Raw genomic sequence first — 56,436 nt, 5'->3', positions numbered from 1 at the left:
ATAGGCTTGGCGATCAAGCCATCGAATAGAGCCGTGTCCAAGGGGCTGGTAACGTCGGCGGAGAAGGCCAGAATGGGAACTTCCGCATTGGCGCCGCCGCCATTTCGGATCTCGCTCGCCGTCGCAGGACCGTCTAGCCCGGGCATTCGCAGATCCAACAGGATCGCATCAAAGGGTGCGCCTGAGGCTATATCCAGGGCAGATTGTCCATCACATGCCGTCGTGACTTCGACGCCCAGCTCTCGGAGTACTGCCCCGACCAGATCAAGGTTGGCGGTGTTGTCGTCGGCGACCAGCACTCTGCAGCCGACCGGAAGCGCCCTAGCGGCTTCGGCATCTTCAGGCGGGACGATCATTGCGGCTCTTGGCGCCGGGATCGAGAAGTGAAAATGCGCGCCGTGGCCGACTTCGCTTGTCAGGCCGATCTCGCCGCCCATCGCCGCAACAAGACCCTTGCAGATCGCCAGGCCCAAACCCGTGCCGCCATGCGAACGTGTCGCCGACGCGTCGACCTGCGAAAAGCGCTGGAAAAGCTTGGCCTGCAACTCTGGCGCAATCCCCGCCCCCGTATCGATGACGGCGACGTAGAGGGCTTCGTCGTGATAGCTTGCCTCAATCCGCACTTCGCCGGCCTCAGTGAACTTCACGGCATTTCCGACCAGATTGAGCAGCACCTGGCGTAGGCGATCCGCATCCAGAATCACGGTGTCGGGGAAGCCCTCGGCAACGTCCAACCGCATAGCCAGGCCCTTCTCTTCAGCCTGAACGCCGAAGAGTTCTACGGTTTGGCTCAGGACCGCCAAAGGGCTAGCTGGCTGGCGCTTGACCTCGATTTGCCCGGCCTCGAGCTTTGAAAAATCGAGGATATCGTTGACTGTTGCGAGCAGCGCCGCGCCCGCATTCATCACGCGATCCACGAAGCGGCGCGTGTTGGTCGACAGTTCGGGCTGCTCCTTGATCAGGCGGCTAAAGCCCAGGACCGAGGTCAGGGGCGTTCGCAATTCATGGCTCATATTGGCAAGGAAGTCGGTCTTGGCGGCCGCCGACGCCTCAGCGGCCGCACGGGCCTCGATGATTTCAGTGATGTCGATAACGGTTCCCAAAACCGCCCTACGAGCCCCATCCGGGCCCCTTTCAATGATCGAGCTTCCGCGCAGGTGGCGCACAGCACCGTCCTTACGGATGATCCTGAAAACGGTGTCGAGTTCCGGCTCTCCAGTCTTAAGCCGGCGAGCGAGTCGCGCCAGTTCCCCGGCCTGTTCGTCTGGATGGAGTTGGGCGGTAAGATCATCTGCTACGGGCGCTTGATCATCCTCAATGCCGTAGATCTTGTACATCTTGGGCGACAGGAAGAGATGGTTTGTCGCCAGATCGACCCGCCAGTAGCCAACCCCGGCGATGTCCTCGGCCAGAAGCGCTCTTTGGGCCTGCTCGCGCGCCTGATCGCGGGCGACAAGGGTCTCGGCTTCGAGCGCCTTGCGCTCCGTGATGTCACGAGACACACCCAGAACTGACGCCTGCCCTTCAGACCCATTTTGAATGGAGCGCAGGTTTGTCTCGACCCAGACATAGTGACCCAGCTTGTGTCGAGAGCGGTGCTGGACCGTAGCCTCGGCCTGACCCTGAGCCAGGGCTGAAAAGGCCGCCCTGACGGTTTGCTGATCGTCGGGGTGAAGGAAGTCGGACGCGCTCATCCCCTTCACTTCGCCTGCGGCGTATCCAAGTAGCCTTTCGAGGGCCGGCGAGGAATACAGCCCCCCGCCTTGCCGGTCATAGAGGGCGATCACATCGCCGGCGTTGTCGGCGAGCAGGCGATAGCGGGCCTCGCTTATGCGCGCGCGATCGAGGCGAGTTTGATGCTCGCTGACGTCCTGAAAGAGCCCAAACAGGGCGAGAGGCTCGCCAAGCGCTCCAAGCTCGCAGACGGCTTTTGACATGACATGACGGATTTCACCGTCGGGACGCTGAAGGCGCAGTTGAAACCGAAAGCCGGTTCTACTCGCTATGGCCTCAGCGATGTGATTCTCGACGGTTTCGCGATCTTCGGGATGATAGAATTGCAGGGCGTCGCCCAGATTGGGATCAAACGCGTCACGGCTAACGCCATGGATAGCGTAAACTGCATCAGACCAGTCGACCTTGCCGCTGGTTATGTCGAGGTGCCAGTGACCCACCCCGGACATGGTTTCGGCCATGCGCAGAAGCGTTTGTTTTTCCTCCACTTGCCGCACCACTTGTCCCAACATGAGTTCGTCGACGACGACCTGTGCGAGTTGGCGCAGGCGTCGCTGATCGCGTTCAGAGGGCGTCGGACGGGGTTTGGTGTCGATAACGCAGAGCGTCCCGAGGTTGAAGTCGTCAGCGGTCGTGAGCGTGGCGCCCATATAGAACCGGATATCAGGCGCTTGGGTCACGAGTGCATTGGCCGCGAAACGCGGGTCCAAGGTGGCGTCCTCAACCACCATTACCGCACCAGGCCCCATCTCAATCGCATGGGCGCAGAAGGCCAACGAGCGGTCAGTTGAGCAGGCCTCAAGGCCGACGCGCGACTTGAACCATTGCCGGTGATCGTCGACGAGGGAAACCAGGGCGATCGGCGCATCGAATAGATCGCTCGCGAGCGCGGTGAGCCGGTCGAACCGCTCTTCTGGCGCCGTGTCCATCACGCCTAATGCCCGCAGGGCTTCCAAGCGCGCTATCTCGTCCAAAGCCACAACCTTCCCTTTTCGGCCCAACCCTCCGCACAAGGTCGCGCCTTAAGGTTAATACTGGCCTACGACAATTAGCCGCGATGAGGATGGGACAACCCGACGCGATCAGATACCCTCGCCCGCCTCAGTCGCGTGATGTCATCAAGCCAGACAACATCCGAGCTTGTCATCAAATCGGCGACAACGCCGGCAAATCCAACGGCTGAGATGGGCTTGCAGAGATAGCCACGGGCGCCCAGGTCGCGGGCCCTGACTATGGGTTCGATTGCATTGTCGGCTGTTAGCATCACGATCGGAACCCTTGACCAATCAGACCGGTGCTTGAGGGCCTCGAGCACCGTCATGCCGGGCAGGTCCGGAAGCCCCAGATCGAGCAGTACGAGATCTGGCGGTGTCCGAAAGACCTTGTCCAATCCGCCCTGGCCGCTCATGGCCCCAATCAGCTCATAGGCTGGGGGCGAAAGAACCTGCGTCAGGATCTCGAGCATCAGCGGATCATCGTCGATGGCGAAGATCGTCTTGGGCAACTTCAGCCTCGCGCTAGGCGTTTGAGCATTGGTAATGTTCTCCGTGTTTATGCTTAACGCCAAGGCCATCACCGGTCACTGCGTCATTGCGCCTATGGCGTCAGGATCGAACCAGGCGGCAGGCCGCCTGGGCCTGCGCGAGAAAGGCCCCGGCCTCCGAATGCGGCTAATCACAATGGCGGAGCGCCACCTGAAGAGGTGATCACTGCGGGCCGGCTTTGCGACAATTTGCCGCCCAATATGGCTAATGAATTAGGTTAAAGTACCTATAGCCGTGGAGTGAGATCGCTTGTTATGGGTTAATGTTATCTGAAGCCAAGGCCTTAGACCTATGCGAGCTTTATATATCGATGACGATAAAATACTGCTTGAGTTGGTTTCCATCAGTTTCGAGATAGATTTCGAATCTATTGTTCGAGTGACATCCGATACGAATGAAGCCATTCGCCTCATTCGCGACGAAAAATATGATGTCATTTTGCTCGACGCGGTAATGCCAGGCATCTGTGCGGCAGATCTCATTGCCCAGCTAAAGGCGACCAGCGATAATCCGCCGCCGATCATTTACATTACTGGCCTGGCGCTCGAGCGCCAACAGGCGAGCCTAATGGAAACCGGCGCCATCGGCGTCATTACCAAACCCTTCGATCCTTTCCGCCTTCCCCGACTTGTCCGCCAGTTGATCGATGCCACTGTGGCGAGCGATGACGCGCAAGATGCAGCGCAGGCGGCCTGAAGACCGCCTATCCTTCAAAGCATGCGGAATAGATGGTTCCATAACCCGAAATCTAACGAGATCAGCGTTTGGAAATTTTTCCATTGGGCTGGAGCGACTAAGACTACAAATACCCAGTCGCCGAAAAAGTAAACTTGTCTAAGAACCAGGTACTTCCGGCCAGGTATCAGGTTGACCGGCACCTTAGCCGCCGCCTGAAAGCGGCCGTTCCCAAGGTCGCCTAAGAGTGATGTCCGGTCGACGCGGTGGCCTTGCCTACCCCCCGGTGATCCTGTGCGCCAGATGCCGCTGCCTTCTGAACGGCACACCCAGCTGGGACCCACGCGGGCCCAAGCTTTCAGGCCTTTCAGCCCTGCGCACGACGATGTCCTAGGGAAAGTGGTGGTGCCGCTTAGGTGACTCGAACACCTGACCCCATCATTACGAATGATGTGCTCTACCAGCTGAGCTAAAGCGGCCCACAGCGCGTTCGAGGCAAGGCCCCGGCGCGAGGAGGCGCCTATTTAGCGGCGCGCGGGCCACTTGCCAAGCGTCTACGTGCACCCGTGCCACGGCGCGGCGCCGGGCCCTCTCCGGAGGGCTCCGGCAGGGCCGGCGCGTCATAGACGCCGGGGTCGTCAGGGATCGGCATCAGGGGACCGCCGACCTCGGCCGCGCGGACGAAGGGCGTCGATTCCACATAGGCCGACGGCAGCTCGGGCAGATCGTTCATGGTCCGCTCACGCCGCTCATGGCGAGGATGGATCAGCTCACCGGTCTCGGCGTAGCTGACGGCCAGGCGGGCCCAGTCCTCACGGCCATAGGCAAAGGCGCGACCTTCGGGATCAAGGTCGGTCCAGTCAGGCTCCTGCGGCGCGGCAGCGCCGCGGGCGATCCAGGCGCGCGCCTCGTCGGCCTCGCCATTGGCAAAGGCGACCCGGGCCATCAGGCCGGCAAAGCGGGCGGTAGGGGCCTCGTCATCGAGCAGGCGAGCCGCAGCGCGGGCTGCCACCGGATCGCCGCCGACCAGGCCGCTCTCGACCCGCAGGATGCGGCTTTCGCGGGCCTCGGGCTTCAGGGCCGCCAGGGCCGCCAGCCGGGCGGCGCGGGCCTTGGGCGTCTCATTGGTCTTCAGGTCGCGATAGGCCAGCCAGAGGGCCGGGTGCGGCGCGCTCTTCCAGGCGGCCTCGATCAGCTGCCCGGCCTTGGCGGTCTTGCCTTCGGCGGACAGCAGGCGGGAGGCCATGATCACGCCGGGGGCGAAGTCGGGCTTGAGCTTGACGGCCTGGGTGGCGAAATCGAGGGCCTGGCTGCGCTTGCGGGGCTCCTCGGACCCCTCGAGGCTGGCGGCCGAGGCGGCCAGCAGGGCCGCCCGGGCCCGCTCGGCCACGACCGGCGGCACGATCTTGCGGTCGAGGGCGCTCTGGGCGAGGTCGAGGGCCGCGACCCAGTCGCCGGCCTCGAGCCGGGATTCCAGCAGGGCCCGCCAGGCCCAGCGTGCCGTGCGCGCCAGGCCAAAGGCGGTCTCGGCATGGCGCACGGCGGCCAGGCGGTCACCCTCGGCCAAGGCCGTCTGCATAAGGCCGCGCAGGCCGGCCAGGCGCATTTCGGGAAAGCCGAGCATGGCTGAATAGGCGGACTTGGCGGCGACATGGTCGCCGGCCGTCTCGGCCGCCTGGGCCGCGAGGACCCGAACCAGGGCCGGGGTATCCTCGGCCAGGTCGGCGGCCTTCTGGGCCAGGCGACGGGCCTCGGAGCCGTCGCCGGCCGCCACGGCGAGAAAGCCGCGCGACAGAGCTTCAACGCCCTGCTTACGCTTGTTCTCAGCCCGGGCGAGGGCGGCGCGGCGCGGGGCCTCGATCACCCAGATCAGGCCCCGCCACAGGACCGTGGCCAGCAGGGCGGAGAACAGGGTGAGCAGGGCGGCGGCGGCGGCGGTCATCTCGACCCGCCAGCCCATCCAGTCGAGATGGGCCCGGCCCGGCTCGCCCATCAGGGCCACGGTAGCGACGGCGACGGCCGCGACGAGGAACAGGACAAAGGCGGCGCGGATCATGGGGCAGCCCGCGTCACCTGGGCCAGGCCCGCCAGGGCGTCGGCCCGGATCGCCGCCACATGACGGTCGACCTCGACCCGGCGCTCGGCCGAGGCCAGCCACGGCGACAGCACCACCCTGGCCGAATCAGGCAGGGGGTCGAGGGCCCGGATCGCGGCCTCGACCTCACCGGCATCGAGCAGACGCTGGGCCCGGGCCAGCATGGCGTCCGGCGTCGAGCCGCGCGTCGAGCTGACCTGGCGGATCGAGACGATGCCGGACAGGGCGTAGCGAATGCGGGCCAGCAGGTCGGCGTCCTCGCCGGGGTCGCGTGCGGCCGTGGCGGCGCGGCCGGCCAGGGTCTCGAACTCGGCCGCCAGACCGGCCCGGGTCGGGGCCCCGGTCTGGGCCAGGCGGGTCAGGGCGCGCAGGTCGGGTGACATCGGCAGGACCCGGCCCAGGCTGGCCAGGGTCTCGTCGAAGGGTCCCGTGGTCTGGGCGGCCTCGGCCAGGGAGGCGGCGGCCAAGGCTGCGGCGGCAGCGTCGAGCACGCCCTTCTGGCCGGATTCGAGGGCCGCGATTCGGGCCTCCAGACGTTCGACCTCGACGACCGGTGCTGCGGGCACCGGCGAGGCGGCCTCCACCGGCAGGGGCGAGCCGACCGGCAGGCGCGCGGACGGCGGCGTCTGACTGGGCGCGGCCTGGATCTGTCGGTCCACCTGGGTCGCGACCGGGAACCAGCTCGGCCCGAACCGGGTGACCAGGGCTCCGAGAAGGATGCAGGACAGGCAGAGCGCGATCATCGCCCAGAAGCCCGGTCCGAGCAGGGGACGGCGGCGGGCATACAGCGCGGGATCGCTGGGGGTGACGATTTCAGCGGGATCGTGTGCGGCGTTCATGTGCCATTCGTGCCCCACGCCGCATCGCTGCGCAATGTGCAGCTATCGCGCGAGGAGATCGAGCAGGGCGGATTCGCGCGGTCGCGGCGCCAGGGCCACAGAGCCGAGCTGGCCGGACCGGGTCGTCGCCGCCAGCGGCTCGGCCACCGCCGGCGACAGGCACAGGGCCCGCAGGGCCGGAGCCGGATGTTGCTCGAGGATCGCGGCCAGCCCCCTGGCGGCCCGGGGCGACTGCAGCAGAACGGCCTGCAGGTCAGGAAGTCTCGCCAGGGTGCGCGCAGCGGGCAGGCGGTCGATCGCGGCATAGACCGCCAGGGCCCGGGCCTCGCGTCCGGCCCTGGTCAGCAGGGCGGGCAGGTCGGCGGCGGGCTCAAGGGCCCCGACCGCGAGCACGGGCCCGGGTCGCACCTTTTCGATCAGAGCAGCCAGGGCCGCCACGTCGCCGTCGGCACTGGACACCGGGGCAAAGCCCGCAGCCCGGGCGGATGCGGCCGTGGCCTCGCCCACCGCAAAGACCGGCAGGGTCCGGGCGGGGCTCAGTCGGGCAAAGGCCTCGACCCCATTGACGCTGGTAAAGGCCAGGGCCGCGATGCCGTCGAGCGTGACCGCCGGTGCCAGGCTGCGGATCTCCAGCAGGGGGTCGACCAGGGGCGCATAGCCCAGGGCCTCGACCCGGCCGGCGGTGGCCTCGGCCCCGGGGCGGGCGCGGGTGATCCAGACCGTGCCGCCCGCTGTCATCGCCTAGTCCGGCAGGATCAGGGCGTCGCCGCCCTCGGCCCGTACCGCCGCGCCCAGCGACAGGCCCAGGGCGCGTGCGGCGGCGATGTCATCCGCGCCGTCGAGAGTCGTCTCGCCCTGGCGGCGGAAGCGCCGGGCCCCGTCGGGCGTCAGGGCCTCGACGATCATCGACAGCCTCGGGCCATCGAGCACCGCATGGGCCCCGACCGCCGTGCGGCAGGAGCCTTCGAGGGCGAACAGGGCACCGCGCTCGGCGGCGACACAGATCGTGGTGGGACGGCAGCGCACGGCCTCGAGCCAGTCGGCCCCAACGTCCTCAAGCCGGGTCTCGATGACCAGGGCCCCCTGGCCGGGGGCCGGCGGACAGGCGATGGGGTCGAGCCAGCTGTTGGGCAGATGGCCCAGGCCCAGACGGTTCAGGCCCGACTGGGCCAGCAGGATGGCGTCAGCCTCGCCCCGCTCCAGCTTGGCCAGGCGGGTATCGACATTGCCGCGCAGCATGATGATCTGCAGATCGGGGCGGACATGCAGGGCCTGGGCCTGGCGACGCAGCGAGGCCGTGCCGAGGCGCGCGCCGTGGGGCAGGTCTTCCAGCCGCGCGCAGTGCGGGCTGATGAAGGCATCGCGCGGATCTTCCCGTTCGGGGGTGGCGGCCAGGACCAGGCCGGGCGGCAGCTCCGCCGGCATGTCCTTCAGCGAATGGATGGCGCAGTCGATGCGGCCGTCGAGCAGGGCTTCCTCGATCTCCTTGGTGAACAGGCCCTTGCCGCCGATCTCCATCAGGCGACGGTCCTGGATGCGGTCGCCGGAGGTGACGATCGGAATCAGGGGCGCATAGGCCTCTTCCTCGCCCGGGGCAGCACCCAGGGCGGCGGCGATCCGCGCCTGCATGAGGCCGGACTGGGCCAGGGACAGCTTGGAGCCGCGGGCGCCAATTCGGATGGGAGGTTGCCGGGACACGGTCGGGACGTTACCTGCGGAGACGATTGAAGCCATCGCTGCTACAGGAGCGGCGGGAACCCCGCAACCGAATGCCGAACCCCAAGAGCCTGACCCTCCTTGGCCTCGAGACCAGCTGCGACGAGACGGCGGCGGCGGTCGTGCGCCGGACGGCCGACGGGCAGATCACGGTACTGTCCTCGATCATCGGCACTCAGTTCGAGCAGCACGCCCCGTTCGGCGGGGTGGTGCCGGAGATCGCCGCCCGCGCCCATGTCGAGGCCATAGACGCCATCGCCGCCGAGGCGATGCGGGCGGCCGGGATCGGCTTTGATGCCCTCGACGGCGTGGCCGCCACCGCCGGGCCGGGCCTGGTCGGCGGGGTGATGGTCGGCCTGGCCTTCGGCAAGGCCGTGGCCCTGGCCCGCAATGTGCCCCTGGTGGCGGTCAATCACCTGGAGGGCCATGCGGTCTCGGCCCGGCTGGGGGCGGACATTCCCTATCCCTTTCTGCTGCTGCTGGTCTCCGGCGGGCACTGCCAGCTGCTGGAGGTCGCCGGGGTCGGGGCCTGTACGCGCCTGGGCACGACGATCGACGACGCCGCTGGCGAGGCCTTCGACAAGATCGCCAAGTCCCTGGGCCTGCCCTATCCGGGCGGCCCGGCCCTGGAAACACTGGCGGCCACGGGCGATGCGTCGAAGTTCGAGCTGCCCCGCGCCCTGCTCGGCCGCAAGGATTGCGACTTCTCCTTCTCGGGCCTGAAGACCGCCGCCGCGCGCCAGGCCGAGAAGATCACCGACGAGACGTCTCGGGCCGATCTGGCCGCCGCCGTCCAGGCCGCCATCGCCCGCCAGCTGTCGGAACGCACCGACCGGGCGATGAAACTCTATCGCGACAGCCACCCCGGCCAGGCCCTGCGTTTCGTCGTCGCCGGCGGCGTGGCCGCCAATGGCGCGGTCAAGGCGGCCCTCAGGAAGAACTGCGACGATAACGGGTTTTCGTTCGACGCCCCGCCCCTGGCCTATTGCACCGACAATGCGGCGATGATCGCCCTGGCCGGTGCCGAGCGGCTGGCCCTGGGCCTCGTCGACGACCTGGACGCCGTCGCCCGTCCCCGCTGGCCCCTTGATGAGGCGTCGGCCCTGTCCCATCCGAGTAACAGTTTCGGCCGCAAGGGAGCCAAGGCATGAACCGCTTCAAGCATGCAGGCGTGATCGGCGCCGGCGCCTGGGGCACCGCCCTGGCCCAGGTCTGCGCCCGGGCCGGCCTCGCCGTCACCCTGCAGGCCCGCGAACCGGAGGTGGTCGAGAGCATCGCCGCCCGGCGCGAGAACACCCTGTTCCTGCCCGGCGTCGCCCTGGAGCCCGAGATTGCCGCCGTCGCCGACATGGCCGGCCTGGCCTCCTGCGACCTGATCCTGGCGGTGGCCCCGGCCCAGCATCTACGGTCAGCGCTCAAGGCCCTGGCCCCGCATCTGCGTGCCGGCACGCCCGTGGTGCTGTGCGCCAAGGGCGTCGAGCAGGGCACGCTGAAACTGATGACCGAGGTCGCCGCCGAGACCCTGCCGGACACACCCCTGGCCGTGCTGTCGGGTCCCAGCTTCGCCGGCGAGGTGGCGCGGAACCTGCCGACCGCCGTCACCCTGGCCTGCGAGGACGAGGCCCTGGGCCGGGCCATTGCCGAGGCCATCGCCACCCCGACCTTCCGCCCCTATCTCGCCGGCGACATGATCGGGGCCGAGGCTGGCGGGGCGGTCAAGAATGTCCTGGCCATCGCCTGCGGCATCGTCGAGGGCAAGGGCCTGGGTCGCAGCGCCCATGCCGCCCTGATCACCCGGGGCTTTGCCGAACTGACCCGCCTGGCCATGGCCCTGGGGGCCCGGCCCGAAACCGTCGCCGGCCTCTGCGGTCTGGGCGATCTCGTCCTGACCTGCTCCAGTCCGCAGTCCCGCAACATGAGTGTCGGCCTGGCCCTGGGCGGCGGCATGACCCTGACCGAAGCCCTGGCCGGCAAGCTGTCGGTGGCTGAGGGCGTCGCCTCGGCCCCGGCCGTGCGTGACCTGGCCGTGCGCCTGGGCGTCGAGATGCCGATCTGCCAGGCCGTCGCCGCCATCCTGGCCGGTGAGGCCCAGGTCGACGCCGCCATTGCCGGACTGCTGTCACGGCCCCTGAAATCCGAAGCCTGACTGGAGCGCCCGATGCCCCTCTTCGCCATCACCTGCAAGGACAAGCCCGGCGCTCTCGAAACGCGCCTCGCCACCCGTCCTGTCCATCTCGACTATCTGAAAGGCTGCCTGGGCCTCAAACTGGCCGGGGCCCTGCTCGGTGAGGACGGCAATCCGATCGGTTCGCTGCTGATCGTCGAGGCCGACGACCTGGCCGCCGCCCAGGCCCAGGCCGACAACGACCCCTTCACCCTGGCCGGGGTCTTTGCCAGCGTCGAGGTCCGCCCCTGGCGTCTGGCGATCGGCGAGCTCTAGCGACCCCATGCGCTCCGACCCCGACAACAGGGCGCGCCCGGCGGCCGGAACCCGGCTCTGCGCCCTGGACGAGATCCCCTCGCCCGGAGCCAAGGGCTTCCGGTTTCGCGACGGCGAGGCGATGTTCGCCGGCTTTGTCGTGCGCCAGGGCGAGGCGGTGTTCGGCTATGTCGACAGCTGTCCACATGCCGGCTGGCCGATGGCGGGCTTTGCCGGGCAGTACCTGACCCGCAACAGCGACCTGATCCTGTGCGGCGGCCACGCGGCCCTGTTCCGGATCGAGGACGGGGTCTGTGTGGCCGGTCCCTGTCCCGGCCAGACCCTGACGCCCTGGCCTGTGCGGGTTGAGGCGGGCGAGGTTCACACGACCTGAACGCGCGACGTTTTGTCGCTGCGCCGCCAAGGTAGAGTTAAGACCCGTTAGACATGTCGTCGCCATGATCTGGCCGTGCGGATCCGAGTCCTTGCGGGAGAGACGGGCTGATGGCGTCACTGGGCCAGAAGATTGTTGGAGCGTGTGGCGGTGCGGCCCTGCTTTGCGCGGCGACGGCAGGCACCGGACTTTGGGTGGCCTTCAGCCTCGACAAGGCCCTGGAGCGCGCCTCCACATCAGCCAGAATTCTGCGACTGCACATGCACGCCGACATGATGCACGACGCCCTGCGCGGCGACGTGGCCGGCGCGATCATGTCCAGCGACCCGGCCCTGGGCTTCGACATCAAGACGGTTCGGGCCGATTTGGCCGAGCACGTCGCGGCTTTCGAAGAGGATATCAAGACCGGCGAACAGCTCGCCCATGATCCGGCCATACGCTCCGCCCTGAAGGACGTCGAGGCTCCGCTCGGGGCCTATATTGCCGCCGCCTCCAGCGTGGTCGCTGTGGCTGACACCGATCCCGCTGCGGCCCGCGGCCTGCTGCCCGATTTCAACAGGCAGTTCACTACCCTTGAAGACAAGATGGAGCATGCCTCAGGGCGGATTGAGGCGGCCGCCACCAGCGACGCAGAAGACGCACGACGCCTTGGAGTCCTGGGCCAGATCCTGATGGGGGTCCTGCTGCTGTCGGCCGCCGCCCTGGCCGTCGGCCTGATCCTGGCCGCCCAGAGGGTCCTGATCGCGCCCCTGTCCGAGATCACCCGCTGCCTCCGGCGACTGGCGGCCGGAGACTTCTCGGTGGTTCTGCCGAAGATGGGGCGCAAGGACGAGATCGGCGAGATGGCCACCGCCGTCCATGCCTTCCGCGACGCTGTCGAGGCGCGACAGAAGGAGCTCGAAGCCACCGATGTCCGCGAGGCCCTCGAGGCCGAACGGCGTGCGGCAGAAACCCGCCGGGCCGCTGAAGATGCCGCTCAGAACGCCGTGGTCGGCAATCTCGGCGATGCCCTGCGACACCTGTCGAACGGCGACCTGTCGCACCGCATCGATCAGCATTTCCCCGAGGGCTATGAGCGCCTGCGCATCGACTACAACGCCGCTGTCGACAAGCTTTCAGGCGTGATCGCGGCCTCTCTGGAAGGGGTGTCGATGATCCATGGCGGTACGGCCGAGATCACCGAGGCCGCCGACGACCTGTCCCGCCGCACCGAGCACCAGGCCGCCAGCCTGGAAGAAGCCGCCGCGGCCCTCGACGAGATCACCAGCACGGTGCGTCAGACGGCCGAAGGGGCGACGCGGGTCCGCAAGGTGGTCGAGCAGGCCCGGGCCGCCGCCGGCAACAGCGGCGCCGTCGTGGGCCAGGCGGTCAGTGCGATGGGCGCGATCGAGAAATCCTCCAGCCAGATCGGCCAGATCATCGGCGTCATCGACGAGATCGCCTTCCAGACCAATCTTCTGGCCCTGAATGCCGGGGTCGAGGCCGCCCGGGCCGGCGAGGCCGGCCGTGGCTTCGCGGTCGTCGCTCAGGAAGTCCGGGCCCTGGCCCAGCGCTCGGCCGACGCGGCCAAGCAGATCAAGACCCTGATCGCCACCAGCGCGGCCGAGGTCGGTCAGGGTGTCGAATATGTCGGCAAGGCCGGCGAGGCCCTGCGCGCCATTGCCGACGAGGTCGACCAGATCGACGCCCTGGTCAGCGCCATGGCCGCATCCACCCAGGAACAGGCCCGTGGCTTGGCCGAGGTCAATACGACCATGAACCAGATGGACCAGGTCACCCAGCAGAACGCCGCCATGGTCGAGGAGACCACCGCCGCCAGCCACGCCCTGGCTCAGGAGGCCACGCGCCTGGCCGAGCGCATGGGCGAGCTGCGGATCGCCGGTGGCCACGTCGCTCACCGTCGGGCGGCTTAGGCCGCTTTCGAGGCCAGCAGACCTTGCGTTCCTAGGCTGGGGCCGTCTCCGCCGCAAAGGCCGCCAGGTCTTCAATGAGGGACTGGGCGGCCATGGCCACCAGCTCGCCTCCCTTTTCCGGCGTGGCCTGGGCCGGGTCGGACCCCATGCGACCGTCGGCATAGCGGGCCCGGAAATCCAGGGCTTCACGGATCGGACCGGTCGGGGCGATCTGCGGCTCATAGGCGGCGGTCTTGATCGACTGCGGATAGGCCCACTGGGTCACCGCGATCTCGGACGGGGTGGCATGGCTGCCATGGCCGACGGGAAACTGCCGGTTGGCCAGGGCATTGACGCCGGCCAGGTCCCACCAGTTCTTCAGCTTCAGGGCAAACGGGGCCCGCGTGCCGCGGAAGCTGTAATCGGCATAGATCTCTGAAAAGGCCGCCTCGATCGAGGCGACATTGCCGCCGTGGCCATTGAGGAAATAGATCCGCTCAAAGCCATGCGCGCCCAGCGACCGCACCCAGTCGCCGATCGCGGCGATGAAGGTCGAGGGGCGCAGGAAGATGGTGCCCGGAAAGGCCAGGTGGTGCTGGGCCATGCCGATATTGAAGGTCGGGGCCACCAGCACGGTGTCCGAAAGCTTCTGGGCCTCGTGCGAAATGATTTCCGGACACAGCCAGTCGGTGCCGAGCAGACCCGTGGGGCCGTGCTGCTCATTGGAGCCGATCGGCACCACCACGGTCTTGCTGGTTTTCAGAAAGGTCTCGATCTCGGACCAGGTGGAGAGGGCGAGTAGCATCGAAAACTCCTGAACAGGGCGCAAACCGGCATAGCGCGCGACGGCCACGCAAGAAACCTTAATGGTATCCTTGCGCGCCGACACACCCTTCGCATACTCCGGCCGCAACAAGACCAAGGGAGTGAATGGCGTGAGCGACGGACAGGTTTTCCCGGTTCCAGAGGCCCTGGCGCGCGAGGCGCATATCGACGCCCTTGCCTATGACGTCGCTCTCGCCCGCGTCGAGGCCGATCCGGAAGCCTATTGGCGCGAGATCGCCGCCAGGCTCGACTGGATCCAGGCTCCGACCGAGATCAAGGACGTCTCTTTCGACAAGGACGACTTCCGCATCCGCTGGTACGCCGACGGGGTGCTGAACGTCAGCGCCAACTGCATCGATCGCCACCTGCCCCACAAGAAGGATGATGTCGCCCTGGTGTTCGAGGGTGACGAACCAGGAACCTCCGAAAGCCTGACCTATGGCCAGCTGCATGAGGAGGTTTGCCGCATGGCCAATGTCCTCAAGGCACAGGGCGTCCAGAAGGGCGACCGGGTGACCATCTATCTGCCGATGATCCCGATCGCCGCCGTGGCCATGCTGGCCTGCGCCCGCATCGGGGCGGTGCATTCGGTGGTGTTCGGCGGCTTCTCGCCCGACAGCATTGCCGGCCGCATCCAGGACTGTGCCTCGCACTTCGTGATCACCGCCGACGAGGGCAAGCGCGGCGGCAAGCGCGTGCCGCTGAAGGCCAATATCGACGAGGCCCTGAAGCACTGCCCGTGGGTCGCCAAGGTGTTGATGGTCCGCTGGACCGGGGCGGACGTGCCGCTGGTCCATGGCCGCGACATCGTCTGGCAGGAGGTCCGCGAGACGGTTTCGGCCGATTGCGCGCCCGAACCGATGAACGCCGAGGATCCGCTGTTCATCCTCTACACCTCCGGCTCGACCGGAAAGCCCAAGGGCGTGCTGCATACCACCGGCGGCTACCTGGCCTGGGCCTCTTGGACCTTCTGGGCGGTGTTTGACTACAAGCCCGGTGAAGTCTTCTGGTGCACGGCCGATGTCGGCTGGGTCACCGGCCACTCCTATGTGGTCTATGGCCCGCTCTCGAATGGCGGGACCAGCCTGATCTTCGAAGGCGTGCCCAACTATCCCACCCCCAGCCGCTTCTGGGAGGTGATCGACAAGCACAGGGTCGAGATCTTCTATACCGCCCCCACGGCCCTGCGAGCCCTGATGCGCGAGGGCGACGACCACGTCACGAAGAACGATCTTTCGAGCCTGCGCCTGCTGGGCAGTGTCGGCGAGCCGATCAATCCCGAGGCCTGGCTCTGGTACCACCGCGTGGTCGGCAAGGGGAAACTGCCGATCGTCGACACCTGGTGGCAGACCGAGACCGGCGGCATGCTGATCACGCCCCTGCCCGGTGCCACCGACCTCAAGCCGGGGTCAGCCTCCAAGCCCCTGCCCGGCGTCAAGCCGCAGCTGGTCGACGCCGAGGGCCAGGTCCTGGACGGGGCCACCGAAGGCAATCTCGTGATCACCGACAGCTGGCCCGGCCAGATGCGCACGGTCTATGGCGACCATGGCCGGTTCTTCGACACCTATTTCTCGACCTATCCCGGCAAGTACTTCACCGGCGACGGCTGCCGCCGCGACGCCGACGGCTATTACTGGATCACCGGCCGGGTCGATGACGTGATCAATGTCTCGGGCCACCGCCTGGGCACGGCCGAGATCGAGAGCGCCCTCGTCGCCCACGAGACCGTCGCCGAGGCCGCCGTGGTCGGCTATCCGCACGATATCAAGGGCCAGGGCGTCTATGCCTATGTGACCCTGAATGCCGGCACCGAGGCGACCGACGACCTGCGCAAGGCGTTGATTCTCTGGGTTCGCCACGAGATTGGGCCGTTCGCAGCCCCCGACATCATCCAGTGGGCCCCGGGCCTGCCCAAGACCCGCTCGGGCAAGATCATGCGCCGCATCCTGCGCAAGATCGCCGAGAACGAACTCGGCAGTCTGGGCGACACCTCGACCCTGGCCGATCCGTCGGTCGTCGACGATCTGGTAAAAAACCGCGCCGGGGCCTAACCGAACGCCGTCTGGCGCGTTAGCCTCTGCGCGATGCGCCGTCGGATTTCCCTCATCCTGCTCCTCCTGGCCAGCCCGGCCCTGGCTGATGCCGGCTGGGCCGGGCGGCTGAGCCTGGGCGAGATCCCGATCGAGGCCCATGCCGACGCCCAGGGCCGGGGCGGCATGGTCAGGGCCGCCATCGATATTCCCGCCCCGGCCTCAGTGGTCTGGCGGACCATTCTCGACTGCGACCGGGCGGCGCGGATGACCCCGGGGGTCAAGCGCTGCCGGGTCCTGACCCGCGCGGCGAATGGCCGGTCGGAACTGCGCGAGCACCTCGTCAAATGGAGCTTCTTCCTGCCGGCCCTGAAGTCGACCTCGCGGATCGATCTGGAGCCGGACCGCAGCATCCGTTTCACCTGTGTCGGCGGCGACATCCGCGCCTGCGAAGGCTCCTGGAGCCTGGAGCCGATCCGCGGCGGGACCGCCACCCGCGTCACCTATGAAATGTGGGCCGCCGCGCCCTTCGCCCTGTCGGCACCCCTGCTCAGCAGCCTGATGCGCCGCGATGTGCCCGACGCCCTGAAGGCCCTGCGCCGCGAATGCCTGGAGGTCGAGTGATCCCGGGGCCGCAGGACCCGCCGGACGGTCTTTGGCTGTTCGACGGGGTCTGCAATCTCTGTTCGGGCTCGGTAGCCCTGGTCCTGCGGCTCGATCGCGAGGGGGGCATCCGGTTCACTCCGATCCAGTCCCCCTATGGCCGCCAGCTGGCCCTCGCCCACGGCATTGATCCCGACCATCCGGACAGCTTCCTCTTTCTGGATCGCGGCCAGGCCCTGGCCAAGACCGCCGCGATCGGGGCGCTGCTCCGCCGCATGCGAGCGCCCTGGCGCTGGCTGGCCTTCATCGACCGCCTGCCACGCCGCCCCATGGACTGGGCCTATGACTGGCTCGCGGCCAACCGCTACCGCCTGATGGGCAAGAAGGCAGTGTGCATGGTCCCCTCGCCCGCCGTACGTGCCCGGTTCATCCTGGAGCCGCCGCCCGGGTGATGCGGGCCCCCTTCATGACAAGACGGTAAGCTTTCGCCCGGCTGGCGCGGTGATAGGGTCGCCGCAACCGCGTTTGCTGGAGCCCATCCGAATGATCCGTCCCGTCGCCAAGGCCGCCCTCGTGGCGCTGGCCCTCTCGACCACCGCCCTGTCGCCCCTGGCCTTTGCCGCCCCCGCGACCGCCTCGATCAGCGTGCCGCCGATCGCCTACAAGGAGCGGGTGCTGGCCAATGGCCTGAAGGTGTTCACCGCCCGCGACACGACAACGCCCAATGTCACGGTCCAGGTCTGGTACGGCGTCGGCTCCAAGGACGACCCGGAGGGCCGTTCGGGCTTTGCGCACCTCTTCGAACACCTGATGTTCAAGGCCACGCGCAACATGCCCAACGAGTCGATCGACCGCCTCACTGAAGATGTCGGCGGCTTCAACAACGCCTCCACCTATGACGACTTCACCAACTATTACGAGGTGGTGCCGGCCAACCATCTGGAGCGCCTGCTCTGGGCCGAGGCCGATCGCCTGGGCTCTCTGGTCATCGACGAGGCGGTGTTCGCCTCGGAACGCGATGTCGTGAAGGAAGAGCTGCGCCAGCGGGTTCTGGCCGATCCCTATGGCCGACTGTTCGCCCTCTATGTGCCCCAGCAGTCCTTCACCACCCACCCCTACAAGCGTCCCGGCATCGGTTCGATCGAAGAACTGGACGCGGCCACGGTCGATGACGTCCGCGCCTTCCACGCCACCTATTATCGCCCGGACAATGCCACCCTGATCGTGGCCGGCAATTTCGACGAGGCCCAGCTGCAGGCCCTGGTCGACAAGTATTTTGCCCCGCTGAAGACGCCGGCCGCGCCCCTGCCCAAGGTCACCGTGGTCGAGCCGCCCCGCGCCGGACCGAAGACGGTCAATACCTATGGTCCGAACGTGCCGCTTCCGGCGGTGGCGATCACCTGGCTGGCCCCGGCCTCGGCCGACAAGGACGCCCCGGCCCTGGCCGTGCTGGACGCCATCCTCTCGGCCGGCAAGTCGTCGCGCCTCTATGACACCCTGGTCTATGACCAGAAGGTCGCCCAGTCGGTCTTCTCCTCGGGCCCGACCAATGCCCAGCCGGGCCTGTTCTATGTCGGGGCCGTGATGGCCGGCGGCAAGACGGCCGAGCAGGGTGAGGCCTCCCTTCTGGCCCAGGTGGCCCGCCTGCGCGACGCCCCGCCGTCCGAGGCCGAGCTGGCCGAGGCCAAGACCGGCCTGCTGGCCGACGCGGTACGCCGCCGCGAAGAGATCGATGGCCGCGCCTTCGCCATCGGCTATGCCCTGCTGACCGACGGTGATGCCGCCCGCGCTAATACCAACCTGGCCGACCTCCAGGCCGTGACCGCCGCCGACGTGCAGCGGGTTGCGAAAAAGTGGCTGGCCGATGATCGCCGCACCGCCATCCGCTATCTGCCGGAATCCGCCCGGCCGGCCGGCGAGAAGGACAATACCCCGGTTCCGCCGAAGGTCGCCTCGGTCAAGTTCAATGGCACCATCACCACCCTGGCTCCGGAGGCCGAGCGCCAGAAGGCTCCGGCCGTCGCGGCACCGATCGCCGCCGTCCTGCCGAGCCCGGTCGAAAAGACCCTGGCCAACGGCCTGCGGGTGATTGTCGCCAAGTCGAGCGACCTGCCCCTGATTACCGCCGACCTCACGGTTCGCGGCGGGGCCAGCGCCGACCCGGCCGGTCTGGCCGGGGCCTCCAGCCTGACCGCCGAGCTGCTGACCGAAGGCACCAAGACCCGCAGCGCAGGCGACATCGCCAGCCAGACCGAGGCCCTGGGGGCCAATCTGGCGGCCGGCTCGGGCTGGGAGGCTGCCTCCCTGACCCTCAGCGTGATCGCCGACAAGGCTACTCCGGCCATGGCGATCATGGCTGACGTCGCCCAGAACCCGGTCTTCAAGGCCGAGGAACTGGACCGCGTCCGTACCGAGACCCTGGACGGGCTTTCGGTGGCCTATCAGCGTCCCGGCTCGCTGGCGGCCTATGCCAGCGCGCCCCTGCTCTATGCCGGCTCGGCCTATGGCCATGTGGCCGGCGGCACGCCGGGCTCCCTGCCCAAGATCAAGCGGGACGATCTCGTCAAGATGCATGCCGCAGCCTGGCGACCGGACAATGCCGTTCTGGTGCTGACCGGCAATCTGACGCCCGAGGCCGGGTTCGCCCTGGCCGAAAAAGCGTTCGGCGGCTGGAAGAAGCCGGCGACCCCGGCACCGGCCCTGCCGGCCGCGCCGGCGGGCTACAAGCCGCGCAACCTGGTCATCGACCTGCCGGGCACCGGCCAGGCCGCCGTGACCCTGGCCAAGCCGGCCATCACCCGGGCCGATCCCAGCTATTATGCGGGCCTGGTGACCAATGCCGTTCTGGGAGTCGGCTTCTCCTCGCGTCTGAACCAGGAAATCCGCATCAAGCGCGGCCTATCCTACGGGGCCGGTTCCAGCCTGACCCCGCAGGGCCAGTTCGGCGGCTTCTCGGCCCGGGTCCAGACCAAGAACGAATCGGCCGGCCAGGTGGTCAGCCTGGTCCAGGCCGAACTGACCCGTCTGGCGGCCGAGCCGGCCTCGGCCGGCGAGCTGACGGCCCGCAAGTCGGTCCTGGTCGGGGGCTTCGGCCGCGAACTGGGTACGTCGGAGGGCCTGGCGGACATCCTGGGCAATCTGGCCGTCTATGGCGTGCCACTGAACGAGATCCAGAGCTATGCGGCCAAGGTTGAGGCGGTCAGCGCAGCTGACGTTCAGGCCTTTGCCAAGGCCTATATGGATCCGGCCCGGGCCAGCATCATCATCGCCGGCGACCGCACGAAGATGGGCGACACCCTGGCGAGCGCCGTGCCGAACGCCACGGTGATCCCGGCGGCCCAGCTGGACCTCGACAGCCCGACCCTGACCAAGGGCAAATAGGACAGACAGACTTCGTCATCCCGGTTCGCGCCGCCGGCGTGAGCCGGGATGACAGGGTTTCAGGCTTTCGGCCTGGGTTTCGCCGGCACCTTGGCCGGTGCCTTCGCAGCCGCCGCCTTGGGCGCGGCGGCCACAACCTGCGGTGCCGCCTCCCGGGCCAGCAGGTCCCGGATCTCCATCAGCAGGGCTTCCTGGGCCGTCGGAGCGGCGGGCGCTTCCGGGGCGGGCTCGGCTGCGTCAGCGCGGCGGATGCCATTGACGATCTTGACCAGCAGGAACACCACGGCGGCCACGATCAGGAACTGGATCAGGGTGTTGATGAAGGCGCCGTACTGAACGGCGACCTTCTCCACGGCCTCGGTGGCCTTGTCTTCGGGCTTGAGCACCCATTCCAGCTTGGAGAAGTCCAGGCCCCCGGTCAGCAGGCCGATCGGCGGCATGATCACCTGGTCGACCAGGCTCTTGACGATGCCGTTGAAGGCCGCGCCGATGATCACGCCGACGGCAAGATCAATGACGTTGCCGCGCGAGATGAACTCGCGAAATTCCTTGATGACACTCATGACCGGGCCTCGCCGACTGGGCTTGCAGAAGGCCGCAAGGCTGACGGCGTTCGGGCCCGGAGGTCAAGGCTGGGTCAGCTACTCGTCGGCGTTGAGCCGGGCCCGCAGTTCCTTGCCGCTCTTGAAGAACGGAACATGCTTGGCGCGGACGTCGACGGTTTCGCCAGTCCGCGGGTTGCGACCGGCACGGGCCGGGCGCGAGCGGACGGACAGGGCACCAAAGCCGCGCAGCTCGACGCGACCGCCGCCTTCCAGGGCACCGATCATGCGCTCCAGAATGACGCTGACAACGCGCTCGACGTCTTTCTGCGTCAGGTGCGGATTTTCATTCGCGAGCCTGGCGATGAGTTCAGACTTGATCATCGATATCCCCGGCGCCGGAGGAGGAGGCGGCGCGAGCGGACCTTTGCCCAAGGGTGGTTGAGTCTTCAAGAGGCAGGTTGAGATTCTGACCGGCGAGCTGCGCCGTTGGGCCGGGCCACTCAGACATGTTCGACTGCATCAATACCGCATTTGGGCATCAAAATGCCGCCGGAGCGGCCAAGACAACAGGGTTTTCGCTGAATGACCCGCCCAAAGGCGGAAAAGAAACCCTTCTGAAGGGCGGTGGAGAAATCTGACGGCCCCGGCTGAGAACGACCCCGCAGAGAACCCTCTGACCTCACCAAAGCTCACCCCATCCAAGGACTTAGCGACCAGGAGCGGTGGGTTTGGCGCAAAGAAAACGGCGGCCGGATCGCTCCGGCCGCCGCTGACTTCAGTCTTTGATGAGAGCGAAGACTATTCCTTCGGGGTAGCCCGCTCGCGCAGGGCGGCACCCAGGATGTCGCCCAGCGAAGCGCCGGAGTCCGACGAGCCGAACTGCTCGATGGCTTCCTTCTCTTCGGCCATTTCCAGCGACTTGATCGACATCGAAACGCGGCGGGCCGCCTTGTCGATGTTGGTGATCTGAGCGTCGACGCGGTCACCCACGGCGAAGCGCTCGGGGCGCTGTTCCTGACGGTCGCGCGACAGGTCCGACTTGCGGATGAACGCGGTCATCAGGGCGTCGTCTTCGCCGAAGCGAACTTCGATGCCGCCGGTGGTCACTTCGGTCACGGTGACGGTGACGGTCTGACCCTTGCGATAGGTGTCGCCCGACATCGGATCGCCGCCGAGCTGCTTGATGCCCAGCGAGATGCGTTCCTTCTCGACGTCAACGTCGAGAACCTTCGCCTTGACCATGTCGCCCTTCTTGTAGCGGGCCATGGCTTCTTCGCCCGACGCGCTCCAGTCGATGTCCGACAGGTGCACCATGCCGTCGATGTCGTTGTCGAGGCCGATGAACAGACCAAACTCGGTCGCGTTCTTGACTTCGCCTTCGACGGTCGAGCCGACCGGGTGGGTTTCGAGGAACGAATCCCACGGGTTGGCCAGGGCCTGCTTCAGGCCCAGCGACACGCGACGCTTGGACGGATCGACGTCAAGCACGACCACGTCGACTTCCTGCGAGGTCGAGACGATCTTGCCGGGGTGGACGTTCTTCTTGGTCCAGGACATTTCCGAGACGTGGACCAGGCCTTCAACGCCGGCTTCCAGCTCAACAAACGCGCCGTAGTCGGTGATGTTGGTGATGCGGCCGGTGAACTTGGCACCGACCGGGTACTTCGCTTCCACGCCGTCCCACGGATCCGACTGCAGCTGCTTCATGCCGAGGCTGATGCGCTGGGTGTCCGGGTTGATCTTGACGATCTGAACCTTGACGGTGTCGCCCACGGCCAGGACCTGGCTCGGGTGGTTGACGCGCTTCCAGCTCATGTCGGTGACGTGCAGCAGGCCGTCGATGCCGCCGAGGTCCACGAACGCACCGTAGTCGGTGATGTTCTTGACCACGCCTTCGCGGATTTCACCCTCTTGCAGCTGCGACACCAGTTCGGTGCGCTGCTCGGCGCGGGCTTCTTCCAGAATGGCGCGACGCGAGACGACGATGTTGCCGCGCGGACGGTCCATCTTGAGGATGGCGAAGGGCTGTTCCTTGCCCATGAGCGGGCCGACGTCGCGCACCGGGCGGATGTCGACTTGCGAACCGGGCAGGAACGCCGAGGCACCGCCCAAGTCGACGGTGAAGCCGCCCTTGACGCGACCGACGATGGCACCGAGCACCGGAACGTTCTGGGCGTAGACGCCTTCCAGACGGGTCCAGGCTTCTTCGCGCTTGGCCTTTTCGCGGCTGATGACCGCTTCGCCCAGGGCGTTTTCGAGGCGCTCCAAGAACACTTCGACGTGGTCGCCGACCTTGATGGTGGGCTTGCCGGCTTCGTCGACGCCGAATTCCTTCTGGGGAACGCGGCCTTCGGTCTTCAGACCGACGTCGATGATCGCGAAGTCCTTTTCAATACCGACAACGATACCCTTGACGACGGTGCCTTCCGCGAAGTCGCGGCCGCCCATGGAATCGTTCAGCAGCGCTTCGAAATCGTCGCGCGTCGGGTTGAAGCTCATATCGTCAGCCATGCTGATGTTTAGTCTCGTGTTGAGGGAGGCCCCATTGGTAAAGGCCGTCGGATGACGGTTCTGGGGATTCCGGGTTGGGTGATTTTTGATGCGGATCCGGCGCTTCCTAAGCGGCGGCGAGGCGGGCGTTAGATTAGCCCGGGAGGTCTCCCGACCGGGCGCGCGCCGTCTCGACAATGCGGCGGGCCGCATCGAAGGCCTGCTCTATAGTCATTTCCGACGTGTCGAGCAAGACGGCGTCTGGAGCCTGGGTCATGGGGGCGTTTTCCCGCCCACCGTCGCGGGCGTCGCGCTTGTGGATGTCGGCCAGAACATCGTCAAAGCTGACCATCTCGCCTTGACCCGACAGCTGTTTCCAGCGGCGTTCGGCCCGGATTTCCGGTGTCGCGGTGACATAAAGCTTGGCCGGGGCCTCGGGGGCGATGACCGTGCCAATGTCGCGGCCGTCAATCACCGAGCCCGGCTCGCGCTTGGTGAAGTCGCGTTGCAGGGCGAACAAGGCCGCGCGGACACCGGGGTGCACCGCCACGCGGCTGGCGGCCTCGCCGGCGGCGCGGGTGCGGACCTCGGCCTTTTCCAGCTCGGACAGGTCCAGGCCCCGGGCGGCGGCTTCCGCCGCGACGGCGTCGTCCAGGTCGCCGCTCGCGCCCAGCAACCGCACCCCGACCGCGCGGTAGAGCAGGCCGGTGTCCAGCATCGGATAGCCGTAGAGCGCCGCCAGCCGGCTGGCGACCGTGCCCTTGCCCGAGGCGGCCGGGCCGTCGACGGCGATGATGAAGGCCATGGTCTAGGCTTCCGACAGGTCCGCGCCCAGGCCGCGCATCAGGTCGGCAAAGCCCGGGAAGCTGGTGGCGATCATGCCCGGTTCGTCAACGGCCACGCCCTGCTGGGCGGCCATGCCGAGGATCAGGTGGCTCATGGCGATGCGGTGATCGCCGTGGGTGTGGACCAGACCACCTCCGCGTACGGGGTGATTGCCGCCGCAGGTTCCCATGACGATCATCCCTTCGGGCTCTTCCTCGACGCTGACGCCACAGGCCGTGAGGCCCGCCGCCGTCAGGGCGATGCGGTCGCTTTCCTTGACCCGCATCTCGCCGATGCCGCGCATCACGGTCGGGCCGTCGGCGAAGGCGGCAGCCACGGCCAGGATCGGATACTCGTCGATCATCGCCGGCGCGCGCTCGGGCGGCACGACCACACCCCTCAGCTGGGAATAGCGAGCGGTGATGTCGCCGACCTCCTCGCCGCTGGACATCCGGACGTTCGAGATCACCAGATCCGCGCCCATCTCCTGCAGGGTCGTGAACAGGCCGGTGCGCAGCTCATTGAGCATCACGCCCTCGACCGTGACCTCCGAGCCCGGCACGATCAGGCCGGCCACCAGCGGGAAGGCCGCCGACGACGGATCGCCGGGAACCGAGACATGGGTCCCGGTCAGTTTTTGGCCGGCCGGCAGGCGGATATGGCGGGCACCGTCCCTGTCCTCGACGATCACCTCGGCCCCGAACCCGCGCAGCATGCGCTCGGTGTGGTCGCGGGTCGCTTCCGGTTCGATCACCTCGACGCCGCCCTCGGCATGAAGGCCGGCGAGCAGCACAGCTGATTTCACCTGGGCCGAGGCCATGGGCAGGCGATAGGTCAGGCCGCGCAGATTGCCGCCCTTGAGGGTCAGGGGCAGGCGGCCCTTGTCGCGGCCCAGCCAGGTCGCGCCCATGCGGGCCAAGGGGTCAAGAACCCGGCCCATGGGCCGGCCGCGCAGCGACTGGTCGCCGGTGAAGGTGGAGCAGATGGCGAAACCGGCGGCGGCACCCATGATCAGGCGCACGCCCGTACCGGCATTGCCGCAGTCGATGACGTCGGTCGGTTCGGAAAAGCCGCCCTGGCCCTCGATGCGCCAGCGGCCGACACCCTCCTGCTCGACCCGTGCGCCGAAGGCCCCCATGGCCCTGGCCGTGGCCAGGACATCATCGCCCTCGAGCAGGCCCTCGACCGTCGTCGTGCCCGTCGCCAGGGCACCCAGGATCATGGATCGGTGCGAGATCGACTTGTCGCCGGGGGCGCGGACAGTGCCGCGAAGGGCTCCGCCGGGCCCGCTCTTCAGTCCAGCCGCCGTCATGCCGTAACCGGCTCCCTAGTCATGGTGGGGTTCGCGAGGGGTTTGCTTTTGACAGCGGGCCCTGGTCATGGCAAGTGACCGGCCGCTTTTCCCATCTGGATCAAAGGTTCGCCTCTTGGCCAATCCCGAATTGGGCGCAAAACAAATTTGCCCCAACTGCCAATCGAAATTCTATGACCTGGGCCGCCGTCCGGCCCTTTGCCCGAAGTGTGGCGAGTCGTTTGATCCGGAAGAGGCGCTGAAATCGCGCCGCGTCCGGGCGCGCGCCGTCACCCCGGACTATGACGCCGAGGACGAGAAGCCCGCTCCGGAGCCCAAGGACGAGGATGGCTTCGAGGACGAGGTCGATGAGACGCCGGAAATCGACAAGGTCGAGCCGGACGTCATCGAGACCGACGACGAAGACGCCGATCCGGGCGCGCCGACCCCGGCGGGCGGCGACGATCTGGGCGTCGACTTCGCCGAGGACGAAGATCTTGCCGAAGACGAGGCTGATGACGTCCCGTTCCTCGAAGACGAGGACGAAGATGTGCTCGACGACGAGATCGAAGGCCTTCCGGGTGCCGACGACGACGATCGCTAGGGCCTGAACCGGCCTTCGAAAAATTCTTCGAAAAAAGTTCGCCGGGAGGGTTGATCCAGAAATCCTCCCGGCATAGGTTCCGCGCCTCGCCGGGAGCGACCTGATCGGTCCAGGCGAGAAACACCAAGGTTCTCTTGGGAAACCAAGGACCTCGGGGCTTTAGCTCAGCTGGTAGAGCGCTTGCATGGCATGCAAGAGGTCAGCGGTTCGACCCCGCTAAGCTCCACCAAGACGGCCGCTTCCCTAAAGGGAGCGGCCGTTTCCATTTCCGGCCGCCCCTGACAAACTTCCGCCCTTGCTGTCCCCTCATCCTGGCGCGTCCAAGGATGGTGAACGCAGGACCGGTAGGAGCGATCTCATGCGACCATGGCTGCTGATTGGGCTGGCCGGCGGCCTGAACCTGCTGGTCCAGGCGACAGAGGGCGGATCGGGCACGACGCCCCGCCTGTCGATACCGCTGCAGTGCGAACTTGGCGTCAGTTGCGTCGTCCAGAACCTGGTTGACCGCGATCCGGGCCCAAGTGCCCGGGACTACCAGTGCGGCTCCCTGACCTATGAAGCGCATAACGGGGTCGATTTCCGCCTGAGGGACCTTAGGGCCCAACAGGCCGGCGTTGCGGTCCTGGCGGCCGCTGACGGGACGGTGGCGCGACTCCGTGACGACATGCCCGATGTCTCGGTGAAGACGACGGGCGTGGCCGCCGTAAAGGGCCAGGAATGCGGCAACGGTCTGGTCATCAACCATGGCGGCGGACTGGTCACCCAGTATTGCCACATGCGCCAGGGCTCACTGGTCGTGAAACCCGGCCAGACGGTCCGGCGCGGCCAGGCCCTGGGACAGGTTGGGCTTTCCGGCCTGACCGAGTATCCGCATCTGCACTTCACTGTCCGGCAGGGCAACGCGGTCATAGACCCGTTTGCGCCGGATCCCGGGACGGCAGGGGCCTGCGGGTCCGGACCCGGTCTGTGGACGACCGCCGCCGCCGCCCAGATGCGCTACAAGCCGCGTGCCGTGCTCAACTCTGGCTTTGCAGCCGGCCCGGCGACCATGGAGGCCATCGAGGCCGGAGATCTCGCCCGGCCGGGCTCAGCGACCTCTCTGGTGGCCTATGTGCGCGCGATCGGCCTTAAGGTCGGCGATGAGGCCCGCCTGACCGTCAGGGCCCCGGATGGTGCGGTTCTGGCGGAAACCAAGATGGCGGCCCTGACCAGCGCCAAGGCCCAGTTCATGCTGTTCACCGGCAAGAAGGCCCCGGCAGGAGGGTGGCCGCGGGGCCACTATGAAGCCCATTATGTGATCCTTCAGGCCGGGGGGGGCGTGACAGAGGCCCGCTGGTCGATCACAATTTAACGATCTTGTGTCGGCGATCCCGGATTGGCCCGCGTTTCCCCTTTCAGGTGAACCGGATCTGTGGCATATTCTGATCTCAGCCTTGTTCTCCAGCGCGGCTGTGTCACTCCGGCCGGGCGGCGAAACCTGATGGTTTTGCGGCCCGGCCGTTCGAGTTTTGGAGCTTGAGCTTAAGCCAGGTTGTCCCGGCTTGCGGCGCACCGTTTTCATTTCGCCATGATCTGTGCCTGCCTCCGCCGGCCCTTCTTGTTGGGCGAGTTTGGCTTGCGTGGGCTTGAGGCAAGGCCTGGCGTCTCCGTTCAGGGCCTTGTGGACCAGGCAAAAAAAGGGGGCCGCCCCGGAGGGCGGCCCCGCAATCTTCAGCCTGTGAGGCGAAGCTTAGTTGTCCGAAGCCACGAAGGACGCGGCCGACACGTCGTTCAGGGTCGAACCCTGCAGGACGACGACGTTGTCCGTGGTGGTACCAACGCTTTGCGAGTCGACGAACACGTAAACGTCCGAACCGACCTGGACGGCGACGAACCGAACCACCAAGTCCGCAGCGAACTTGGCATTGGCCAGGGCCAGAGCGGCCGTGTAGCTGGCGGCGCTGTCTTCGAAGTAGTTCGAGGTCGCACCGGCCAGGCCGAAGTCCATGGCGTCGTCCGCGGTGAAGCCGGTGATGATGTCCGACACCGAGTTGCCGGCATCAGCGATCGTGGCATCGGTCGACGGGCTGAAGATGAACAGGTCAGCGCCGGTACCACCGGTCAAGACGTCCCGACCCAGGCCACCGGTGATGGTGTCGTCGCCAGCGCCACCCAGGAGGGTGTCGTTGCCCGAACCACCCTGGATGCTGTCGTTGCCGTCACCGCCGTCGATGCTGTCGTTGTTGTTCCCGCCCGAGAGGCTGTCATTCCCCAGGTCGCCGAACAGCAGGTCATTGTCGTCGCCGCCCGAGATGACGTCATTACCCTGGCCACCGCGCATGGTGTCGTCGCCAAAGTCGCCGTTCAGGGTGTCATTGCCCAGGTTGCCCTGGATGAAGTCGTTGCCGCCGGAGCCGCTAAGCCCGTCATTGCCCTGGCCGCCATAGATGGTGTCGTCGCCACCGCCACCTTGGACGTTGTCATTGCCCTGGTTACCCTGAGCCCAGTTCCCCCTGTAGGACAGGGTTATGGTGTCATTGCCTTCACCGCCGAAGATGGTGGCGACGCCCTCGGTTGCGGTCAGGGTGTCGTTGCCGTTGTCGCCATTAATGACATCATTGCCGAGACCGCCGATGATGGTGTCGTTGCCGACGCCGCCGTTGAAGATGTCGGCCGAGCCGCTGCCCCCCTCGTTATCGACGAGAGTGTCATTGCCGGTGCCGCCGTTGATGGTGTCGGTGCCGTTGCCGCCAACAATGGTGTCATCGCCAGCGTCGCCGTTGATCAGGTCGCTGCCGTTGTCGCCGGTCAGGGTGTCAGCGTCAGCGCCGCCAGTGATCACGTCATTGCCGTTGCCGCCGAGGATGCTGTCAGCGCCGGTCGAGCCGCTGATACGGTCGTTGCCGTTGCCCGCGTCAACCGTGCCCGCGCCGGTCAGGTACAGGGCGTCGGCGAAGCCGGTGCCCGTGACGCTGGTGCCCGAACCGATGTCGAACTTCGAACCGTCCGAGAATGTGATCTCGCTCAGGGCCGTCGCTTCGAAGGTCACCGAACGGGTGCCATAGGTCACGATGATCTTGGCCGTCGTGGTCGGGGTGGCGTCGGTCAGGGTGTAGGTCACGCTGGCGGCCGTCGCGGCTTGAGTCGCGAAGGTCAGGATATCGGTGCCGCCAACGAAGCCAGCGGCTTGCGAGTCGGTGATCGTCTCAAAAACGTACGTAGTCGTCGGAAGCATTACTGGCATCAAAAACTCCAAAGTCGTGATCAAGAGCCGCAAGAGCCCACCCTCTCGCACCATAGGGTGGAGAGCCTGAGTTCTACGGCCGAAACTAAAACGCTCGCTGGAGGCGTTGCCCCCCCGGTCAAGCTTGCCCAGGACACCGATATCCGTTCGGCTTCGTGACTGCAACCGCGCGGCGATAAACGGTGCTCAATATCGTATTTCGACTTTCGAAGGACGGCAAAACATGGGAACAGGGGCCGTCAGCCTTGTTCTCCAGCGCGGCTGTGTCACTCCGGCCGGGCGGCGAAACCTGATGGTTTTGCGGCCCGGCCGTTCGAGTTTTGGAGCTTGAGCTTGAGCCTGGTTGTCCCGGCTTGCGTCGCTCCATTTTCATTCCGCTGTGATTTGTGTCTGTCCTCTGCACGCCCTTTGTGAGCGGGCTTTGCATGCGATGGCCTGACCCAAGGCTGGGCGCGCCCGATCAAGGCCTTGTGGACCAGGCAAAAAAAGGGGGCCACCCCGAAGGATGGCCCCACAATCTTCCGCCTGTGAGGCGTAGATTAGCCGACCGAGGTCACGAAGGAGTCGGCCGAGACGTCCGCCAGGGTCGAACCCTGCAGGACGACGACGTTGTCCGTGGTCGTGCCAGCGGTCTGCGAGTCGACGAAGACGTAGACGTCGGTACCGACTTGGACGGCCACGAACTGGACCACCAGGTCAGCAGCGAACTTGGCGTTCGCCAGGGCCAGAGCGGCGGTGTAGCTGGCGGCGGTGTCTTCGTAGTAGTTCGAAGTCGCACCAGCCAGACCGAAGTCCAGGTCGTCGTCCGCGGTGAAGCCGGTGATGATGTCCGACACCGAGTTACCGGCATCAGCGATCGTGGCATCGGTCGCCGCAGCGAAGATGAACACGTCAGTGCCAGCACCGCCGGTCATGTTGTCCTGGCCGAGGCCACCGGTGATGAAGTCGTCGCCAGCGCCACCCGCGAGGATGTCGTTGCCGTCGCCACCAACGATCGAGTCGTCGCCGTCGCCGCCGTCAACATTGTCAGCACCAGCGCCAGCGCTGATGGTGTCGTTGCCGAGGTCACCGAAGATCAGGTCGTTACCAGCCGAGTCGCTGATGTTGTCGTTGCCCTGACCGCCACGGATGGTGTCATTGCCAGCGTCGCCGTTCAGGACGTCATTACCCATGTTGCCCTGGATAAAGTCGTTGCCACCGGCACCAACGATGACGTCGTTGTCCTGGCCACCATAGATGGTGTCGAGGCCAGCGTCGCCGTTGATGATGTCGTTGCCCTGGTTGCCCTGGGCCCAGCTGCCGGCAGCGTTCAGGATGATGGTGTCGGTGCCGTAACCGCCGAACAGGGTGTCGGTGCCAGCGCCGGCCACGAGGGTGTCGTTGCCGTTGTCGCCGTTGATGGTGTCGTTGCCGAGACCGCCGGTGATCGAGTCAGCGTCGTTGCCGCCGTTGAACACGTCAGCAGCGCCGGTGCCGTCGCCGTCGGTGATGACGTCAGCGCCGGTGCCACCGTTGATGGTGTCGGTGCCGTTGCCGCCCGAGATGGTGTCAGCGCCAGAGTCGCCGTTGATCAGGTCGTTGCCGTTGTCGCCGACCAGGGTGTCAGCACCAGCGCCGGCGGTGACGACGTCATTGCCGTTGCCGCCAACGACGTTGTCGTCGCCGGTCGAACCGCTGATGCGGTCGTTGCCGTTGCCGCCGTCAACCGTGCCAGCGCCGGTCAGGTACAGGGCGTCAGCGAAGCCGGTGCCGGTGACGTTAGCACCCGAACCGATGTCGAACTTCGAGCCGTCCGAGAACGTGATTTCGCTCAGGGCGGTCGATTCGAAGGTCACCGTACGGGTGCCATAGGTCACGATGATCTTGGCGGTCGTGGTCGGGGTGGCGTCGGTCAGGGTGTAGGTGACGCCAGCAGCGGTAGCGGCCTGATCAGCGAAGGTCAGGGTGTCGGTGCCGTTCACGAAGCCAGCGGCTTGCGTATCGGTGATGGTTTCAAAAACGTAGGCAGTCATCAAAAGCTCCAAGGTTGTGATCGCTAGCCAGGAGAACTCTACCCTCCCCACCGGTTCGGTGGAGCGCTTTGTTCCCTGGCCGAAACTAGAACTTGCTCTTGGAGCGATGCCCCCGGTCAAGTTTGCCCCAGTATATCGATATCCGTTCGGTTTGGAGACTGCAACCAAGCCGCACTACAGGGATCCACTTTCTGTTTACTTTTGACTTTCGGCGGGCGGCGAAACATGGGAACAGAAAGCGTCGGCCTTGTTCTCCAGCGTGGCTGTGTCACTCCGGCCGGGCGGCGAGACCTGATGGTTTTGCGGTCCGGCCGTTCGAGTTTTGGGGCTTCAGCCACCGCCGGTTTGCCCCAGCTTGCTGCACGCTATTTCCGTCCGTTGTAATTTGGGCCAGTGTTCCCTTCGCCCTGTCAGGGCCGTCTGTTCTGGTCCAGGACAGGCGCAAGGCTGCACGCCCTCGCTCAGACCCTCGTCGGCCATGCATGAAAAGGGGGCCACCCCGAAGGGTGGCCCATTAGGCGCCCGCCCCCAGATCAGTCGCCCGAGACGAACGAGGCGGCCGAGACGTCCTCTAGGGTCGAGCCCTGCAAAATGACGACATTGTCCGTGGTGGTACCGACGGTTTGCGAGTCGACGAACACATAGACGTCCGAACCGACCTGAACGGCCACGAACCTTGCCACCAGGTCCGCAGCGAACTTGGCATTGGCCAAGGCCAGTGCAGCCGTATAGCTGACGGCGGTGTCTTCGAAGTAGTTCGAGGTCGCACCCGGCAGGCCGAAGTCCATGGCGTCGTCCGCCGTGAAGCCGGTGATGATATCCGACACCGAGTTGTCGGCATCAGCGATCGTGGCATCGGTCGACGGGCTGAAAATGAACACGTCCGCGCCGGCACCACCGGTCATGACGTCGCGACCCAGGCCGCCGGTAAGATAGTCGTCGCCGGCACCACCCGCGAGGGTGTCATTGCCTTCGCCACCCACGATCAGGTCATTGCCGTCGCCACCGTCGACAGTGTCGGCACCGATGCCAGCCGCGATGGTGTCGTTGCCAAGGTCGCCGAAGATCAGGTCGTTACCCGCCGAGTCGTTGATGGTGTCATTGCCCTGACCGCCACGGAGGGTGTCATTGCCCGCATCGCCGTTCAGGACGTCATTGCCCAGATTGCCCTGGATGAAGTCATTGCCGCCGGAACCGACGATGGTGTCATTGTCCTGGCCGCCATAGAGGGTGTCCTGGCCCTCCTCACCGGTAATGGTGTCATTGCCCTGGTTGCCCTGGGCCCAGCCGCCGTCAGAGCTCAGCTCGATGGTGTCGTTGCCATAGCCACCAAACATGGTGTGGATGCCGGCATAGGACGTCAGCGTATCATTGCCGTTTTCGCCATAGAGGGTGTCATTGCCTCCGCCTGAGGTGATGGTGTCGTTGCCGTCGCCGCCATAGAACAGATCGTCGCCTGCCTGGTCTTCGCCTTCATACTCGCCGATGGTATCGGCACCGGTGCCGGCATAGATGGTGTCCTGGCCATTGGCCCCGCTCAGACTGTCGTCCCCAACATCACCATTGATAATGTCATTGCCATTGCCGCCCCACAGGGTGTCGTTGCCGTTGCCGCCGGCGAGGGCGTCATTGCCATTATCGCCCCTGAGGAAGTCGGCCAGGGTTGAACCGCTGATCCGGTCGGAGCCGTTGCCGCCGTTGACCGTGGCCGCAGCGGTCAGAAAGATGGCGTCGGCGAAACCGGTGCCATTGATCGTGCCGGAACCGACCTGGAACTTGGAGCCGTCAGAGAAGCTGATGACGTCCAGACGGTTGGTGCCGGTAGACGCAAAGGTCACCGAACGTCCGCCAAAGGTCACCGTGATCTTGGCGATCGTGGTGGGCGTGGCTTCGGTCAGGGTGAAGGTGACGGCCGATGCGGTAGCCGCCTGATCAGCAAAGGTCAGGCTGTCGGTGCCATTCACGAAGCCCGCGGCCTGGCTGTCGGTGATGGTCTCAAAAACGTAGGCAGTCATCTAACACTCCAGAATCGAAATCATTGGCCACAGAACCTCCGCCCCGTGCACCCGATGGGTACAAGGCCCGCGCTGCGTGGCTGAACCTTAAGGCTTGTTTTCGGCGGCGGTGGCCCCGGCCAACCCGCCCCCGTTCGTGCTATCGGGCCAGCTGGACAGGCGCAACCGGGAGTCGGTGAACGGTGATAAGTTTCACACCCTGCCGTCGGGACGGTGCCTAATCCTGGGGCAGAATCTCTCTGTCCCGGCCTCCGAAGAGGCGGTTTCACTCTGGACAGGCAGGACGGCTGGAAACTTTGTGGGCCGGCCACCGGGGCGAGCCCCCCATCCAGGTCGCCGCGGACAGGACAAAAAAAGGGGGCCGCCCCGAAGGGCGGCCCCGCAATCCTAATCGACTTCTGTCAGATTACTCAGGAGCGTTGCTCACGAAGGAGGCCGCCGACACGTCGTTCAGGGTCGAACCCTGCAGGACGACGACGTTGTCCGTGGTCGTGCCAGCGGTCTGCGAGTCGACGAAGACGTAGACGTCGGTACCGACTTGGACGGCCACGAACTGGACCACCAGGTCAGCAGCGAACTTGGCATTGGCCAGGGCCAGAGCGGCGGTGTAGCTGCCGGCGGTGTCTTCGAAGTAGTTCGAAGTGGCACCAGACAGACCGAAGTCCATGGCGTCGTCCGAGGTGAAGCCGGTGATGATGTCCGACACCGAGTTACCGGCATCAGCGATCGTGGCATCGGTCGACGGGCTGAAGATGAACTGGTCAGCGCCGGTACCACCGGTCATCACGTCCTGGCCGAGGCCGCCGGTGATGGTGTCGTCGCCAGCGCCGCCCGCGAGGGTGTCTTTGCCGTCGCCACCGACGATCGAGTCATTGCCGTCGCCGCCGTCGACGTTGTCATTGCCTGAGCCCGCGCTGACGGTGTCGTTGCCGAGGTCACCGAAGATCAGGTCGTTGCCGGCCGAGTCGCTGATGCTGTCGTTGCCCTGACCGCCGCGGAGGGTGTCATTGCCAGCGTCGCCGTTCAGGACGTCATTACCCAGGTTGCCCTGGATGAAGTCGTTGCCGTCGCCGCCGGAGATCGTGTCATTGTCCTGGCCACCATAGATGGTGTCGAGGCCATCATTGCCGGTGATGGTGTCATTGCCCTGGTTGCCTTGGGCCCAGCTGCCGGCAGCGTTCAGGATGAGGGTGTCGGTGCCGAAACCGCCGAACAGGGTGTCGGTGCCAGCGCCGGCCACGAGGGTGTCGTTGCCGTTGTCGCCATTGATGGTGTCGTTGCCGAGGCCGCCGGTGATCGAGTCAGCGTCGTTGCCGCCGTTGAACACGTCGTTGGCAGCGGTGCCGTCGCCGTCGGTGATGATGTCAGCGCCGGTGCCACCGTTGATGGTGTCGGTGCCGTTGCCGCCCGAGAGGGTGTCAGCGCCAGCGTCGCCGTTGATCAGGTCGTTGCCGTTGTCGCCCCAAACCCAGTCAGCGTCGGCACCGGCGGTGACCACGTCATTGCCGTTGCCGCCATTGACCATGTCGGCAGCGGTCGAACCGGTGACGCGGTCATTGCCGTTGCCGGCGTCAACCGTGCCAGCGCCGGTCAGGTAAAGGGCGTCGGCGAAGCCGGTGCCGGTGACGGTACCCGTACCGATCTGGAACTTCGAACCGTCCGAGAACGTGATCTGGGTCAGGGCGGACGATTCGAAGGTCACCGAACGGGCACCATAGGCCACGATGATCTTGGCGGTCGTGGTCGGGGTGGCGTCGGTCAGGGTGTAGGTGACGCCAGCAGCGGTAGCGGCCTGATCAGCGAAGGTCAGGGTGTCGGTGCCGTTCACGAAGCCCGCGGCTTGCGTGGTGGTGATGGTTTCAAAAACGTACGCGGTCATCAAAAGCTCCAAAGTTAAAATCACTAGCCACGAGACCTCGCCCCTGCCACCGGGTCGGTGGAGAGCTTGGTTCCCGTGTCGAAACTAGAACTTGCTCTTGGAGCGATGCCCCTGGTCAAGTTTTGCCCAGGTTACCGATATCCGTTTGGTTTGGAGACTGCAACCGAGCGTCGCTGCAGTGCGTCAATTTTCGGATTTTTGACTTTCAGCAGACGTCGAAACATGGGAACAGGGTCCGTCGGCCCTGTTCTCCAGCGTGGCTGTGTGTCTCCGGCCGGGCTAGACAGTTTCGCTGTTCCAGCCCGGCCGTTTTCGTTTTCGGGAGACAGGTGTCCCTTCCGACCCGATGGCGGCATCGGGGTCGCAAAGGCTCCAGATCAACAGCTTGGAACGTATTTCGAGCCTATAGCCGTTTCACACGTGTCGGATAACGCTTCAGGGAAGGGTCGGGATCAGGCCGGAATCGTATCTGAGCGCCCGATGACCGTCGCGAAGCCGTACTTGGCCAGCCAGAGAATGCCGCGCTCGAGCAGGGTGCAGCGGGTCGGCGGGTGGGGCCTGGTCAGCTCGGCCACACTGCAGTGCCGCACGGCGGACAGGGCATCGACCAGGGCCTTCAGCTCCTGTTCGGTCGGCAGGACGCTGGCACCGATCCGGGCCATCGGTTCATTGACCATCAGCTTGACCGCGTCCCAGGTCACGTCCGGGTTCAGTCGTACCATGCTGGATGGCGACAGATACTCGGTCGGATAGGAGGCAAACAGGGTGAAGGGGTCCAGGCGCCAGGGGTTGTTGGGGACGTTGCGCGGGCGGTTCAGCGGGGTCCGTTCTGCTAGACGCCGGCTGTTCATTTCGCCCCACAGGGTCTGATAGGACTTGATCACGGTTGCCCAGTCGAAGTCCTTGACGGCGCGCTCGCGGGCATTGGCCCCCATCTTGCGGCGCAGTTCGGGATCATCGACCAGGGTGGCGATGGCGCGGGCGGCTTCCTCGACATCGACGACCGTCGTCTGGCTGGCGGCACCGACATAGGCGTCATAGCGCATCCACTGATTGGCATAGCGATAGGCCATGTCTTCGCCCTTGCCCGGGCCCGGCGCATAGGTGGCGATGCGGAAGCCGTCGATGCCGTGCCGCACCGTATCGCGATAGCCGTCCCAGTCGGACACCACATTGGGGATGCCTGCGGCCATGGCCTCTACCGGGGTTAGGCCGAAGGTTTCCTGAACATTGTCCGACAGGGACAGGAAGAAGTCGCCCACGGCCCAGATCGAGAATCGCACGTCTGGCAAGCGGCCATCGAGCGGGATGTACTGGATGCTGGGGCAGGCTTCGCGGCTGGCCTTGTGATAGTTTTCGGTGGCGGTATCGCTGCCGGCCCAGCCGGCCACGACCCAGGCGATCTTCTTGCCGGACAGGGCGGCGGCGCGTTCCAGCGCCAGGCCCATGGGGATCGGGTTCATCTTTCCGGCAGGGCTGAAGCGCCCGACATAGAGACAGACCACCGTGTCGTCCGGGATGGACAGCTTCTGTCGCCATTCGGCCTTCTGGGCCGGGGTGGTGATGAAGTCGGAGACATTGACGCCCAGGGGAATGGTTTCCAGGCGCGGCCGGGGTACATGGGTTGCCCCATGGACATCGGCCAGATAGGCGGCGGTGGCCTCGAACTGGGTCTCGACGGCGGCTCTAACGGCGCGTGAGGTACAGATCAGGGCGTCCCAGGGCTTGACCGGCGCGATCAGCATATTGCCGATCATGTCCATGACCTGGTCGCTGGCTGTGGTGTGGGTAATGCCGCAGATCGCATAGGCGCTGTCACCGAGCGGACGACGGGCCCAGGATTCGAGCGCCAGGCGTGGCGCGGCGAAATTGACCACGCCCACCGTTCCGAGCGCGGTGCGGTTGTTGCTGTGGATCATGGTGGTCGGCTTGCGGATCGGCTCGACCAGATTGACGAAGGCCTGCAGGTCCTTGGGCGGGCGGTCGGCCACGTTCCAGAAGTGGTAGGCCTCGACATCGGCGTGCCGCAAATAGCCGCGCAGGAAGCTCTCGCCGGCCGCGTGGCGGCCCATCAGGGTCTTTGACGAGGTGTCGAAGGCTTCGGGGTTCAGATAGAGGACGGCGTTTGACATGGATTCCGTCCTACCGGATCGCCCTGACTATTGGGACAAAAAAAGGGGGCCACCCCGAAGGATGGCCCCACAATCTTGGTTCGTCGTCGCGACTTAGGAAGCGAGCGACACGAACGAGGCCGACGAGACGTCCGCCAGGGTCGAACCCTGCAGGACGACGACGTTGTCGGTGGTGGTGCCGGCGGTCTGCGAGTCGACGAACACGTAGACGTCGGTGCCGACTTGGACGGCCACGAACTGGACCACCAGGTCAGCAGCGAACTTGGCGTTCGCCAGAGCCAGAGCGGCCGTGTAGCTGGCGGCGGTGTCTTCGAAGTAGTTCGAAGTCGAACCAGCCAGACCGAAGTCCATGGCGTCGTCCGAGGTGAAGCCGGTGATGATGTCCGACACCGAGTTACCGGCATCAGCGATCGTGGCATCAGTCGACGGGCTGAAGATGAACACGTCAGCGCCGGTACCACCGGTCATGACGTCCTGGCCGAGGCCACCGGTGATGTAGTCGTCGCCAGCGCCGCCCGCGAGGGTGTCGTTGCCGTCGCCACCGACGATCGAGTCAGCACCGTCGCCGCCGTCGACATTGTCGTTGCCAGCGCCGGAATTGATGGTGTCGTCGCCGAGGTCACCGAAGATCAGCTCGTTACCGGCCGAGTCGTTGATGACGTCGTTGCCCTGACCGCCACGGATGGTGTCGTTGCCAGCGTCGCCGTTCAGGATGTCATTACCCATGTTGCCCTGGATAAAGTCATTGCCGCCACCGCCAACGATGGTGTCGTTGTCCTGGCCACCATAGATGGTGTCGAGGCCAGCATCACCGTTGATGATGTCGTTGCCCTGGTTGCCCTGGGCCCAGCTGCCGGCCGAGTTCAGGATGACGGTGTCGTTGCCGAAGCCGCCGAACAGGGTGTCGGTGCCAGCGCCGGCGACGAGGGTGTCGTTGCCGTTGTCGCCGTTGATGGTGTCGTTGCCGAGACCGCCGGTGATCGAGTCAGCGTCGTTGCCGCCGTTGAACACGTCGGCAGCGGCAGTGCCGTCGCCGTCGGTGATGACGTCAGCGCCGGTGCCACCGTTGATGGTGTCGATGCCGTTGCCGCCCGAGAGGGTGTCAGCGCCCGAATCGCCGTTGATCAGGTCGTTGCCGTTGTCGCCGGCCAGGGTGTCAGCGTCAGCGCCGCCGGTGATGACGTCGTTGCCGTTGCCGCCGATGACGCTGTCAGCGCCGGTCGAGCCGCTGATGCGGTCGTTGCCGTTGCCGCCGTCAACCGTGCCAGCGCCGGTCAGGTACAGGGCGTCAGCGAAGGCGGTGCCCGTGACGTTGGTGCCCGAACCGATGTCGAACTTCGAGCCGTCCGAGAACGTGATTTCGCTCAGGGCGGTCGATTCGAAGGTCACCGTACGGGTGCCGTAGCTCACGATGATCTTGGCCGTCGTGGTCGGGGTGGCGTCGGTCAGGGTGTAGGTGACGCCCGCAGCGGTAGCGGCCTGATCAGCAAAGGTCAGGGTGTCGGTGCCGTTCACGAAGCCAGCGGCTTGCGTATCGGTGATGGTTTCAAAAACGTAGGCAGTCATTCTTGTTCTCCAAAATCGTGTCAATGGGCCGCAAGACCGCCTGCGCCCCCACCACGGAGGTGGAGAACCTGCGTTCCTTAGCCGTACCTAATCGTTCCCCCGAGGGTGACGACCAAGGTCAAACAAGCCCGCGCTATAGTTATCCAATCCACGGAATTTGCGCAACAGTCGAAACACGCCGTCCCCGCCGGTTTTAACGTCGGGCTAACCGGTGATAAATTTGCAACAAAAACAAGCGCCTGCAAGGGCCGTGTCGCGGTGCTCCGCACCCAGACCATAGCAGGGCGGACGAATCGTTCAGGTTGAACCCGCCACCCGGAAGCCGGAGAGATCAGCAAAAAGCCGCTGATCGGCCGCATAAATGCTCTGCAAAAGAGCAACGTCTTCCGCTGTCGGATGGTCTGAGGCGCTCATTTCTCGTCCGACATGTGACCTGCGGGCCGCAACCGGGGCTGAGAACCGCGGGACGCCCAGAAAATCCGTCACCCGGGCCAGGGTAAGGTCTGGACGGGTCGCGAGGTCTTCCGAGGACAGCAGCAGGGTCTGGGATTTGGGAAAGATCCCGTAGAGGCGCTTGAGCTGGGCCCCGTAAAACCCGCGCTCGACATAGCTGTACTCACGATGGAAACCGGGCGTGGCGGGATCGGCGTGCACGCGGTCGCGCCCCTCTCGGATGCACCAGGCGAAGGCGTGGGTCTCGGCCCCGCGGCCATACTCCATCCGCCAGTGCGACCAGGCCCGCTCGATCGGGTCGCGAAACAGCAGGACCAGCTTCATCTGCGGATTATAGGCAGCGATCCGCTCCAGGCAGTTGGGCCAGTAGAGATAGATCGGCGTCGCCTCGCCCCGCACGGCCGGGGCCGGCCGCGTGAACAGGGCGTGGTAGCGGCCATAGTCCGGTGCCGACCAGTCGATGCCGCGCTCGTCATCAAAGAAGTGGGCCTCCTTGATCTCCGGCAGATCCAGAGACGGATGCTCGACCAGATAGTCGAACAGGGCCGTGGTGCCGCCCTTCTGGACGCCCGCGATCAGAAAGGCGACGGACCGGTCCGGCATGGCCCCTCAGGACTCCCGCATGGCGTGGTCTATGATGTCGCCGATCGGACCCAGGAGATAGGACATCACCGTCCGCTTGCCGGTGATGATCATCACATTGGCCGGCATGCCCGGATAGAGCCGCACGCCCTTGGGCATGCGCCGGAACTCAGCCGGATCAATCTTGAGTTCGGCGATGAAATAGCTCTCGCCGGTGGTGGCATTGGTGAGGGCATCCGCCGAGACATTGATCACCGAGGCCTCGGCCTTGGGAACCTTCGTGGCGCTGTAGGCGGCCAGATCGACCTGGGCCTTCATGCCGACCCGGACCTCGTCGATGTCCGACGGCCTGACCATGGCCAGAACGACGAGGGGCGCGTTCTGGGGCACGATGTCGAGCAGCACCTCTCCCGCCCCTGCAACGCCGCCCAGCGTGTGCTGGGTCAGGTTCAACACGACCCCGTCGACAGGCGCCCGAATGACGGTGGCCGCCAGGGATTCCCGGGCCGCGCCGAGACGGGGACTGAGGTCAGCCAGAACCGCATCGGCCTTGCGCTTGTTCTCGGCCGCTTCGCTGGCGCGCGCCTGATAGAGGGCATCCATCTGCAGCTTGGTTTCGCCGATCTGTTCCTGGGTGCGGGTCTTCTCCGACACCAGGGCGCCCCGTTGGCCGTCGGACTGGGCCAGGGCTCTCTGCAGGCGCAGCAGCAGGGTCTTGGGCGCATAGCCCTTCTCATAGAGGGTCTGGTAGCCTTGCAGTTCCTCGCGGCTCAGCCGGGCCTGGTCCTCAATGGAATCGATCTGGATCTGGATGCCGCTCTGGCGCTCGCGCAGCTGAATCATGCGCTGTTGCATAATGTCGGCCTGGCCCTTCAGGGCCTCCAGCCGCGACCGGAACAGAAACTCCTCGTTGCGCATCAGGGTCGCCACGGCCGGGTCGGTCTTCGCCTTGTCCCGCAGCTCAGCGGGGAACACGAAGCTCTGCCGGCCCAGGGATTCCGCATCGCTGCGGGCCTTCTGGGCCAGCATGGAGAAGTACTGGCTTTCCAGAATGGAGACCTGGGCCCGGGCGACGGTGTCGTCGAACTTCAGCAGGACCTGCATGGCCTTCACCTTGTCGCCGTCACGAACATAGATGCCGCGCACGACGCCCACGTCACGGCTCTTGAGCTGCTTGCGATTGCTCTCGACCCGCACCTGGCCCGGCGCGATGACGCCGCCCGAGATCGAGGATACCGAGGCCCAGAGCGCCAGGCCGAGCACAAGGAAACCAATCACCAGACTTCCGGCGATGATGGGCGCACGGACATTCTGACGGTCGGCTTCTGACTGGGGGACCTCGGGGCCGCCGAGCAGGGGCGGGGCGTCTTCCGCCAGCGGGCGGCGCAGGAGCTTGAGGAAATTGCTCACGACTTGGCCTCGATTGACTTGGCGGCGGGGGGCGCCGTGACGCCGGCAGGCTTGTTATTGGCTGCCAGCTTGGCCAGCACGGCGTCGCGCGGACCAAACATCTCGACCATGCCCTCCTGCAGAACCAGCATCTTGTCCGCCGTCTTGAACACGGCCGGCTTGTGCGAAACCATGACCACGGTCGCGCCGCGCGCCTTGAGGGTTTCCAGCGCGGCCATCAGCGCCGCCTCGCCCAGGGCGTCGAGATTGGCATTGGGCTCGTCCAGAACAACCAGGCGCGGATTGCGCAACAGGGCGCGGGCCAGGCCCACCCGCTGCCTCTGCCCGACGGACAGGACTACGCCCTCCTGGCCAAGATCCGTGTCATAGCCCTTGGGCAGACGCAGGATCAGGTCATGAACGGCCGCCATCTTGGCTGCCTCGACGACCTCTTCGTCGGTCACGCGGGTCGAGAAGCGGGCGATATTGGCGCGCACGCTACCAGCGAACAGCTCGGTGTCCTGGGGCAGATAGCCCACATGCTCGCCAAAGGCACCGCGCTCCCAGGCGAAGACGTCGGCACCGTCGAGGCGCACCGTTCCGCCTGATGGCTTCCAGATCCCGACCAGCAGCCTCGCCAGGGTCGACTTGCCGGCCCCGGAGGGACCGATGATGCCGAGGGTTTCTCCAGGCTGGATCGAGAAGACAACATTGCGCAACAGCATCCGCGAGCCATCGGGCGTTGTAAGGGTAACGCCCTCGACGGAGAGCCGGCCCGTCGGGGCCGGCAGGCTAGTGGCGGGATCCGGCGCCTGATAGCTGTTCAGCAGGGCGGTCAGACGCTCATAGGCCTGTCCTGCGTTGATGAAGCCCGACCAGGCCCCGACCGCCCGATCAATCGGTGCCAGGGCCCGGGCCGACAGGATCATGTTGGCGAACAGCAGGCCGGGCCCGATCTTGTGTTCAAGGGTCAGCAGGGCCCCGAGCGCCACGATCAGCACCTGGATCGCCATGCGGACGAACTTGATGGCGTTGGACCAGATGCCGGCCTGATCGCTGGCCACGACGCTCTGTTTCATGGCGTCGCGACGGAACCGGAACCAGATGGCCCCGATGCTGGGCAGCATGCCCATGGCCCGCACCACCTCACTGTTGCGCAGGCCGGCATCGGTGAAGCTGTAGCTCCGCAGGGCGGCGTCATTGGCCTCCTTGAGCGGGACGCTGCTCGCCTGGTCCTGAATGACGACGAGGATCAGCAGGACAATACCACCGAGCAGGGTGACGCCACCGATCCAGGGATCGATGATGAACAGGACCACCATGAACAGCGGGACCGTCGGCAGGTCGAACAGCGCCAGCATCGGCGCGCCCCCCATGGCCTGACGGAAAACGTCCAGGTCCCGCAGGGCCTGAGACGACATCGCACGCTCGCGGCGGCTGATGCCATCAAACAGGGCGGCGAACACCTGGCCCGAGACCCTCTGATCGAAGGCAGAGCCGAAATTGACCAGGACCCGGGCGCGGAAGAAATCGATCACCGAGGAGACGGCGAAGACAAAGAGGACGCCCGCCGTCAGGACGAAGAGCGTCGGTATGCTCTGGCTGATCAGAACCCGCCCATAGACCTGGTTGGTGTACAACGGCAGGGCCATGTAGAGCGCGCTGGAGACCAAGGTGAACGCCGCGGCGGCCAGGAGCGGCCCGCGGCCTTCCCGCAAGGCGCGGTTCAGCAGACTGTTGGTTTCAATCTTCAAGTTTGGTCGTTTCATAGCGGCCGCTGGTTCATCCCCGCCGTGAGCCCCGTCGCGCCTGGGGCGTCATCTGCACAGATGACGCTGGACGGCGAACCCCGCCCCGTCGGACGGCGGTCCTGACGAGCGGGCGAGACATGATCCGCAGGTTCAATCATGTCAAGGGTTTTCGTATCACATATGATGATGTATGTTGCGCAAATGGTTGCAACCCGAACAGTCAAATCGACCGATCAGGTCAAGGGCGTGCTCAAGGCCGAACTCAAGCGGCGCAACCTGACCTATGCTGACCTGGCGCGGCTTCTGGCGGAACGGGGTGTCACCGAGAGCGAGGCCAATCTGCGCAACAAGATCAGCCGCGGTTCGTTCACGGCCGCTTTCCTGTTCGAATGCCTGATGGCCATGGGCTGTGACAGTGTGCGGCTGGGGCCGGCCGATCATTGAGAGCTGGGGCCCAGCCTGTCCGGTCCTGGGTCGGAAAGGGCTCTAGCGGGCGCGGACGATCATGAAGAAGCCCAGCAGCATGACAGCGAAGCCCGCCACCGCCTGCAGAGTCACCTGCTCGCGAAACAGGGCCCAGGCCAGCAGGGGCACCAGGGCCGATCCCAGGATTGAGAACGGATAGGCCGTGCTGAGCGGGATCCGCGTCAGAATGTAGAACCAGAACAGGGCGGTCAGGCCGTACCAGGCAAAGGCCCCGATCAAGGGCGGATTGAGCACGACCTTGGCAATGACCCCGCCCGTGATCGAGCGGCTGTGGTTGGCAGCGACCTTGAACAGGATCTGACCGATCGGCAGGGTCACCGAAAAGGCCAGACACAGGATGAAGTCCTTCAGGGACAGCGTCATGGCCTAGGCCCCGCGCTTCTTGGGCCGCAGCAAGGGCCACACCGTCGTGCGAGGTTCGTTCTCAACATCATAAGCGATGAAGTTGAGCACCATCTGGACCCCGATCAGGATCGGCAGCGCCGCGAACATCACCTGGCCGGACGTCGCCGGGCGGGCATCGGACACTGCCTCGATCCAGCGACCGGCCCCGAACACCAGTCCGAACAGGGTCAGGGGCACGCCGATCAGCAGGTACAGGGACGCGACGGAAAAGTTGCGCAGCAGATAGGTGTAGAACAGCCGCTTGAAGAAATTGGCGATGTTCGAGACCAGGAAGGGCAGGACGATCTTGCCGACATTCATCTGGCTGACCTCGTCGCCATAGATGGCGGCCATCGGCACGTCCGCCACCCGGGCCCGCAGGGTGCCGAGGCGAAACAGCAGGTCGGACTCGAAGAAATAGCGCTTGGCGACCTTGTCCAGCCTGACGCGCTCGATCATGCGCGCATGCACGGCGGTATAGCCGTTGGTCGGATCAAACACGCTCCAGTAACCGGTCGACAGCTTGGTCAGGAAGGACAGGCCGGCATTGCCGAAAAGGCGAAGGGCCGGCATGCCCTGCAGGTCTTCGATATTGTAGAAGCGGTTGCCCTTGGCATAGTCGGCATCGCCGCGCGCGATCGGGTCGACCAGGACGGCGATCTCGGACGGGTCCATCTGGCCATCGCTGTCGATCTTCACAAAGACGTCGGCGCCCATGGCCAGGGCATGGGCATAGCCCGTACAGACCGCCCCGCCGACGCCCTGGTTGACGGCATGGCGCAGAACCACGACCCGGGGATCTGTGGCCTTGGCTTCGATCAGGTCTCCCACGCCGTCGGGGCAGGCATCATCGACGCAGATGATGGCCTCGACCTCTGGCCCGATCGCCGCGATCACCTCCAGAACGTGGGCCCCGGAACGGTAGCAGGGCAGGATCGCCGCGATCCTGACCGGTGACGGCCCATGGTCCGGCCGGCGCACTATCGAGGACTTGGCCGCCATTACTGAGGCGGTCGCAGGGTCGCGGACGCCGGCAGGGCAACCACAGCGATCTGATGGATGACGAACTGGCCGCCCGGGGCGTCATCAAGATCAAGGCGCAGGCCATTGATCGTCGAGGCCGTCCAGTCGCCGCCGCCCTTGCGGAGCTTGGACATGTCATAGACCATGATGGTGGTCTCGCCCGCGACAGGGTCAGCGCCGCGCAGAGGCTTGCCAAAGAACGCAGCAGTCTCACCGTGAGCAGAGGTCGTGAAGAACAGCGAGCCATCCCACTTGGCCGCTTCCTTCTCGCGGGTCAGCCGGACCAGGACGCCGTTGTAGCGGCTCCCGTCGATCGCCAGATTCTGCGGCGATCGCACAATGGCGTCGATCGCCTGCTCGACCACCCGCAGACCACCGCCCTTGGCAGGCTCGACCCGGGCGGCTGCCGAGACGAAACCTTCGGTGGAGCCGTCGAAGCGCCAGAGGTGGGCCGCGTCCAGGGCCGATCCGTCAACCTGGAACCGGCCGCTCGCCTCATCCCATTTGACGGGTTCTGCCGGGCGAACGGGGGCCGGGCGCGCGGCCTCGGCAACGGGGGCTGCGGCGACAGGCTCGGCAGGTGTGCCCTTGGGCTTGTCACAGGCGGAAACAACCAGACAGGCCGCGGCCGCGGCCAGAAAAAGGGTCGATCGCAGGGTCACGCGGCATCACTCCGAAGGTCAGCCTCGGCATCGGCGCGACGCAGCGAGGGGTCGAGGACGAGATAGAACAGCCCCGTCAGGGCCGCGATATCGAGGAAATAGAGATAGCGGTAGTCGCAGGCGATCGAGATGACAAAGAAGCTGGCGGTGAAAGCCAGGGCCCCGAGCAACAGGCCGGCGATCGCCAGGTCCTCCGGGCTGCGCCGCCAGAGTAGGAAGCCTGCAACGCCCAGGGCGATCAGCGCATAGGCCAGGTGCGAGAACACCGGCGTGCTGTAAAAATAGGTGGCGTAGTTGTGCAGGGACCAGTCGGCCGGATCAATGGCATTGGTCAGCTTCAGACCTGTAACCAAAGGCTCCGGACCGCTGACACCCACAAATTCCGGCAGACACGCTTCAAGCTCCGGGGTCAGAAACAGCCAGCGAAACACCTGGCCCCGCTGGGCCATATAGGCCCCGGGGTGACGGGTGATCAGCTCCCGCCATTCCGCCTGAACGGCCTCCTTGGGCGTCTGCCACAGCGCCTGGCCCAGGGCCGGATCCTTGTCGAAGAAATCGACCCGCTGCGGGGAATAGACCGCAACCCCACTGCGAATGGCCGCCGCAGCGGCGGGGTTGGCCGCCTGGATATGGCTCAGCGGATAGGCAGGGTCGCGGGCGACAGCCCCAACAATGTCATAGTGCTGAAGAATTCGAACCCCGACATTGGCGGACTTGCCCGGACCGTCGCTCTTGGGCTGAGCGACCGCGCCCAGCAACTGCATCAGCACCAAGGTGGCCAGGAGGCCGCCCAGTCCCCAGCGAACGGCGTCGCGCCAGCCTTCGCGCCAACGGATTGCACCCAGGGTCACCGCCGCCAGCAGGACAACCACAAGGCCGTTCTGGCGCACGAGCGCGGCAGTGGCCAGGGCCAGCATGGCACCACCCAGCGCCAGCCAGCGCGGACCCGGACGGTCCCACAGGGCCGGGGCGCGCGCCAGACAGACAAAGCCGGCGATGGCCAGATTGGCGAACAGCACGTCCTTCCAGACAATGGCCTGATAGATCAGCACCATGGGCGAAAGAACCAGCAGGACGGTCATGGGAACCGCCCACCAGGACACCTGAGGGCGGGTGGCGCGCAGGGCCGACAGGCTGAAGAACAACAGGGCGGCACTGGCAATGACATAGAGCCCGGTTCCCGGAACCACGGCATCGAACACGCCCAGCAGCCACGCAAACATCGCCGGGCCCCAGGTGGTACGCTCGCCGGTGCGACCTTCAGCGAGCTGGGCCAGGGAATCGTAGGAAAGATGTCCCGGCAGGCTCGCGCCCAGCATCAAGAGCAGGCCGGCGATCAAGACGCCGCGAACGACCTGCGACGCGGTCAGAGTGAAGCCCAGTCTTGCCATGGTAAAGACGCCCCTTGTCGCACCGGCTTTTAAGGTGTGCGCCGCAGCGTGCAAAGGGCGAAAAGCCGGTCAGCTTGGCAGAGTCGTCGTTTCATGATCAGTACGCGCCATGAGGAACGACGGCATTGAGATCAAGCCCTCCGGCGTCGCGCCCGAGCAACTTGCCGCCTACAGCGCATTGCTGGGTCAAGTGTTCGGCCCCCTGCCGAAATTCTCCGTTCCGGCCCTGACCTGGCTCTATCGCGACAATCCCGAGGGCCCGGTCGTGGGGGCCGACGCCTGGTCGGGCGACACCTTGGCGGCTCACTATGTGACGGTGCCGATGCGCGCACGGGTCGAGGGCCGGACCGTTAGACTATTGCTGTCCTTGAACACGGCGACGGCCCCGGAGTTTCAGGGCAAGGGCCTGTTCACCGCCCTGGCGGACGCGACCTACAGTGCGGCCCGGGACCAGGGCTTCCAGGGCGTGTTCGGCTTCGCCAATGCCAACAGTACGCCCGGTTTCCTGCGCAAGCTGGGCTTCCAGAAGGTTCAGAGCCTGCAGGCGGGTCTGATGCTGCTTACGCCGCGCCGGCTGGCCGACACAGTGCTCGGGTTTGAGGTGGACTGGAGCCCCGAGAGCCTGAACTGGCGCCTCGCCAATCCTGCGGGGACCTATCGCGTGACGCGGCAGGGCGAACTTCTGGGCGTCTGGGCCGAAACCGGCATTCCCCGTCTGCGCTGCGCGGCCTTTCTGCCGGGGGCAGCCGAGGGGGCATCCCATGGCCCGCGCCCGTGGTGCCCACCACTGTTCATCGGACTGGAGCCGCGGCTTTCCTTGCCGTCTCAGGGTTTCGTCCCGATCCCCGAGCGCTTGCGCCCTTCACCCCTGAACATGATCTGGCGCCGGCTGGACGAGACGCTCCCCGAAGCGCTGGATCCCGCGACGACCGCCGTCAGCTTTCTCGACTTTGATCCCTACTGACCATGTCCGTCGTCTACGTCCTGGCCCACTTCGACGATGAGTACGCCGCCCTGCCCCTTCTGCTACGCGATCGTCGCGCGGGGGTGCGGTCCTGGCTGCTCTATGTCGCTGACTATGCCTCCCCTGAGCTGGCGGCGCGCCGCCTGGGCGAGACGCGCGCCCTGCTGGCCAGCCTGGGCCTGGCGCCCGATCAGGCTCGCCATGTCGGAGCCGGGACAGGGGTCCTGGACGGGGCCGTGTTCGAAGCCCTGCCGGCCGCCCATGCCGCCGTGAAGGCGGCCCTGCCGGACCTTGGCCCGATCGAACGCTTTGTCGTGGCCGCCTGGGAAGGTGGCCACGCCGATCACGACGCCTGTGCCTTCATGACCGTGGCGCTACGGGACAGTCTGGATCCGGCGATCCCGATCGATCAGTTCGGCCTTTATCATGGTCGCGGGCTGCCGGGCGGCCTGTTCCGCGCCTGCGCGCCGATCCCGGAAAACGGTCCGGTCGAGCGTGTCACGCTCAGCGTCGGGGACTGGATCGCCTTTGCGGCGGCGGTGCGCTTCTTCCCGTCCCAGGCCAAGACATGGCTGGCCCTGTGGCCATCCATGTTCCTGACGTTCGCGCTTCGCGGCGGATTTGGCTTTCAAACCCTGGCGCGGAACCGGGTGGACGAGCGCCCGCACACCGGAACCCTGCTCTATGAGCGAATGTTCAAGACGCCCTACGCCGCCGTGCGTGCCGGATTGGACGCCTTCAGCGGCGCCTGACCCGCTCAATGAGCTGGCGCAGGGGGGCCGTAAGCCGCCAGCTGGTGCTGGTCTGCATGGCCCAAACCGCATGCCGCAGGTCATGGATATCCGTGGCCTGGGCCGCCCGGATAATCTCCAGCTGGCCGGCATGGTCTTCCAGGGCGACAAGCCTTTCGGTGAGGTCGACAAGCTCTCGTTCAGCCTGGTCGCGGGATCTCTGGACAATCGCCGCCCTGGCCTGCTCCGCAGCCACACGCTGCCGCAGAATGGCAGCCTCGGCGGCACTGGCCTCGGCGGCAGCGGTGGCTTCCGCCTTCCGCTGGTGCGCCAGACGCTCCGCGACCTCAGCCCGGCCTTCTGCCGCGACAGCACGCTGTTCAGTCTGGGCCACGCGCTCTTCCGCAGCGCCCGCACGCTCTTCCGCCACAATCGCGCGCTGTTCGGAAAAGGTCCCGTGCTCCTCCGCCAACTCAGCGCGCCTCAGGGCAGCCAGTAGCTGCGCCTCGACAGCCTTGGCCAAAGTCTCGGCCGCCGAAACCTGGTCCCTGGCCGTCAGTTGGGCCACCTCTGCGGCCTGACGTGCCGCATCGGCTTCGCCGTGGAGCCGGGCCAGGGCAGCGCTGGCACGGCCCAGCTCATCGCGAAGGCCAACCGCAGCCACGGCCTCAGCCTCGAGGTCAACACGCTCGCGCCGCAGATCGGCACAGACGGCCCCCAGGGCCGATTCCAGCGCCACGATCTCGCCCGCCACGGTGTCCAGGGCGACCTCCGGGGGGGGCTTGCCCTTGGCGGCGGCCTCGAACCACTCAAACGCCACGCGGGCACCGGGCCAGATATCGGCCCGGGCGGTAAGATCGCCGGCCGAGGCCTCATGGTGCCGGTGGGCATGATTCAGGAACCCGTCGATGTCAGCAGCGGCGTCCGCCGCAACTCTTGGTAGCGCCTGACCCAGGGCGGTCTCGACGCTCGACAGGGCCGAGCGCCAGTCCTCGAGCATGGCGTCATAGCTGATGAACACGCGGTCGAGACCCCGCGTATCGCGCTCGACCGCCAGCATGTAGCTGGTCCAGAGCAGCACGGATTTCTGAACCGAATAGCCGTTGCGCTTGGCCAGCGACTGGGCCACGGCCAGCGGATTCCTGACCATGATGACAAAGACCGGTTTCACGCCCTTGTCGGTCAGCACCTCGTGCCAGAAGGGGACCAGAACCGAAGTACGCGGATCCTTGATGACCAGGAGGTCAGCCGCGCCGTAATTGGCCCGCACCAGGGCCCGGGCCTCGCCCAGGTAGGTCGACTTGACGGTTGCGGCACGCGCGGCGGCCCCGAGTGCAAAGACGTCATCCCAGCTGGACTCAAGCGAGGCGAGGATCCGGTCATTCAGCGCGACCATCTCCCAAGGCTCCCAGAAGCCGGCAGGATTGTCATCGGCGGGAGCCATTACCCGCTCGGGCAGGGTTGCGCCGCTCAGTGACAGCAGCCGGGCCATGGCGGAGGTGCCACTGCGGTGCATCCCCGCCACCACGAGGGCATGGCGAGTCGTCGTCGTTGCGGTCTTGGCTGGTTTGGCCATGAAGCCTCTCACCCCTGGGGTTTGTCTTGGGCGGCGGGAGCCATCAGGCCCTCGCCCACCAGCCAGGCCTGGTAGGTGCCTGGCCCGCTGGCCAACGGATCCGCGAAAGCCGCCCGCAGGTCGCCGCGGGCGCGATAGAGTTCACGATGGGATTTGGCGATCTCACGTCCGTCTTCATAGCGGCCGAATGCCCAGTATCCGGCTGGAATGCGCGGATCCGTGGCTTCCGCGATCAGGCGCTTGTACCAGTTCCAGATCTCGTAGACTTCGTAATTGTCCTTGGCGTAGCGGCGGGTCATCTGATCGCCGACGGGACCGAGCTTGGTGAAGTGCCAGAAGCGGATCGGCGAGCCATTGGCCGTGATTTTGCCGTCGCGACTGATGGCGATCCGCCGGTGGGCAATGTTCCAGCTGGCGATGTTATAGGCCGGATCGCGCAGGATCTTCACGTTCTCGAAGAACGACGGCACGTGGTCACACCAGCGTTGATCGACGAACAGGCCGTTGGGAATGTCGTCGTAACAGAAGCTCAGCAGGCGATCGTTCCACCACTTCGCGAAACGAAGACCCTCGCCCCGGCCACGGACGGCCACGAAGCCGAGATTGTAGATGCCCGTCTTCAGGGCCGAAACCTCGTTGTCCAGAATGGCCCCGTGCGACTCTTCCGGGTGCAGCAGGTGGGGCGTCAGGATGATGTCGCTGGTCTCCAGCATCTCGACCAAGGGGTCCAGGCGGTCGAGCAGGGCCGTATCAGGATCGAGATAGATGCAGATATCGGCGCCCTTTTGCAGCGCCTGATGCATGAAGGGCCCCTTTACCGCCGTGCACACCTCGATCACGTCGTGCTTGAACAGCCAGGCCTTGAAGTCCGGAATACCCAGGTCGTCGGCATAGACCAGGGTGTCGAAGTCCTCCTGCGACGGATCCCAGTTCAGGGCCGCCGGCGGCCGATCCGTGACCAGGGCCACAAGCTCCCATTCGGGATGGCGCGCTCGCAGGGTCTTGAACAGTACCCGCGCGCGATTGAGATAGGAGAAGGTGAAGCTGGAATAGCAGACGACCTTCATCGGGCCACGCCCTTCGCCATCAGGTCGGCAGTCATGCGGCTGAAGGCCAGGTCGAATCGTTGCGGCTTGCGCTTCGATCTTGCCAAGGCCAGGGCCTCGCCATCGCTGAACAGGGCAAAGAGTTCGTCCTCGTTGGCCACAACACGCCCGCGTTCGCCGGCCTCGCCCGCCCGGACAAAGTGCGGCACATTGCCCGCATCCGGCAGGGTCAGGACCGCAGCCCCGGCCGCCACCGCCTCATAGGCCGTGAAACAGAAGGTCTCCGGACAGAGCGACCAGATCACGGCCACATCGAGCTCAAGGGCCTCGGCGGCTTCCGCCATGCTGCGGCCGCCGGGGCCGCCGACCTTCTCGAAGGTCGCGCCGCTGGCCTCATCCGGTGAAAAGCCCAGATGCAGGAAATGATACCGCGGGTCGCTCCGGAAGGCTTCGACAAGACGGGCAAAGACCGGCCAGCCCTTGTGGTCGGCAGGCATGCCCAGGAAGCCGACGCGCAGCGGCGCACTCTTCGCGCGCGCCTTGGCCGGGCGAGCGGCACTGCGGGGTTCCAGCACGGCATGAGGCAGGACCCGCACGGCCTTGGCGGCCCTGGGATAGGTCTTGCGCCACAGCGCCAGGGCAGCCTCGGACGGTGCCACTGCGGTCAGCTCGAAGGCGCGGAAGAAGTCGCCATGCTCTGCCAAATGGATCTGTCGCCGTTCGCCATACACACAGATGCCGCAGGCCTGGCTTTCCGGCGGCGGCGCGCCACAGAACACAACGTCATTCCGCAGCAGGGCATAGTTGCTGCAGACACTGGCGAAGTCGTGGATCCAGAAGAAGCCCTTGCGCAGGCCGGCGGCCTTCAGAATGGCGGTGATGGCCGGGATCGAATGGCCCAGGAAGCTGTGGACCGCGAAGGTCGCCCGGCTGACCCGGCCCGCCAGCAGGCGGGCAACAGCCCCGGCTGCATACAGGCCGACGCGCTCGCCATTGAGCAGCACACCGACCAGCGGCTGGTCGCTTTCGACATCGATCACCGGCGAATGGGACGCCGGATAGAGATGCAGCCGTGGCCGGCCCGTCTCGGCGACGGCTTCAGCTTCACGCGCCAGGCACAGCTGAACGCCCCCCAGGCTGGCCGTGTAATCATCATGGCTGACCGTGATGTGCAGGCCGGCCAGCGAGCCCGCCGCCGTCAGTTTGGCCTCAAGGTCGGCGACCGGCGCGGCCTCGACCTTGCGAGCGGCACTACGGGCCCAGCGCACTCGATCCTCGAGCGTCGGACTGTTCTTGAGGATGTCATAGCGAAAGCCGTAATCGTCCTTCAGCGGACGGCCTTCCAGACGGCCTGTGATCACATAGTGCTCGAAGGGATTGACGCCGGCCGACTTGATGTCGGGATTCACGGACAGATAGACATCCATGATGAACCACGGTGCCGGACTGCGGCCCTCGCTCCATCCCTGCTCCATGAAGTGCTGGAAGGGATCGATCCCTGCCTCAGCCACATCAGGGTACCGTTTCAGATAGAAGGTCGCATCGAAAGCGTCCCGAACCGGATTGGCCGCTGCAGTCTCGCCTTGCCCCGTCATCGTATTCCTTCCCGAGGCTCCGCCAAACTCGAAGCGCGCCGCCCCGGGCGCTTGTCGAACATGCCAGCTTCTTTCGGTGTTTCGGCCAGTCGAGGTCAATAGCTTTCATAGGACGCGGGCATTGCAGGCTGAATCGCCGTGCCATTGCCCGCAATCCCGTCTGGTCCTATTCGAATGGCCTCAGCACCGCAGGGACAAGACATGTCGGGCACAGTGGCAGGGCCGATCGAAAGCGCCAACCAGATCGACCTTAGGGCCAAACCGCGCCATCCGCCGCAGGTGACGGGCCTGGGCAATCAGATCGTGATCGGTGAAGGCGCGGAGGTGGAGTCCCTGATCGCCATTACCGGCGACGACAACCGCCTGATCATCGGCGAAGCCAGTCGGGTTGCAGGCTTTGCCACGATCGGCGCCGGCACCGCCCTTGCCGATCCCAAGCAGGCGGCGGCGGCAAACCTGATCATCCAGGGACGCGGCAACATCGTCGAGATCGCGCCAGATTGCCGGCTGGGCGCGAACTTAACCCTGGTTGGCGACAACAATCACTTCCGCCTGGGCCATGGTTGCATCCTCAATGGGTTCGTGAACCTGCTGAGTCCGGAGGGCTCGGTACTCACCGTGGGTCCCGGCACGACCATGGTCCAGGCCTCGATCCAGCTGCACGAACAGGGCGAGATCACGTTCGGAAGGGACTGCATGGTCTCGTCCCAGGTCTATGTGTCCCTGAGCGATATCCACCCGATCTATGATCGGGCCACAGGCGAGCGGATCAATGCCGCAGCCTCGATCCGTATTGGCGACCATGTCTGGCTGGGCTTGCGCAGCATGATCATGAAGGGCGCGACGATTGGCGACGGAGCGGTGGTCGCTGCCGGTGCCATTCTGTCCGGGCAGGCCCCGGCCCACGCCGTCATGGCCGGCATCCCGGCGCGCCTCGTGCGCCGAAATGTCGTCTGGCGCCGGGAGCTTTCCGAGGGTCCGCCCGAACCGGTGATTGACGATCCTCCAGCCCGCAAGGGTTGGTGGCCCCTGGGCCGTCGCCAGGGCCGGACCGGTTAGGGCGGCGGCGGCGGTTTGACCCCCTGCCGGCAACGTGCCAGTGACGAAGCCCGTGGCTGGCTGGGTTGAATGACACGAAATGGCTAAGACAAGCACGACGGCGGAGGCTCTGCGCCAGCAGGTCCTCGACGATCCCAACCTCAACTCGGTCGATTCCCTGGGCAAGATCCTGCGCATGATGGCGCAGTGGCGAGCGACCTTGATCGCCCGCACCTACATTCAGCACCACGGTTTGAAGATTTTTTCCGGGCCGTTCGAGGGCATGGAATATGTGCCCTACGCCACCGAGGGCTGCCTGGTTCCCCGCCTGATCGGTTGCTACGAGTCAGAGCTGCATGACGACCTGCTGGCCTTTGCGCAGTCCGGTGTCGACACCGTCGTCGATATCGGTTGCGCCGAAGGCTACTACGCCGTGGGCCTCGCCCGCCTGATGCCCGGAGCGACCGTCCACGCCTTTGACATCGACGAAAAGGCCCGCCGGGGCTGCGCCGATCTGGCCAGGCGAAACGGGGTCGAGGGTCAGGTGGTCATCGGCGGTGAGTTCGTCGGCGAGATGTTCGAAAACTTTGTCGGCAAGAACACCCTTGTTTTCATCGACGCCGAAGGGTTCGAGGACGAAATCATGCTTCCCGATCTCTATCCGGGACTGAAGACGGTCAATATCATCATGGAAACCCATCCGGCTTTCATGCCGGGCGTGGTCGAGCGGATGCTCGAGCGCTTTGGCCCGACCCACGAGATCGCCATTCGCCGGCAGGGACCCAAGACCATGACCTTGCCGCCCTGGCTGCAGAAGCTGGGCCACCTTGACCAGTTGATCGCTGTCTGGGAATTCAGGGCGACCATGACGCCCTGGCTGGTGATGAGGCCAAGGGCCTAGATCATCACCTCCAGCCCGCCTGCCGTCCTCGGAAATCCGCCCATGAGAGTTGTTGTCACCGAAGCGCTCCGGGAGCTGGCGCGAACCCACCGCATTTTCAGCCCGACCGCGGACCGGCTCTGGCCGCTCGGGGCCACACTGGTCGTGGGCCGGGATGCGATCATCGAGCCCTATACCCATCTGCTGGGAGGGTTCCTCGTGCCGGCGCGTTTCGGAGCCTTCACCTATTCGCATTCGGCCTTCGACATCCACACGCGGATTGGTCGCTACGGATCGATCGCCTGGGGCGTCAAGCTGATGGGATCAGCCCATCCGCACCAGTGGGCCGCCATGCACCCCTTCTCCCACAACCCGGGGCCGCTTCCGGGGCTTGGGGCCTATCTGGCCGATGTCGGGGCCGCCCCCCTTGAACCCTTTGCCTTCGCCCAGCGCCCGGCCGCCGTGATGATCGGACACGACGTCTGGATCGGGAATGAGGCCAGCCTCCAGCGCAACATCACGATCGGCCACGGTGCCGTGATCGGTGCCCAGGCTGTGGTGACCAGGGATGTGCCGCCCTATGCCATTGTCGCCGGATCACCCGCCCGGGTCATTCGCTACCGCTTTGAAGAGAGTCTGATCGAGGACCTGCTGGCGAGCGAGTGGTGGCGCTACGGGCCCGATGTCCTGCAGGCGCTCGATGTTCGCGACCCGGCCGGGTTTCTGGACCGCCTGCGCGAACGCGAGGCACGGGGCGACGTGAGCCCCATGGACCTGACGCCCCTTACCGGCGAGGCGATCCTCCAGGCCTGTGCCGCCGACTGAGGCGAGCGCCCGGATCTCTGCCGTGCTCGACCTGCCCGGTCAGGCTTTCGCGCCTGCCGGGGCCTGAGCCAAATGGTCCGGTGCCTATCGCGCCAGGACCTCGTCAATGAGATCCAGCCAGGCGGGAACCCCGACCGTGGCCCGGTCGAAGCGCTCAAGAGCGGTCACCCGAGCCGCCGCTCGCAATGGGGCATAGGCCGCCGGGTCCTGGCAGATCTCGACCAGCGTATCGGCAAGGCCTGCGGGGTCGAAAAAGTCCCGCAGCAGACCGTTGACGCCGGGGGTGATCGCGTCGTGCAGCGGTGCGGTATCCGACCCCACGATCAGACATTCGCAGGCCATGGCCTCGACGAGTGACCAGGACAGCACGAAGGGATAGGTGAAATAGACATGGGCCGCTGAGATCGACAGCGCCTTGACCATCTCGCCATGCTCCACGGCCCCGGTGAAATGCACCCGGCTCAGGTCCAGCCTGTCGCCGACCTCGGCCAGCATCTTGGCCTTCCAGGTCTGGCCATCGGGCAAGGCACCGCCATAGACTTGGGGGCTGTCCTTGCCGATCAGCAGGACCTCGACCTCGGAATTGCGCTCAAGCACGGACGGCAGGGCCCGCATGAAGGTGTGAAAGCCCCGCAAGCGCTCGAAATGCCGGTTGATAAAGGTGATGACCGGCTTGGTGCCATCCAGCACTCGCCCATCGGGGAGCTTGAACCTTGCATCCGGTATGCGGCGCGCGCGATCCAGATCGACGCCCTCGTGGACGATCCTGACCCGCTCCTGCAGGCCGCGTGGCAGGAGGGAAGCCTGGAAGGCCGTCGGGCAGACGATCATGTCGGCCTCGCAATAGGCCAGGGCCAGCCCCATGTTCTTGGCGTGGATGCGGAAATCCGAGATCGGCGTCGAGCGTTCGAACTCGGGATCGAAGTTCACG

47 protein-coding genes, 2 tRNA genes and 1 pseudogene (2 of these 50 running past the window's edge) are annotated in these 56,436 nt (G+C 65.9%); 20 read left to right on the top strand and 30 right to left on the bottom strand.

Annotated features, from left to right (window positions below):
- Nucleotides 1-2,690: the 5' portion of a PAS domain S-box protein gene (locus ACW17U_RS18200; protein ID WP_492054268.1), read on the bottom strand. It extends 70 nt beyond the left edge of the window; 2,690 of the gene's 2,760 nt are visible here — the first part of the coding sequence; it begins with the start codon at nt 2,688-2,690; the stop codon falls past the left edge of the window.
- A gap of 92 nt (nt 2,691-2,782) precedes the next feature.
- Nucleotides 2,783-3,238: a response regulator gene (locus ACW17U_RS18195; protein ID WP_158273157.1), complete on the bottom strand. Its 456-nt coding sequence runs from the start codon at nt 3,236-3,238 to the stop codon at nt 2,783-2,785.
- A gap of 331 nt (nt 3,239-3,569) precedes the next feature.
- Here ACW17U_RS18195 and ACW17U_RS18190 point away from each other — a divergent pair, with 331 nt between their 5' ends.
- On the top strand, nt 3,570-3,974 hold the full coding sequence (locus tag ACW17U_RS18190; protein WP_492054267.1) for a response regulator: 405 nt from the start codon (nt 3,570-3,572) through the stop codon (nt 3,972-3,974).
- A 382-nt stretch (nt 3,975-4,356) separates the two neighbouring features.
- Here the strand turns inward: ACW17U_RS18190 and ACW17U_RS18185 are convergent.
- The 5 genes from ACW17U_RS18185 to hemC form a co-directional block, all read right to left on the bottom strand.
- A tRNA-Thr gene (locus ACW17U_RS18185) sits at nt 4,357-4,432 on the bottom strand.
- 41 nt (nt 4,433-4,473) lie between these two features.
- The gene (locus tag ACW17U_RS18180; RefSeq protein ID WP_492054266.1) at nt 4,474-6,009 is read right to left on the bottom strand and encodes a heme biosynthesis protein HemY; all 1,536 of its coding nucleotides are present in this window, start codon (nt 6,007-6,009) and stop codon (nt 4,474-4,476) included.
- Nucleotides 6,006-6,887, bottom strand: coding sequence for a COG4223 family protein (locus tag ACW17U_RS18175; RefSeq protein ID WP_492054265.1), 882 nt, complete (start codon nt 6,885-6,887; stop codon nt 6,006-6,008). Before ACW17U_RS18175 ends, ACW17U_RS18180 begins: the two co-directional genes overlap by 4 nt.
- A 42-nt stretch (nt 6,888-6,929) precedes the next feature.
- On the bottom strand, nt 6,930-7,625 hold the full coding sequence (locus tag ACW17U_RS18170) for a uroporphyrinogen-III synthase (RefSeq protein ID WP_492054264.1): 696 nt from the start codon (nt 7,623-7,625) through the stop codon (nt 6,930-6,932).
- A 3-nt stretch (nt 7,626-7,628) separates the two neighbouring features.
- Nucleotides 7,629-8,585, bottom strand: a complete 957-nt coding sequence (hemC, locus tag ACW17U_RS18165) for a hydroxymethylbilane synthase (protein WP_492054263.1) — start codon at nt 8,583-8,585, stop codon at nt 7,629-7,631.
- Between the two features lie 71 nt (nt 8,586-8,656).
- Here hemC and tsaD point away from each other — a divergent pair, with 71 nt between their 5' ends.
- From tsaD to ACW17U_RS18140, 5 genes are all read left to right on the top strand, one after another.
- Nucleotides 8,657-9,754 carry a tRNA (adenosine(37)-N6)-threonylcarbamoyltransferase complex transferase subunit TsaD gene (gene tsaD, locus ACW17U_RS18160; protein WP_492054262.1) on the top strand — a complete coding sequence of 366 codons (1,098 nt, stop codon included), beginning with the start codon at nt 8,657-8,659 and terminating at the stop codon, nt 9,752-9,754.
- Nucleotides 9,751-10,749 carry an NAD(P)H-dependent glycerol-3-phosphate dehydrogenase gene (locus ACW17U_RS18155; protein WP_492054261.1) on the top strand — a complete coding sequence of 333 codons (999 nt, stop codon included), beginning with the start codon at nt 9,751-9,753 and terminating at the stop codon, nt 10,747-10,749. Before tsaD ends, ACW17U_RS18155 begins: the two co-directional genes overlap by 4 nt.
- A gap of 12 nt (nt 10,750-10,761) precedes the next feature.
- Complete coding sequence (locus tag ACW17U_RS18150; RefSeq protein ID WP_492054260.1) at nt 10,762-11,043, top strand: YciI family protein; 282 nt, start codon at nt 10,762-10,764, stop codon at nt 11,041-11,043.
- Nucleotides 11,044-11,050: 7 nt separating this feature from the next.
- The gene (locus tag ACW17U_RS18145) at nt 11,051-11,416 is read left to right on the top strand and encodes a Rieske (2Fe-2S) protein (protein ID WP_492054259.1); all 366 of its coding nucleotides are present in this window, start codon (nt 11,051-11,053) and stop codon (nt 11,414-11,416) included.
- A 110-nt stretch (nt 11,417-11,526) separates the two neighbouring features.
- Nucleotides 11,527-13,329 (top strand): methyl-accepting chemotaxis protein, encoded by a 1,803-nt coding sequence (locus ACW17U_RS18140; protein ID WP_492054258.1) that lies wholly within the window; start codon nt 11,527-11,529, stop codon nt 13,327-13,329.
- A gap of 31 nt (nt 13,330-13,360) precedes the next feature.
- Here the strand turns inward: ACW17U_RS18140 and ACW17U_RS18135 are convergent, their stop codons facing one another.
- A complete protein-coding gene (locus tag ACW17U_RS18135; RefSeq protein ID WP_062150460.1) occupies nt 13,361-14,113 on the bottom strand; it encodes a creatininase family protein in 753 nt (250 codons plus the stop codon).
- Between the two features lie 130 nt (nt 14,114-14,243).
- Between ACW17U_RS18135 and acs the strand changes: the two genes are divergently transcribed.
- From acs to ACW17U_RS18115, 4 genes are all read left to right on the top strand, one after another.
- The gene (acs, locus tag ACW17U_RS18130) at nt 14,244-16,184 is read left to right on the top strand and encodes an acetate--CoA ligase (RefSeq protein WP_492054257.1); all 1,941 of its coding nucleotides are present in this window, start codon (nt 14,244-14,246) and stop codon (nt 16,182-16,184) included.
- A 33-nt stretch (nt 16,185-16,217) separates the two neighbouring features.
- On the top strand, nt 16,218-16,787 hold the full coding sequence (locus ACW17U_RS18125) for an SRPBCC family protein (RefSeq protein WP_492054256.1): 570 nt from the start codon (nt 16,218-16,220) through the stop codon (nt 16,785-16,787).
- On the top strand, nt 16,784-17,218 hold the full coding sequence (locus ACW17U_RS18120; protein WP_492054255.1) for a thiol-disulfide oxidoreductase DCC family protein: 435 nt from the start codon (nt 16,784-16,786) through the stop codon (nt 17,216-17,218). Before ACW17U_RS18125 ends, ACW17U_RS18120 begins: the two co-directional genes overlap by 4 nt.
- Nucleotides 17,219-17,309: 91 nt before the next feature.
- Nucleotides 17,310-20,147, top strand: coding sequence for a M16 family metallopeptidase (locus ACW17U_RS18115; RefSeq protein WP_492054254.1), 2,838 nt, complete (start codon nt 17,310-17,312; stop codon nt 20,145-20,147).
- 149 nt (nt 20,148-20,296) lie between these two features.
- On the opposite strand, the pseudogene mscL reads toward ACW17U_RS18115, so the two are convergent.
- Together mscL and ACW17U_RS18105 are read right to left on the bottom strand one after the other, a co-directional pair.
- A pseudogene (gene mscL, locus ACW17U_RS18110) lies at nt 20,297-20,710 on the bottom strand (large-conductance mechanosensitive channel protein MscL); the annotation flags it as partial.
- Nucleotides 20,711-20,788: 78 nt separating this feature from the next.
- Entirely contained in the window at nt 20,789-21,073 is a 285-nt protein-coding gene (locus ACW17U_RS18105) for an integration host factor subunit beta (protein ID WP_062150474.1), read from the bottom strand.
- A gap of 125 nt (nt 21,074-21,198) precedes the next feature.
- Here ACW17U_RS18105 and ACW17U_RS18100 point away from each other — a divergent pair, with 125 nt between their 5' ends.
- Nucleotides 21,199-21,330, top strand: coding sequence for a hypothetical protein (locus tag ACW17U_RS18100; protein WP_257720829.1), 132 nt, complete (start codon nt 21,199-21,201; stop codon nt 21,328-21,330).
- A 160-nt stretch (nt 21,331-21,490) separates the two neighbouring features.
- Here the strand turns inward: ACW17U_RS18100 and rpsA are convergent, their stop codons facing one another.
- From rpsA to aroA, 3 genes are all read right to left on the bottom strand, one after another.
- On the bottom strand, nt 21,491-23,203 hold the full coding sequence (gene rpsA, locus ACW17U_RS18095; protein WP_062150477.1) for a 30S ribosomal protein S1: 1,713 nt from the start codon (nt 23,201-23,203) through the stop codon (nt 21,491-21,493).
- 133 nt (nt 23,204-23,336) lie between these two features.
- On the bottom strand, nt 23,337-23,987 hold the full coding sequence (cmk, locus tag ACW17U_RS18090; protein WP_492054253.1) for a (d)CMP kinase: 651 nt from the start codon (nt 23,985-23,987) through the stop codon (nt 23,337-23,339).
- Nucleotides 23,988-23,990: 3 nt separating this feature from the next.
- Nucleotides 23,991-25,319: a 3-phosphoshikimate 1-carboxyvinyltransferase gene (gene aroA / locus ACW17U_RS18085; protein WP_492054252.1), complete on the bottom strand. Its 1,329-nt coding sequence runs from the start codon at nt 25,317-25,319 to the stop codon at nt 23,991-23,993.
- A 115-nt stretch (nt 25,320-25,434) separates the two neighbouring features.
- Here aroA and ACW17U_RS18080 point away from each other — a divergent pair, with 115 nt between their 5' ends.
- From ACW17U_RS18080 to ACW17U_RS18070, 3 genes are all read left to right on the top strand, one after another.
- A complete protein-coding gene (locus ACW17U_RS18080) occupies nt 25,435-25,902 on the top strand; it encodes a TIGR02300 family protein (RefSeq protein WP_062150485.1) in 468 nt (155 codons plus the stop codon).
- A gap of 153 nt (nt 25,903-26,055) precedes the next feature.
- Nucleotides 26,056-26,131 (top strand) — tRNA-Ala (locus ACW17U_RS18075).
- Nucleotides 26,132-26,260: 129 nt separating this feature from the next.
- Nucleotides 26,261-27,253 (top strand): M23 family metallopeptidase, encoded by a 993-nt coding sequence (locus ACW17U_RS18070; RefSeq protein WP_492054251.1) that lies wholly within the window; start codon nt 26,261-26,263, stop codon nt 27,251-27,253.
- A gap of 378 nt (nt 27,254-27,631) precedes the next feature.
- On the opposite strand, the gene ACW17U_RS18065 is transcribed toward ACW17U_RS18070, so the two are convergent.
- The 9 genes from ACW17U_RS18065 to ACW17U_RS18025 form a co-directional block, all read right to left on the bottom strand.
- On the bottom strand, nt 27,632-29,125 hold the full coding sequence (locus ACW17U_RS18065; RefSeq protein ID WP_492054250.1) for a calcium-binding protein: 1,494 nt from the start codon (nt 29,123-29,125) through the stop codon (nt 27,632-27,634).
- Nucleotides 29,126-29,664: 539 nt separating this feature from the next.
- Nucleotides 29,665-31,137 (bottom strand): calcium-binding protein, encoded by a 1,473-nt coding sequence (locus tag ACW17U_RS18060; RefSeq protein ID WP_492054249.1) that lies wholly within the window; start codon nt 31,135-31,137, stop codon nt 29,665-29,667.
- 533 nt (nt 31,138-31,670) lie between these two features.
- Nucleotides 31,671-33,152: a calcium-binding protein gene (locus ACW17U_RS18055; protein ID WP_492054248.1), complete on the bottom strand. Its 1,482-nt coding sequence runs from the start codon at nt 33,150-33,152 to the stop codon at nt 31,671-31,673.
- Between the two features lie 406 nt (nt 33,153-33,558).
- Nucleotides 33,559-35,031: a calcium-binding protein gene (locus ACW17U_RS18050; RefSeq protein WP_492054247.1), complete on the bottom strand. Its 1,473-nt coding sequence runs from the start codon at nt 35,029-35,031 to the stop codon at nt 33,559-33,561.
- Between the two features lie 452 nt (nt 35,032-35,483).
- Nucleotides 35,484-37,163: a glycosyltransferase family 4 protein gene (locus ACW17U_RS18045; protein WP_492054246.1), complete on the bottom strand. Its 1,680-nt coding sequence runs from the start codon at nt 37,161-37,163 to the stop codon at nt 35,484-35,486.
- 93 nt (nt 37,164-37,256) lie between these two features.
- Entirely contained in the window at nt 37,257-38,729 is a 1,473-nt protein-coding gene (locus ACW17U_RS18040; RefSeq protein WP_492054245.1) for a calcium-binding protein, read from the bottom strand.
- 297 nt (nt 38,730-39,026) lie between these two features.
- Nucleotides 39,027-39,785 (bottom strand): sulfotransferase family protein, encoded by a 759-nt coding sequence (locus tag ACW17U_RS18035; protein ID WP_492054244.1) that lies wholly within the window; start codon nt 39,783-39,785, stop codon nt 39,027-39,029.
- 6 nt (nt 39,786-39,791) lie between these two features.
- Nucleotides 39,792-41,174: an HlyD family type I secretion periplasmic adaptor subunit gene (locus ACW17U_RS18030; protein ID WP_492054243.1), complete on the bottom strand. Its 1,383-nt coding sequence runs from the start codon at nt 41,172-41,174 to the stop codon at nt 39,792-39,794.
- Entirely contained in the window at nt 41,171-42,907 is a 1,737-nt protein-coding gene (locus ACW17U_RS18025) for a type I secretion system permease/ATPase (RefSeq protein WP_236849501.1), read from the bottom strand. Before ACW17U_RS18025 ends, ACW17U_RS18030 begins: the two co-directional genes overlap by 4 nt.
- 198 nt (nt 42,908-43,105) lie before the next feature.
- Here ACW17U_RS18025 and ACW17U_RS18020 point away from each other — a divergent pair, with 198 nt between their 5' ends.
- A complete protein-coding gene (locus ACW17U_RS18020) occupies nt 43,106-43,348 on the top strand; it encodes a DUF6471 domain-containing protein (RefSeq protein ID WP_062150515.1) in 243 nt (80 codons plus the stop codon).
- 42 nt (nt 43,349-43,390) lie between these two features.
- Here the strand turns inward: ACW17U_RS18020 and ACW17U_RS18015 are convergent, their stop codons facing one another.
- The 4 genes from ACW17U_RS18015 to ACW17U_RS18000 are packed head-to-tail and all read right to left on the bottom strand — an operon-like array spanning nt 43,391 to nt 46,850.
- On the bottom strand, nt 43,391-43,753 hold the full coding sequence (locus ACW17U_RS18015) for a DMT family transporter (protein ID WP_062150518.1): 363 nt from the start codon (nt 43,751-43,753) through the stop codon (nt 43,391-43,393).
- 3 nt (nt 43,754-43,756) lie between these two features.
- Entirely contained in the window at nt 43,757-44,776 is a 1,020-nt protein-coding gene (locus tag ACW17U_RS18010) for a glycosyltransferase family 2 protein (RefSeq protein ID WP_492054242.1), read from the bottom strand.
- A complete protein-coding gene (locus ACW17U_RS18005) occupies nt 44,776-45,459 on the bottom strand; it encodes a hypothetical protein (RefSeq protein ID WP_492054241.1) in 684 nt (227 codons plus the stop codon). Before ACW17U_RS18005 ends, ACW17U_RS18010 begins: the two co-directional genes overlap by 1 nt.
- Nucleotides 45,456-46,850 (bottom strand): DUF2142 domain-containing protein, encoded by a 1,395-nt coding sequence (locus ACW17U_RS18000; protein ID WP_492054240.1) that lies wholly within the window; start codon nt 46,848-46,850, stop codon nt 45,456-45,458. Before ACW17U_RS18000 ends, ACW17U_RS18005 begins: the two co-directional genes overlap by 4 nt.
- A gap of 109 nt (nt 46,851-46,959) precedes the next feature.
- On the opposite strand from ACW17U_RS18000, the gene ACW17U_RS17995 reads away from it, so the two are divergent.
- Nucleotides 46,960-47,814, top strand: a complete 855-nt coding sequence (locus ACW17U_RS17995) for a GNAT family N-acetyltransferase (protein WP_492054239.1) — start codon at nt 46,960-46,962, stop codon at nt 47,812-47,814.
- A gap of 2 nt (nt 47,815-47,816) precedes the next feature.
- Nucleotides 47,817-48,566 carry a PIG-L deacetylase family protein gene (locus ACW17U_RS17990; protein WP_492054238.1) on the top strand — a complete coding sequence of 250 codons (750 nt, stop codon included), beginning with the start codon at nt 47,817-47,819 and terminating at the stop codon, nt 48,564-48,566.
- Here ACW17U_RS17990 and ACW17U_RS17985 read toward each other — a convergent pair.
- The 3 genes from ACW17U_RS17985 to ACW17U_RS17975 are packed head-to-tail and all read right to left on the bottom strand — an operon-like array spanning nt 48,553 to nt 52,762.
- On the bottom strand, nt 48,553-50,121 hold the full coding sequence (locus ACW17U_RS17985) for a sulfotransferase family protein (protein WP_492054237.1): 1,569 nt from the start codon (nt 50,119-50,121) through the stop codon (nt 48,553-48,555). The two genes, ACW17U_RS17990 and ACW17U_RS17985, sit on opposite strands and share 14 nt — an antisense overlap.
- An 8-nt stretch (nt 50,122-50,129) precedes the next feature.
- On the bottom strand, nt 50,130-51,188 hold the full coding sequence (locus tag ACW17U_RS17980; protein WP_492054236.1) for a hypothetical protein: 1,059 nt from the start codon (nt 51,186-51,188) through the stop codon (nt 50,130-50,132).
- Nucleotides 51,185-52,762, bottom strand: a complete 1,578-nt coding sequence (locus ACW17U_RS17975; RefSeq protein WP_492054235.1) for a glycosyltransferase family protein — start codon at nt 52,760-52,762, stop codon at nt 51,185-51,187. Before ACW17U_RS17975 ends, ACW17U_RS17980 begins: the two co-directional genes overlap by 4 nt.
- A gap of 201 nt (nt 52,763-52,963) precedes the next feature.
- Here ACW17U_RS17975 and ACW17U_RS17970 point away from each other — a divergent pair, with 201 nt between their 5' ends.
- From ACW17U_RS17970 to ACW17U_RS17960, 3 genes are all read left to right on the top strand, one after another.
- A complete protein-coding gene (locus ACW17U_RS17970; RefSeq protein WP_492054234.1) occupies nt 52,964-53,821 on the top strand; it encodes an acyltransferase in 858 nt (285 codons plus the stop codon).
- A 79-nt stretch (nt 53,822-53,900) separates the two neighbouring features.
- The gene (locus ACW17U_RS17965; RefSeq protein WP_492054233.1) at nt 53,901-54,701 is read left to right on the top strand and encodes a class I SAM-dependent methyltransferase; all 801 of its coding nucleotides are present in this window, start codon (nt 53,901-53,903) and stop codon (nt 54,699-54,701) included.
- A 42-nt stretch (nt 54,702-54,743) separates the two neighbouring features.
- Nucleotides 54,744-55,505, top strand: a complete 762-nt coding sequence (locus tag ACW17U_RS17960) for a CatB-related O-acetyltransferase (protein WP_492054232.1) — start codon at nt 54,744-54,746, stop codon at nt 55,503-55,505.
- An 84-nt stretch (nt 55,506-55,589) separates the two neighbouring features.
- On the opposite strand, the gene ACW17U_RS17955 is transcribed toward ACW17U_RS17960, so the two are convergent.
- Nucleotides 55,590-56,436, bottom strand: partial view of a glycosyltransferase gene (locus tag ACW17U_RS17955; protein WP_207205007.1) — the 3' portion only. It continues 362 nt past the right edge of the window; only the last 847 of its 1,209 coding nucleotides appear in the window; the start codon falls outside the window, past its right edge; it ends in the stop codon at nt 55,590-55,592.

It is taken from the genome of Caulobacter sp. AVps16 (assembly GCF_058681455.1).
Note: the sequence above shows the minus strand (reverse complement) of the source record. Positions and strands in the feature narration are given on the sequence as shown.

What these genes read in the sequence shown, in the direction of transcription:
- ACW17U_RS18190 (WP_492054267.1), top strand. Translation starts at nt 3,570, where the DNA reads ATGCGAGCTTTATATATCGATGACGATAAAATACTGCTTGAGTTGGTT.
- ACW17U_RS18180 (WP_492054266.1), bottom strand. Translation starts at nt 6,009, where the DNA reads ATGATCCGCGCCGCCTTTGTCCTGTTCCTCGTCGCGGCCGTCGCCGTC.
- ACW17U_RS18175 (WP_492054265.1), bottom strand. Translation starts at nt 6,887, where the DNA reads ATGAACGCCGCACACGATCCCGCTGAAATCGTCACCCCCAGCGATCCC.
- ACW17U_RS18170 (WP_492054264.1), bottom strand. Translation starts at nt 7,625, where the DNA reads ATGACAGCGGGCGGCACGGTCTGGATCACCCGCGCCCGCCCCGGGGCC.
- tsaD (WP_492054262.1), top strand. Translation starts at nt 8,657, where the DNA reads ATGCCGAACCCCAAGAGCCTGACCCTCCTTGGCCTCGAGACCAGCTGC.
- ACW17U_RS18155 (WP_492054261.1), top strand. Translation starts at nt 9,751, where the DNA reads ATGAACCGCTTCAAGCATGCAGGCGTGATCGGCGCCGGCGCCTGGGGC.
- ACW17U_RS18150 (WP_492054260.1), top strand. Translation starts at nt 10,762, where the DNA reads ATGCCCCTCTTCGCCATCACCTGCAAGGACAAGCCCGGCGCTCTCGAA.
- ACW17U_RS18145 (WP_492054259.1), top strand. Translation starts at nt 11,051, where the DNA reads ATGCGCTCCGACCCCGACAACAGGGCGCGCCCGGCGGCCGGAACCCGG.
- ACW17U_RS18140 (WP_492054258.1), top strand. Translation starts at nt 11,527, where the DNA reads ATGGCGTCACTGGGCCAGAAGATTGTTGGAGCGTGTGGCGGTGCGGCC.
- ACW17U_RS18135 (WP_062150460.1), bottom strand. Translation starts at nt 14,113, where the DNA reads ATGCTACTCGCCCTCTCCACCTGGTCCGAGATCGAGACCTTTCTGAAA.
- ACW17U_RS18125 (WP_492054256.1), top strand. Translation starts at nt 16,218, where the DNA reads ATGCGCCGTCGGATTTCCCTCATCCTGCTCCTCCTGGCCAGCCCGGCC.
- ACW17U_RS18115 (WP_492054254.1), top strand. Translation starts at nt 17,310, where the DNA reads ATGATCCGTCCCGTCGCCAAGGCCGCCCTCGTGGCGCTGGCCCTCTCG.
- ACW17U_RS18105 (WP_062150474.1), bottom strand. Translation starts at nt 21,073, where the DNA reads ATGATCAAGTCTGAACTCATCGCCAGGCTCGCGAATGAAAATCCGCAC.
- ACW17U_RS18100 (WP_257720829.1), top strand. Translation starts at nt 21,199, where the DNA reads ATGTTCGACTGCATCAATACCGCATTTGGGCATCAAAATGCCGCCGGA.
- rpsA (WP_062150477.1), bottom strand. Translation starts at nt 23,203, where the DNA reads ATGGCTGACGATATGAGCTTCAACCCGACGCGCGACGATTTCGAAGCG.
- cmk (WP_492054253.1), bottom strand. Translation starts at nt 23,987, where the DNA reads ATGGCCTTCATCATCGCCGTCGACGGCCCGGCCGCCTCGGGCAAGGGC.
- aroA (WP_492054252.1), bottom strand. Translation starts at nt 25,319, where the DNA reads ATGACGGCGGCTGGACTGAAGAGCGGGCCCGGCGGAGCCCTTCGCGGC.
- ACW17U_RS18070 (WP_492054251.1), top strand. Translation starts at nt 26,261, where the DNA reads ATGCGACCATGGCTGCTGATTGGGCTGGCCGGCGGCCTGAACCTGCTG.
- ACW17U_RS18065 (WP_492054250.1), bottom strand. Translation starts at nt 29,125, where the DNA reads ATGCCAGTAATGCTTCCGACGACTACGTACGTTTTTGAGACGATCACC.
- ACW17U_RS18060 (WP_492054249.1), bottom strand. Translation starts at nt 31,137, where the DNA reads ATGACTGCCTACGTTTTTGAAACCATCACCGATACGCAAGCCGCTGGC.
- ACW17U_RS18055 (WP_492054248.1), bottom strand. Translation starts at nt 33,152, where the DNA reads ATGACTGCCTACGTTTTTGAGACCATCACCGACAGCCAGGCCGCGGGC.
- ACW17U_RS18050 (WP_492054247.1), bottom strand. Translation starts at nt 35,031, where the DNA reads ATGACCGCGTACGTTTTTGAAACCATCACCACCACGCAAGCCGCGGGC.
- ACW17U_RS18045 (WP_492054246.1), bottom strand. Translation starts at nt 37,163, where the DNA reads ATGTCAAACGCCGTCCTCTATCTGAACCCCGAAGCCTTCGACACCTCG.
- ACW17U_RS18040 (WP_492054245.1), bottom strand. Translation starts at nt 38,729, where the DNA reads ATGACTGCCTACGTTTTTGAAACCATCACCGATACGCAAGCCGCTGGC.
- ACW17U_RS18035 (WP_492054244.1), bottom strand. Translation starts at nt 39,785, where the DNA reads ATGCCGGACCGGTCCGTCGCCTTTCTGATCGCGGGCGTCCAGAAGGGC.
- ACW17U_RS18020 (WP_062150515.1), top strand. Translation starts at nt 43,106, where the DNA reads ATGGTTGCAACCCGAACAGTCAAATCGACCGATCAGGTCAAGGGCGTG.
- ACW17U_RS18015 (WP_062150518.1), bottom strand. Translation starts at nt 43,753, where the DNA reads ATGACGCTGTCCCTGAAGGACTTCATCCTGTGTCTGGCCTTTTCGGTG.
- ACW17U_RS18010 (WP_492054242.1), bottom strand. Translation starts at nt 44,776, where the DNA reads ATGGCGGCCAAGTCCTCGATAGTGCGCCGGCCGGACCATGGGCCGTCA.
- ACW17U_RS18000 (WP_492054240.1), bottom strand. Translation starts at nt 46,850, where the DNA reads ATGGCAAGACTGGGCTTCACTCTGACCGCGTCGCAGGTCGTTCGCGGC.
- ACW17U_RS17995 (WP_492054239.1), top strand. Translation starts at nt 46,960, where the DNA reads ATGAGGAACGACGGCATTGAGATCAAGCCCTCCGGCGTCGCGCCCGAG.
- ACW17U_RS17990 (WP_492054238.1), top strand. Translation starts at nt 47,817, where the DNA reads ATGTCCGTCGTCTACGTCCTGGCCCACTTCGACGATGAGTACGCCGCC.
- ACW17U_RS17985 (WP_492054237.1), bottom strand. Translation starts at nt 50,121, where the DNA reads ATGGCCAAACCAGCCAAGACCGCAACGACGACGACTCGCCATGCCCTC.
- ACW17U_RS17980 (WP_492054236.1), bottom strand. Translation starts at nt 51,188, where the DNA reads ATGAAGGTCGTCTGCTATTCCAGCTTCACCTTCTCCTATCTCAATCGC.
- ACW17U_RS17975 (WP_492054235.1), bottom strand. Translation starts at nt 52,762, where the DNA reads ATGACGGGGCAAGGCGAGACTGCAGCGGCCAATCCGGTTCGGGACGCT.
- ACW17U_RS17970 (WP_492054234.1), top strand. Translation starts at nt 52,964, where the DNA reads ATGTCGGGCACAGTGGCAGGGCCGATCGAAAGCGCCAACCAGATCGAC.
- ACW17U_RS17965 (WP_492054233.1), top strand. Translation starts at nt 53,901, where the DNA reads ATGGCTAAGACAAGCACGACGGCGGAGGCTCTGCGCCAGCAGGTCCTC.
- ACW17U_RS17960 (WP_492054232.1), top strand. Translation starts at nt 54,744, where the DNA reads ATGAGAGTTGTTGTCACCGAAGCGCTCCGGGAGCTGGCGCGAACCCAC.